General features: G+C 68.1%; 50 protein-coding genes, 1 other RNA gene and 1 pseudogene (1 of these 52 only partly in view). 29 read left to right on the top strand and 23 right to left on the bottom strand.

Annotation, left to right across the window (positions count from 1 at the left end; translation table 11 throughout):
- The 8 genes from groL to Q0X16_RS06230 form a co-directional block, all read left to right on the top strand.
- Positions 1-1,267 carry the 3' portion of a chaperonin GroEL gene (groL, locus tag Q0X16_RS06265; RefSeq protein WP_297832081.1) on the top strand. The gene continues 374 nt to the left of window position 1, outside the view, so only the last 1,267 of its 1,641 coding nucleotides appear in the window; its start codon lies off the left edge, out of view; the stop codon is at positions 1,265-1,267.
- Positions 1,268-1,735: 468 nt separating this feature from the next.
- The gene (locus tag Q0X16_RS06260) at positions 1,736-3,196 is read left to right on the top strand and encodes a Wadjet anti-phage system protein JetA family protein (protein ID WP_297832078.1); all 1,461 of its coding nucleotides are present in this window, start codon (positions 1,736-1,738) and stop codon (positions 3,194-3,196) included.
- Positions 3,193-3,834, top strand: coding sequence for a DUF4194 domain-containing protein (locus Q0X16_RS06255; protein ID WP_297832076.1), 642 nt, complete (start codon positions 3,193-3,195; stop codon positions 3,832-3,834). The genes Q0X16_RS06260 and Q0X16_RS06255 overlap by 4 nt, the downstream gene beginning before the upstream one ends.
- Positions 3,821-7,252, top strand: a complete 3,432-nt coding sequence (locus tag Q0X16_RS06250) for an SbcC/MukB-like Walker B domain-containing protein (protein ID WP_297832073.1) — start codon at positions 3,821-3,823, stop codon at positions 7,250-7,252. The genes Q0X16_RS06255 and Q0X16_RS06250 overlap by 14 nt, the downstream gene beginning before the upstream one ends.
- Complete coding sequence (locus Q0X16_RS06245; RefSeq protein WP_297832070.1) at positions 7,249-8,454, top strand: Wadjet anti-phage system protein JetD domain-containing protein; 1,206 nt, start codon at positions 7,249-7,251, stop codon at positions 8,452-8,454. Before Q0X16_RS06250 ends, Q0X16_RS06245 begins: the two co-directional genes overlap by 4 nt.
- A gap of 311 nt (positions 8,455-8,765) precedes the next feature.
- Positions 8,766-9,383 carry a hypothetical protein gene (locus Q0X16_RS06240; RefSeq protein WP_297832068.1) on the top strand — a complete coding sequence of 206 codons (618 nt, stop codon included), beginning with the start codon at positions 8,766-8,768 and terminating at the stop codon, positions 9,381-9,383.
- A 137-nt stretch (positions 9,384-9,520) separates the two neighbouring features.
- On the top strand, positions 9,521-10,120 hold the full coding sequence (locus Q0X16_RS06235) for a YdeI/OmpD-associated family protein (protein ID WP_297832065.1): 600 nt from the start codon (positions 9,521-9,523) through the stop codon (positions 10,118-10,120).
- A gap of 47 nt (positions 10,121-10,167) precedes the next feature.
- On the top strand, positions 10,168-10,953 hold the full coding sequence (locus Q0X16_RS06230; protein WP_297832062.1) for an ADP-ribosylglycohydrolase family protein: 786 nt from the start codon (positions 10,168-10,170) through the stop codon (positions 10,951-10,953).
- A gap of 32 nt (positions 10,954-10,985) precedes the next feature.
- On the opposite strand, the gene Q0X16_RS06225 is transcribed toward Q0X16_RS06230, so the two are convergent.
- The 4 genes from Q0X16_RS06225 to Q0X16_RS06210 form a co-directional block, all read right to left on the bottom strand.
- Complete coding sequence (locus Q0X16_RS06225; RefSeq protein WP_297832059.1) at positions 10,986-12,023, bottom strand: hypothetical protein; 1,038 nt, start codon at positions 12,021-12,023, stop codon at positions 10,986-10,988.
- Positions 12,024-12,251: 228 nt separating this feature from the next.
- A complete protein-coding gene (locus Q0X16_RS06220; RefSeq protein ID WP_297832056.1) occupies positions 12,252-12,479 on the bottom strand; it encodes a hypothetical protein in 228 nt (75 codons plus the stop codon).
- A 301-nt stretch (positions 12,480-12,780) separates the two neighbouring features.
- Positions 12,781-14,478, bottom strand: coding sequence for a hypothetical protein (locus Q0X16_RS06215; RefSeq protein WP_297832052.1), 1,698 nt, complete (start codon positions 14,476-14,478; stop codon positions 12,781-12,783).
- A gap of 18 nt (positions 14,479-14,496) precedes the next feature.
- Complete coding sequence (locus Q0X16_RS06210; RefSeq protein WP_297832048.1) at positions 14,497-14,862, bottom strand: hypothetical protein; 366 nt, start codon at positions 14,860-14,862, stop codon at positions 14,497-14,499.
- 175 nt (positions 14,863-15,037) lie between these two features.
- Here Q0X16_RS06210 and Q0X16_RS06205 point away from each other — a divergent pair, with 175 nt between their 5' ends.
- The 4 genes from Q0X16_RS06205 (at position 15,038) to Q0X16_RS06190 (ending at position 21,966) form a co-directional block, all read left to right on the top strand.
- Positions 15,038-17,644 carry a winged helix-turn-helix domain-containing protein gene (locus tag Q0X16_RS06205; protein WP_297832045.1) on the top strand — a complete coding sequence of 869 codons (2,607 nt, stop codon included), beginning with the start codon at positions 15,038-15,040 and terminating at the stop codon, positions 17,642-17,644.
- Positions 17,645-17,757: 113 nt separating this feature from the next.
- Entirely contained in the window at positions 17,758-18,396 is a 639-nt protein-coding gene (locus Q0X16_RS06200) for an SH3 domain-containing protein (protein WP_297832041.1), read from the top strand.
- A 133-nt stretch (positions 18,397-18,529) separates the two neighbouring features.
- Entirely contained in the window at positions 18,530-20,359 is a 1,830-nt protein-coding gene (locus Q0X16_RS06195) for a hypothetical protein (RefSeq protein ID WP_297832038.1), read from the top strand.
- The gene (locus Q0X16_RS06190) at positions 20,356-21,966 is read left to right on the top strand and encodes an NAD(P)/FAD-dependent oxidoreductase (RefSeq protein WP_297832036.1); all 1,611 of its coding nucleotides are present in this window, start codon (positions 20,356-20,358) and stop codon (positions 21,964-21,966) included. Before Q0X16_RS06195 ends, Q0X16_RS06190 begins: the two co-directional genes overlap by 4 nt.
- A gap of 133 nt (positions 21,967-22,099) precedes the next feature.
- Here the strand turns inward: Q0X16_RS06190 and Q0X16_RS06185 are convergent, their stop codons facing one another.
- From Q0X16_RS06185 to pdhA, 3 genes are read right to left on the bottom strand one after another with little or no spacing between them, the layout of a single operon-like run.
- Positions 22,100-23,443: a dihydrolipoamide acetyltransferase family protein gene (locus Q0X16_RS06185; protein ID WP_297832033.1), complete on the bottom strand. Its 1,344-nt coding sequence runs from the start codon at positions 23,441-23,443 to the stop codon at positions 22,100-22,102.
- Between the two features lie 9 nt (positions 23,444-23,452).
- Positions 23,453-24,439 (bottom strand): alpha-ketoacid dehydrogenase subunit beta, encoded by a 987-nt coding sequence (locus Q0X16_RS06180; protein WP_297832030.1) that lies wholly within the window; start codon positions 24,437-24,439, stop codon positions 23,453-23,455.
- The gene (gene pdhA / locus Q0X16_RS06175; protein ID WP_297832027.1) at positions 24,436-25,509 is read right to left on the bottom strand and encodes a pyruvate dehydrogenase (acetyl-transferring) E1 component subunit alpha; all 1,074 of its coding nucleotides are present in this window, start codon (positions 25,507-25,509) and stop codon (positions 24,436-24,438) included. Before pdhA ends, Q0X16_RS06180 begins: the two co-directional genes overlap by 4 nt.
- A 245-nt stretch (positions 25,510-25,754) precedes the next feature.
- Between pdhA and Q0X16_RS06170 the strand changes: the two genes are divergently transcribed.
- Positions 25,755-27,257 carry an oligopeptide:H+ symporter gene (locus tag Q0X16_RS06170; RefSeq protein WP_297832024.1) on the top strand — a complete coding sequence of 501 codons (1,503 nt, stop codon included), beginning with the start codon at positions 25,755-25,757 and terminating at the stop codon, positions 27,255-27,257.
- 115 nt (positions 27,258-27,372) lie between these two features.
- Complete coding sequence (locus Q0X16_RS06165; protein ID WP_297832093.1) at positions 27,373-28,737, top strand: Gfo/Idh/MocA family oxidoreductase; 1,365 nt, start codon at positions 27,373-27,375, stop codon at positions 28,735-28,737.
- Between the two features lie 18 nt (positions 28,738-28,755).
- Here the strand turns inward: Q0X16_RS06165 and Q0X16_RS06160 are convergent, their stop codons facing one another.
- Positions 28,756-29,271, bottom strand: a complete 516-nt coding sequence (locus Q0X16_RS06160) for a MarR family winged helix-turn-helix transcriptional regulator (RefSeq protein ID WP_297832021.1) — start codon at positions 29,269-29,271, stop codon at positions 28,756-28,758.
- 77 nt (positions 29,272-29,348) lie between these two features.
- Here Q0X16_RS06160 and hppD point away from each other — a divergent pair, with 77 nt between their 5' ends.
- The 3 genes from hppD (at position 29,349) to nhaA (ending at position 33,187) form a co-directional block, all read left to right on the top strand.
- Positions 29,349-30,449: a 4-hydroxyphenylpyruvate dioxygenase gene (gene hppD / locus Q0X16_RS06155; protein WP_297832018.1), complete on the top strand. Its 1,101-nt coding sequence runs from the start codon at positions 29,349-29,351 to the stop codon at positions 30,447-30,449.
- 82 nt (positions 30,450-30,531) lie between these two features.
- On the top strand, positions 30,532-31,830 hold the full coding sequence (hmgA, locus tag Q0X16_RS06150; RefSeq protein ID WP_297832015.1) for a homogentisate 1,2-dioxygenase: 1,299 nt from the start codon (positions 30,532-30,534) through the stop codon (positions 31,828-31,830).
- A gap of 139 nt (positions 31,831-31,969) precedes the next feature.
- Positions 31,970-33,187, top strand: coding sequence for a Na+/H+ antiporter NhaA (gene nhaA / locus Q0X16_RS06145; RefSeq protein WP_297832012.1), 1,218 nt, complete (start codon positions 31,970-31,972; stop codon positions 33,185-33,187).
- Positions 33,188-33,217: 30 nt separating this feature from the next.
- On the opposite strand, the gene rpiA is transcribed toward nhaA, so the two are convergent.
- The 7 genes from rpiA to Q0X16_RS06110 form a co-directional block, all read right to left on the bottom strand.
- A complete protein-coding gene (gene rpiA / locus Q0X16_RS06140; protein WP_297832010.1) occupies positions 33,218-33,865 on the bottom strand; it encodes a ribose-5-phosphate isomerase RpiA in 648 nt (215 codons plus the stop codon).
- A gap of 17 nt (positions 33,866-33,882) precedes the next feature.
- On the bottom strand, positions 33,883-34,353 hold the full coding sequence (locus Q0X16_RS06135; RefSeq protein ID WP_297832008.1) for an EVE domain-containing protein: 471 nt from the start codon (positions 34,351-34,353) through the stop codon (positions 33,883-33,885).
- Entirely contained in the window at positions 34,350-34,943 is a 594-nt protein-coding gene (locus Q0X16_RS06130; RefSeq protein ID WP_297832005.1) for a 5-formyltetrahydrofolate cyclo-ligase, read from the bottom strand. The genes Q0X16_RS06135 and Q0X16_RS06130 overlap by 4 nt, the downstream gene beginning before the upstream one ends.
- Positions 34,944-34,975: 32 nt before the next feature.
- Positions 34,976-35,159: non-coding RNA, 6S RNA (ssrS, locus tag Q0X16_RS06125), on the bottom strand.
- A 65-nt stretch (positions 35,160-35,224) separates the two neighbouring features.
- Positions 35,225-35,518, bottom strand: coding sequence for a cell division protein ZapA (locus Q0X16_RS06120; protein WP_345780280.1), 294 nt, complete (start codon positions 35,516-35,518; stop codon positions 35,225-35,227).
- Positions 35,515-35,736 (bottom strand): TIGR02449 family protein, encoded by a 222-nt coding sequence (locus Q0X16_RS06115; RefSeq protein WP_297832003.1) that lies wholly within the window; start codon positions 35,734-35,736, stop codon positions 35,515-35,517. Before Q0X16_RS06115 ends, Q0X16_RS06120 begins: the two co-directional genes overlap by 4 nt.
- Before the next feature lie 9 nt (positions 35,737-35,745).
- Entirely contained in the window at positions 35,746-37,974 is a 2,229-nt protein-coding gene (locus Q0X16_RS06110; protein WP_297831999.1) for an EAL domain-containing protein, read from the bottom strand.
- Positions 37,975-38,138: 164 nt separating this feature from the next.
- Here Q0X16_RS06110 and Q0X16_RS06105 point away from each other — a divergent pair, with 164 nt between their 5' ends.
- Positions 38,139-38,681 carry a UPF0149 family protein gene (locus tag Q0X16_RS06105; protein ID WP_297831996.1) on the top strand — a complete coding sequence of 181 codons (543 nt, stop codon included), beginning with the start codon at positions 38,139-38,141 and terminating at the stop codon, positions 38,679-38,681.
- A 13-nt stretch (positions 38,682-38,694) separates the two neighbouring features.
- On the top strand, positions 38,695-40,023 hold the full coding sequence (locus tag Q0X16_RS06100; RefSeq protein ID WP_297831993.1) for an aminopeptidase P N-terminal domain-containing protein: 1,329 nt from the start codon (positions 38,695-38,697) through the stop codon (positions 40,021-40,023).
- Between the two features lie 32 nt (positions 40,024-40,055).
- Here Q0X16_RS06100 and pepQ read toward each other — a convergent pair whose 3' ends face one another.
- The 6 genes from pepQ to rph form a co-directional block, all read right to left on the bottom strand.
- On the bottom strand, positions 40,056-41,378 hold the full coding sequence (gene pepQ / locus Q0X16_RS06095; protein WP_297831991.1) for a Xaa-Pro dipeptidase: 1,323 nt from the start codon (positions 41,376-41,378) through the stop codon (positions 40,056-40,058).
- Positions 41,379-41,470: 92 nt separating this feature from the next.
- On the bottom strand, positions 41,471-41,803 hold the full coding sequence (locus Q0X16_RS06090) for a PilZ domain-containing protein (protein ID WP_297831988.1): 333 nt from the start codon (positions 41,801-41,803) through the stop codon (positions 41,471-41,473).
- Positions 41,793-44,003, bottom strand: a complete 2,211-nt coding sequence (locus tag Q0X16_RS06085; protein WP_297831985.1) for a DUF1631 family protein — start codon at positions 44,001-44,003, stop codon at positions 41,793-41,795. The genes Q0X16_RS06090 and Q0X16_RS06085 overlap by 11 nt, the downstream gene beginning before the upstream one ends.
- A gap of 86 nt (positions 44,004-44,089) precedes the next feature.
- Positions 44,090-45,241 carry a radical SAM family heme chaperone HemW gene (hemW, locus tag Q0X16_RS06080; protein WP_297831982.1) on the bottom strand — a complete coding sequence of 384 codons (1,152 nt, stop codon included), beginning with the start codon at positions 45,239-45,241 and terminating at the stop codon, positions 44,090-44,092.
- A 217-nt stretch (positions 45,242-45,458) separates the two neighbouring features.
- Positions 45,459-46,049: an RdgB/HAM1 family non-canonical purine NTP pyrophosphatase gene (rdgB, locus tag Q0X16_RS06075; RefSeq protein WP_297831978.1), complete on the bottom strand. Its 591-nt coding sequence runs from the start codon at positions 46,047-46,049 to the stop codon at positions 45,459-45,461.
- A gap of 211 nt (positions 46,050-46,260) precedes the next feature.
- A complete protein-coding gene (rph, locus tag Q0X16_RS06070; protein WP_297831975.1) occupies positions 46,261-47,004 on the bottom strand; it encodes a ribonuclease PH in 744 nt (247 codons plus the stop codon).
- Between the two features lie 81 nt (positions 47,005-47,085).
- On the opposite strand from rph, the gene Q0X16_RS06065 reads away from it, so the two are divergent.
- The 4 genes from Q0X16_RS06065 to Q0X16_RS06050 all read left to right on the top strand — a co-directional run bounded on the left by Q0X16_RS06065 (position 47,086) and on the right by Q0X16_RS06050 (position 50,149).
- Positions 47,086-47,931 (top strand): YicC/YloC family endoribonuclease, encoded by an 846-nt coding sequence (locus Q0X16_RS06065; protein ID WP_297832092.1) that lies wholly within the window; start codon positions 47,086-47,088, stop codon positions 47,929-47,931.
- Between the two features lie 9 nt (positions 47,932-47,940).
- Complete coding sequence (gene gmk, locus Q0X16_RS06060; RefSeq protein WP_297831972.1) at positions 47,941-48,558, top strand: guanylate kinase; 618 nt, start codon at positions 47,941-47,943, stop codon at positions 48,556-48,558.
- A gap of 155 nt (positions 48,559-48,713) precedes the next feature.
- Positions 48,714-49,019 carry a DUF4156 domain-containing protein gene (locus Q0X16_RS06055; protein WP_297831969.1) on the top strand — a complete coding sequence of 102 codons (306 nt, stop codon included), beginning with the start codon at positions 48,714-48,716 and terminating at the stop codon, positions 49,017-49,019.
- A gap of 113 nt (positions 49,020-49,132) precedes the next feature.
- Positions 49,133-50,149, top strand: coding sequence for a 3-oxoacyl-ACP synthase III (locus tag Q0X16_RS06050; protein WP_297831966.1), 1,017 nt, complete (start codon positions 49,133-49,135; stop codon positions 50,147-50,149).
- Positions 50,150-50,259: 110 nt separating this feature from the next.
- On the opposite strand, the gene Q0X16_RS06045 is transcribed toward Q0X16_RS06050, so the two are convergent.
- Positions 50,260-50,853, bottom strand: coding sequence for a uracil-DNA glycosylase family protein (locus Q0X16_RS06045; RefSeq protein ID WP_297831963.1), 594 nt, complete (start codon positions 50,851-50,853; stop codon positions 50,260-50,262).
- A 138-nt stretch (positions 50,854-50,991) separates the two neighbouring features.
- On the opposite strand from Q0X16_RS06045, the gene Q0X16_RS06040 reads away from it, so the two are divergent.
- From Q0X16_RS06040 to Q0X16_RS06030, 3 genes are all read left to right on the top strand, one after another.
- On the top strand, positions 50,992-51,300 hold the full coding sequence (locus Q0X16_RS06040; RefSeq protein WP_297831960.1) for a hypothetical protein: 309 nt from the start codon (positions 50,992-50,994) through the stop codon (positions 51,298-51,300).
- Positions 51,301-51,451: 151 nt separating this feature from the next.
- The gene (locus Q0X16_RS06035; protein ID WP_297831958.1) at positions 51,452-51,793 is read left to right on the top strand and encodes a hypothetical protein; all 342 of its coding nucleotides are present in this window, start codon (positions 51,452-51,454) and stop codon (positions 51,791-51,793) included.
- Positions 51,794-51,899: 106 nt separating this feature from the next.
- Positions 51,900-52,802, top strand: a complete 903-nt coding sequence (locus Q0X16_RS06030) for an alpha/beta fold hydrolase (RefSeq protein WP_297831955.1) — start codon at positions 51,900-51,902, stop codon at positions 52,800-52,802.
- A gap of 154 nt (positions 52,803-52,956) precedes the next feature.
- Here Q0X16_RS06030 and Q0X16_RS06025 read toward each other — a convergent pair whose 3' ends face one another.
- Complete coding sequence (locus Q0X16_RS06025) at positions 52,957-53,694, bottom strand: glucose 1-dehydrogenase (RefSeq protein WP_297831953.1); 738 nt, start codon at positions 53,692-53,694, stop codon at positions 52,957-52,959.
- A 144-nt stretch (positions 53,695-53,838) separates the two neighbouring features.
- Between Q0X16_RS06025 and oleC the strand changes: the two genes are divergently transcribed.
- From oleC to Q0X16_RS06010, 3 genes and pseudogenes are all read left to right on the top strand, one after another.
- A complete protein-coding gene (oleC, locus tag Q0X16_RS06020) occupies positions 53,839-55,494 on the top strand; it encodes an olefin beta-lactone synthetase (protein WP_297831950.1) in 1,656 nt (551 codons plus the stop codon).
- Positions 55,491-56,489, top strand: a complete 999-nt coding sequence (locus tag Q0X16_RS06015) for an NAD-dependent epimerase/dehydratase family protein (RefSeq protein ID WP_297831947.1) — start codon at positions 55,491-55,493, stop codon at positions 56,487-56,489. The genes oleC and Q0X16_RS06015 overlap by 4 nt, the downstream gene beginning before the upstream one ends.
- Positions 56,490-56,526: 37 nt before the next feature.
- Positions 56,527-56,655 (top strand): annotated as a pseudogene (locus tag Q0X16_RS06010) (DUF1153 domain-containing protein); the annotation flags it as partial.

Genomic DNA, 56,655 nt, shown 5'->3' with positions numbered 1-56,655 from the left:
CGGGGCCGTCGACGAGCTCAAGAAGCTCTCCAAGCCGTCGTCTACCAGCAAGGAAATCGCCCAGGTCGGCGCGATCTCGGCCAACTCCGACCACAACATCGGCGAGCTGATCGCCAAGGCGATGGACAAGGTCGGCAAGGAAGGCGTGATCACCGTCGAGGACGGCTCGGGTCTGGAGAACGAACTGGACGTGGTCGAGGGCATGCAGTTCGACCGCGGCTACCTGTCGCCGTACTTCATCAACAACCAGCAGTCGATGCAGGCCGAGCTGGAAGACCCGTACATCCTGCTGCACGACAAGAAGATCTCCAACGTGCGCGACCTGCTGCCGGTGCTGGAAGGCGTGGCCAAGGCCGGCAAGCCGCTGCTGATCGTGGCGGAGGAAGTGGAAGGCGAGGCGCTGGCCACGCTGGTGGTCAACACCATCCGCGGCATCGTCAAGGTCTGCGCGGTCAAGGCGCCGGGCTTCGGCGACCGCCGCAAGGCGATGTTGGAGGACATGGCGATCCTCACCGGCGGCACCGTGATCTCCGAGGAAGTCGGCCTGTCGCTTGAGAAGGCGTCGATCAAGGACCTCGGCCGCGCCAAGAAGGTGCAGGTCTCGAAGGAGAACACCACCATCATCGACGGCGCCGGCGAGACCTCCGCCATCGAGGCGCGCATCAAGCAGATCAAGGCGCAGATCGAGGAAACCACCTCCGACTACGACCGCGAGAAGCTGCAGGAGCGCGTGGCCAAGCTGGCCGGCGGCGTGGCCGTCATCAAGGTCGGCGCGGCGACGGAAGTCGAGATGAAGGAAAAGAAGGCGCGCGTCGAAGACGCCCTGCACGCCACCCGTGCGGCCGTCGAGGAAGGCATCGTCCCGGGCGGCGGCGTCGCCCTGATCCGCGCCAAGGCCGCGATCGCCGGCCTCAAGGGCGCCAACGAGGACCAGGACCACGGCATCCAGATCGCCCTGCGCGCGATGGAAGCCCCGCTGCGCGAGATCGTCACCAACGCCGGCGACGAACCTTCGGTCATCCTCAACCGCGTGGTCGAAGGCTCGGGCGCATTCGGCTACAACGCCGCCAACGGCGAGTTCGGCGACATGATCGAGTTCGGCATCCTGGATCCGACCAAGGTGACCCGCACCGCGCTGCAGAACGCGGCCTCGATCGCCGGCCTGATGATCACCACCGAGGCGATGATCGCCGAAGCCCCGAAGAAGGACGAGCCGGCGATGCCGGGCGGCGGCGGCATGGGCGGCATGGGCGGGATGGATTTCTGAGCACAGCCATCCGGCAAGCCTGACCACAAAGCCCGGCCTCGTGCCGGGCTTTGTGCTTTCTGGCGTCCGAGGTCGGAGGGTTCCTGCCTGCGCCGCGGCAATGTCTGACGCGAAAAGCAGAAAACGCCGATATGAAGGTGTGGTCGCGGGCGCAACCCTGAGCGGCCGTATCTGCGCTGCGGGATGCTCGAGCACGGCTTTTTGCGCGTGGTGTGCGGGCACTGCCAGTTAGAATCGAATGGATCGGGAGACGTACCTTCGGCGGATAGACTGGATCCTCGCCGAATCCTCGCCGACGTGCGCGCGGCAGCAAGCCGACGCGTGGACCACCGATCTGAGCGCCAACCGGCGCTTGCGCAGCCGCCACCTACCCGCCAGACTGCCCGGAAAGGGCGTTTGAAATTCCTATACTTGATGGCACCCTGGCGTTGCCGGACAGCGGGCACTGAGCCACCGCATAATCGATGGATGATGGATCATCACCCGAACGCCAGCACCGCTCCGCCGTTGTTCGCTGTGCTGCCTGCCGGGCTGTTCGGGCCGCTCGCCAGCGCCAACCGCGAACGTTACTGGGAATTGCTGTGCCGCCTGTTCGAGCAGTTCTTCGGGCCGGACGCACCGCTGCCGCCCAGCATCGGCTTTCAGCGTCGCGAGATCACCGCCGCACTGGAAAACTACCTGCTTACCGACGATCCGTGGGTCGACGAAGGCGATCCTGGCGAGGTGCCCGACGCCTCTCTGGTTGACCGCGCTAATGCCATCCACGAGCGCTTCCGCTCCGCCGGCTGGCTGCGCCAGGAGCGGGTCGGCGCGCGCGAGATGGTGTCGATGATGCCGGCGGTGTCGCAATTCCTTTCTACCCTGGTCGAGTTTGCCGAGCACGGCCCGACCTTCGTCTCGGCCAAGGTGCGTTCGATCGAGTTGCAGTTGCAGCAGGTAGTCGAGGGCAAGGCCTTCGGCGACGCGCTGGACGAGGCTGCCGACCAGGCACGCCGGCTGCTGGTGTCGCTGTCCTCGATGAGCCTGAAGGTGCGCGACCTGATGCCGGAACTGTCGCGCTCGGAAACCACCGCGCAGTTCGCTCGACAGTGGTTCGAGCGCTACGTTTCCAGCTTCTTCGTCGGCGACTACGCCGACCTGCACAAGGCCGACCATCCGCTGGCGCGGCGCAGCGCGATCCTCGCCATGGCGCAGCAGGTCGAAGGCACGGCGCTGCACGACACCATGCTCGGCTGGTATCGCGAACACCTCACCGCCGGCGATGCCGAACGCGCCGAAGCGCGCCTGCAACGCAGCCTGCGCCGCCTGCACGAACTGGAGCGCATCGACGAATACCTGGGCCGCCTGGACGAGGACATCCGCCAGGCCAACCGCCGCGCGCTGGCCTTCCTCGACTACCGCCTGCGCGCGCCGGACAAGCTCGACGTGCTGCTGCGCCGCGCCTGCCGTGGCGTATTGCAGGCGCCCGAAGACGCCCTGCGCCTGCCGGTGGCGCCCGGCGCGCTGATGGACGACTCGCAACTGCGCCCGCCGCGACGCAGGCCCCAGCCGATCGCGCGCAGCGCCAATGCCGTGCAGCAACCGACGCCCGAGCAGCTGGCGCGGTTGAGCCTGCTGCGACGGATGAAACGCGCGCGGCTGGTCAACGCCGAAGACATGGCCCGCTACGTCGGCCGCCACCTGCCACCCGGGGGCAGCGTCGATTCCACGCAGCTCGCGATCGCCTCCATCGAGGACCTGCGCGCCTACCAGACCCTGCTCACCCTGGCCCTGCGCAGCCACCGCGTCGGCGGTTTGCGCCGCGACGATCCGCGGGCGCGGTTGCTGCGCGGCTTCCGCGTCGAGCTGCTCGACGCCGGCGCACCGGGCGACAACGACTACCTGCGCGCGCCGCGCTTCATCATCAGCCGGCCGAGGAAGACCGCATGAAACGCAGCTGGAACACGCTGAGCCAGATGTCCAACGGCATCTACACCGTGCAGGACTTCGAGCGCGCCGCCTGGCGCCTGGTCACCGAGCAGGTGCTGTACGCCAGCGACCGCGGCACGAAGGTGGCCTACCACCTGATCGAGGACCACTTCGACGACTACCTCGCCGCGCTGGCGCCGCTGGGCATCCGGCTGGAACGCAACGCGCACTACCGCTACGTGGTGGCGCTGCCCGCCCATGGCGAAGGCACGCCGGTGACGCTGGAGGAAACGCTGTTGCTGCTGGTGTTGCGCCAGCGCTACGACGAGGCCGCGCGGCAGGGGCAGATCGAGGACCAGGGCGAGGTGGTGGTGGAGCTGCCCGAGCTGCAGGAGGCCTACCAGGCGCTGGTCGGACGGGCGATGCCCGAGGTCGGCGCGCTGCGCGCGCTGGCGCGCACGCTCAAGCGCTGGGGCGTGTGCCGGCTGGTCGACTCCGAGAGCGACGACCCGCAGCCGTTCCACCTGCGCGCGCGCCCGGCCATCGTCGAGGTGGTCGGCGAGCAATGGCTGCAGCGGCTGGACCAGCACAACCGCGACGACGACCTGCCCGACGACGACGGGGACGAAGCCAGGGAGGGCGACGATGCAGCTGCTTGAGCGCGTGCACCTGGTGCAGTTCTTCCTGTTCGAGGCGCAGACCCTGACGCTGGACGCCACCAGCGCGATCATCGCGCCGAACGGCGCCGGCAAGAGCGCGTTGCTCGATGCGCTGCAGATCGTCTTGCTGGGCGGCGACCGCAGCCGCATCCGCTTCAACGCGCAGGCCGGCGGCAGCGCCCGGGCGCGCAGCATCCGCGACTACTGCCTGGGCGTGTACCGCAGCGGCGAGCATGGCCGCAAGCGGCGCACCGCCACCACCTACATCACCCTGGTGTTCCGCGACCAGGACAGCGGCGTGCCGCTCACCTGCGGCATCGCCCTGGGCGCCTCGGCCGACGAGCCGGAGCATCGCGTCTACGGCCAGTACATGCTGCCCGGCGCGGCGCTGGAGCTGGACGACCACCTCGAACGCAGCCAGGGCAGGGAACTGCCGCTGGAGTGGATCGCGTTCCGCGAGCTGGCCCTGCGCCGCTGCCGCGAGGCCGGCAGCAAGCCCGAGCTGCACCCGACCAGCGAACGCTTCGTCAAGGACCTGCTGTTCCGGCTGCGCGCCGCGCCCACCGCCCATCCGGACGTCGGCGCCTACCGCAAGGCGTTCCAGAACGCGCTGAACCTGCAGCGCGTCGAGGACGTGGACCTGTTCGTGCGCACCCTGGTCGCCGAGGATCGTCCCACCGACATCGCCCGCTTCCGCGCGCTGCTGGCCACCTTCCGCCAGCTCAAGGAAAAGATCGAGCAGGTGGTGCAGCGCATCGGCGCCGCCGAAGGCGTCGAGCAGCAGTACACGAAGATCGCCGCCCAGGCCGTGCGCGCCGCTTCGTATCGCGCGCTGGCCGCCGAGTACGCGCGCGACCTGCTGGCCGAGCAGGTCGAACAGGCCGGGGAGTCGCACGGGCAGGCCGGTGACAAGCTCGCCGCCACGCGGCGCGCGCTGCAGGAAGCGAATCTCGAACAGCAGGCGGCCGAGGAGGCGCACACCCAGGCCAACGCGCGCCTACAAGGCAGCCAGGGCTACGGCGAGCAGGCGCAGTTCGACGAACTGGCCGGGCGCGACCGCGACCGCCTGGCGCAGGTGAAGAAGGCCTTGCTGCGCGAGATCGGTTTCGTCCGCGACCAGTTCGCCGCGGTCCGCAAGCTGGGCTTGCCGAGCGTGGATGCCGGCGCGCTGGCCAACGCCCAGTCCGCCTGGAACGACTGGTACGGCACGCTCGCGGCGTTGCCCGCCGACGCCGGGCTGCCGTGGGAATCCGAGCCGATGCACGCGCAGGCGCGCCAGGTGCTGGCCGCCGCCAGGCCGCTGATCGAGGCGGTCGACGGCCACGCCCGGGCGCTGCACGGTGCGTTCGACGAAGCGCAGGGCCGGCTGGCAGGCGCGCGGCAGAACCAGAAGCGCCTCGCCGCCGGCCAGGCCGAACTGAACCCGGACGCGGTGCGCCTGATGAGCTACCTGCGCGACGAAGGCATCGATGCGCAACCGGTGTGCGACCTGGTGCGGGTGAGCGATGCCAGCTGGCAGCCGGTGATCGAGGCCTACCTGCGCAGCAACGTCGAGGCCTTGCTGATTCCCGCCGACGCCGAGGAGCGCGCGACGAAACTGTATCGTTCGCTGCAGGGCGGCCGCTCGGTCTACGGCGTCAAGCTGGCCCTGAGCAGTCAGGCGCGCAGTGGCCGCGGTGCCGAACGGCCCGCCAGCGACAGCGTGGCCGCCCTGCTGGAAGGCGACAACGCCGACGCGCTGGCCTTCCTGCGTCGCCAGCTGGGCGAGCTGCGCTGCGTGGACACCGAGGCCGAACTGATCCGCAGCCGCCAGGGCCTGACCCGCGACGGCCTGCTCGCCAAGGGTGGCAGCATCGAACGCCTGCGGCTGCCGGCCGCCGGCGACCTGAAGATCGGCGCCACCGACAATCGCGACCGCCTGCGCGCGCTGCGCGAGGACATCGAGGCGGCCGAGCGCGACGTGCGCCAGCTGAAACCTGAACTGGACCGCGCCGAAGCCTGCCAGCGCGGCCTGGCGCGGCTGGCCGATCCCGACGAGGCGGCGCAGTCGCTGCACGAACGCGTGCTGGAGCATCGCGAAGTCGAGCGCCGCTATCGCGCCGCGATGGAAAGCCGCCAGGCGACGCTCGACCCGGATTTGCTGAGGTTGGGTGAACAGGTGCGCCAGTTGCACGAGCGCATGCTCGAATGGCGCGGCAAGCGCGACGACCTGCTCGGCAAGGTGGCGTTGGCGGAAGATGCCGTCAAAAGCGCGGAGCGTCTTCTCGATGGTCTGCGCGCCCAGGAATCCCTGGTCGCCCAGCGTGCGGTGGAGGCCTTCGCCCATACCGATGTGGACCCCAACCGCGTCGAGCGTCAACGCGAGGAACTCGATGCGAAGCTGCCCACGTTGAAGGAGCGTAGCGACCGTTGCGAAGAGCGGGCCCGCAACAGCGACAAGCAGCTGAACGATCTGTTGCCAGGCGCCTGGAGCGCGTTGTCGCAATACGCCAAGGACTATGGCCTCGACCTGGATTTTGCTTCCGGCGACTGGCGCGAAGCCGGTGCTTTGCTGGCGAAGGAGTTGGCGCATCTGCGCGATACCGAGCTGGCCAACTACCAGGGCGAGGCCGAGCAGGCCTACACGACGGCGGTGGAAACCTTCCGCGCCAACGTCGCCTCCGCGCTGTACGACAACTTCAGCAAGCTCAAGTACCAGATCAACACGCTCAACCGCACACTGCGCGCCAGTCCCGCGTTCTCCAACAACGAGCGCTACCAGTTCCACTACGAAGTGGCGCCGGAATACCGCGAGCTGCACCGCTTCATCCAGCGCGTGGCCGACGTGGGCGGCGAGGACAACCTGTTCGGCAGCGCCGGCGAAGTGCCGCCCGCCTTCCGCGAGCTGATCGAGGACAACGCCGCGGTCCGCACCCTCGCCTCGCCGCTGGACGACTACCGCCGCTTCTTCCGCTTCGAGGTGCAGATCCGCCAGGAGGATCGCGTCATCGGCACGCTCAGCGAGCGCATGCGCTCGGGCTCCGGTGGCGAGCATCGCGCGCCGCTGTACGTGATCGCCGGCGCGGCGCTGGCCGCGGCCTATGGCAAGAGCGAGGCGCATGCGGGCGGCATCGGCCTGGTCCTGCTCGACGAATTCGGCGACAAGATCGACGCGCAGAACGCCCGCGCCACCGTCGACTACCTGCGCTCGCTCGGCCTGCAATTGATCCTGGCCGCGCCGGACACCGCCCAGGGCACCCTGAGCGGCGTGCTGGAAAGCTACATCGAGCTGTTCCGCGACGGCGACCTGCTGCAGGCCGAGCGCATCGAGGTGAAGCCGGCCGCCCGCGAACTGCTGCTCAGCGACCAGTTCGACCTGCACCCCGAGCTGCTGGCCGAGGAAGCCGCGCGCATCGCCCGCGAGCAGGCGCCCCCGTGAGCGCAGCGCGGCAGCTGCTGGAACGCCTGCTGCGCCGCGCCGAAAGCGCGCGTCTGCGCGGTGCCGACGAGCATGTGTCGCTGCCGATGGGCGGCGCGGCGGAGTACCTCGCGCTGCGTTCGCTGGATGAACTGGAGATCTTCCACGGCGAGATCGCGCTGGCCGAGCACGACGGCGCCATCACCGCGCAACGCGAAGGCCGCAGTGGCGACGGCTCGAAACTGCTGCGTCTGGCCGTGGCGGATACGTGCGCCCTGGCACGCCATCTCCACATCGAGCTGCTCGACGACCGGGTGGCGCAGGCGGAACGTACGCTGGAACCCTGGCGCGCCCGCTTCCCGGTGCTCGACGAGGTGATCGCGGCGTGGCGCGCCAATCGCAAGCCGCGCGGCACCGGCCCCGAGGCCGCCGGCGAACTGGCCGACGCGGCCCGCGCCGTGGCCGCGCGGCTGGACGATGCCGGCCACGAACGCATCCTGCGCCGCGAAAGCGTGCGCCTGTTCGGCGACAGCAAGCAGCTGGAGAAACTCACCCCATGGCTGGACATCCTGGTCGCCGGCGAACTGGCCGCCAGCGGCTTGTCGAAGGAGGAAGTGTGGTCGGCCATCGGCCTGCGCCGCGAACCGCAGCCGATGCTGCTGGCCGGCATCGGTTCGGTGGAGCTGGCCGACGCCACCTTGCCGTTGGTGCGCCCGTATCTGGGCCTGCCGGTCGAGTCGGTGCGTGCGGTGGCGACTGCTGCGCGTTGTGTGCTCACCGTCGAGAACCTCGCCAGCTTCCACGACGCGACCCGATCGCCGGACGCTGCATCGACCTTGCTGTTGTACACCGGCGGCATGCCCTCGCCGGCGTGGCGAGACGCCTATGCGCGGCTGCTCGCCAGCCTGCCGACGGCGTTGCCGGTCTACCACTGGGGCGACATCGACGAAGGCGGCTTCCGCATCGCCGCCGTGCTGGCGGCGACCGCGCGCGACGCGGGACATGTGCTGCAGCCCTGGCTGATGTCGCCTGCGACCTTGCCGGCGAGAGTGGCTGATGCCGCAGATATGCCCGCGCCCGCCGCGCTTGCCGCCATGCAGCGCTGGGCCACGCGATCGGGCTGGCCGCAGGTGGCTGAGGCGCTGGCTCGCCGGCCGCTGCGGCTCGAACAGGAAACGCTCGATCCCGCGATGCCTCCGGTGGATTCAGGCCGCGTTGGCTGAGCGCTGCAGCAACAGAAAAGGACACGCATGGTCTTGACTCGCCTTCGTCCGGACGTGGGTGGGCTGTGCCTTACCCCGGCACGCTGCTCTCCATACGTCGCGCTGCCGGACAGGTAAAGGACGGCAAACAGCGGATGTTCCATCGAATCTACCTCGCGGGGAACCGATCGCCAAATGCGCGGCTCATCGTGCGCGTATCCTGACGTTGCGGTTGCGACAGCCGATGCGGCTTGCTGGGGACAACGGCGTCGGACGCGGAAATTTCCCGGGTGCTGTAGCCTGATTCCGGGTCGGGCCGAGGGAACGGGACCATGATGTGGATACCGGTTGGGATCGCGCTGGTCGTGGTGATCATTCTGGTCGCTGCCTACGCGAGCCAGCGTCGCAGCGACCAGGATCCGGCAAGCCTGTTCTTGATGGTGGCCAGTGCGATCTACATCACCGGGCTGTTGCTGGGCGCCCTCGTCACCGGGCTCGCCTCGCCCACGCTCGAAACCTGGCCGTGGGCCATTGGCGTGCGCGCTGCCTGGCAGCTCGTCGGCACGGCGCTCATCCTCGTCTGCATCGGGCGCTACGCCGTCGAGAACGCGGGTGCCGGCAAGCGGGCCTTGTGGGCATTGGCAGGAGTCGCCGCCGCGCTTGGGCTCGTCGCCGCCAGCAACCCCGTCCGCGACCTCGTGTCCGGCCCGGAGGTGTTGCGCATGACCGGTTTCGAAAAAACACTCAAGCGCAGTTTCAGGAGCCCGGCCGGCTACATCTTCATCACCTTGAAAGGGCGCGCGCCCGATGGCCGGATGCGTGAGATCGAGCTCGCGGGTTGGGGCGCCAATACCGCGGAGGATCTCCTCGACCAGTGCGAGTCGCCGGATGGGCCCACCGTCACCGTGCTCGTACATGTAGGGCGGGTGCTCGCAGTCCGTTGCCCCTGACGGTGCGGGCGCCGGTCATCGGGCGCTGTGGTCGACCGCCTTGGCACGTCGGAAGCACATGGCTGCATCAATCCTGCCGCCGAGGGTCGCAATGACTTGATGCACAATGGCCAAACCGCAGGCAAACGGTGAGCGCCATGGCCAGCAACGATCCACGTGTCGACGCCTACATCTCGCGGCAGGCCGATTTCGCCCGACCCATCCTGGAGGAGCTGCGCCGCCGCGTGCACGTGGCCTGTCCTGCGGCGCTGGAGACGATCAAGTGGGGTGCGCCGGCGTTCACCTACAACGACAAGCTGCTGGGGGTGATGGCCGGGTTCAAGCAGCACGCGGCCTTCAACCTGTGGCACGGCAAGCAGGTGGTGGGCGCCGATGCCGCGGCCCGGGATGGCATGGGCCAGTACGGGCGCATCGCCGCGCTCGGGGATTTGCCGGCAAAGCGCGAGACCACGGGCCACATCCGTGCGGCGATGGCGTTGATCGATGCTGGCGTCTCCGGGGCCGGCGGACGCAAGCCAAGGCCGCCGTTGCCGCTTCCGGACGACCTGGCCATGGCCATGCGCGGCAACAGGATGGCGCGCAAGGCCTGGGACGGCTTCACGCCCGGCAAGCAGCGCGAGTACGCCGAATGGATCATCGGCGCCAAGCGTCCCGAGACTCGCGCCCGGCGGGTTGAGCAGGCGCTGGAGTGGATCGGTGAAGGCAAGCCGCGAAACTGGAAGCATCAGGGCGGTTGACCGGGACGTGGTCGGCAACGTTCGATCCATGCAGCGAGGAGACCACCATGCTGGGCGCGGTCATTGGCGACATCGTCGGGTCGGTTTACGAATTCGACAACCATCGGGCCAAGGACTTCCAGCCGTTCTTTCATCCGCAGGCGTTCTTCACCGACGACACGGTGTGCACGATCGCGGTGGCCGACGCCCTGCTCGACGACAAGGATCCCGCGGTGGCGTTGCGCGAATGGGGGCGACGCTACTGGAGCAACGGCGGTTGGGGCCAACGCTTCGCGGTGTGGCTGACGCACGACGACATGGGGCCGTACAACAGCCTCGGCAACGGCGCGGCGATGCGGGTGTCTCCGGCGGGCATGCTGGCAGCCAGCGTGGGAGAGGCGATCGCGCTTTCGGATCGCGTCACCGAGGTGACCCACAACCACCCTGAAGGCATGCGCGGCGCCGCGGCCACGGCGGTTGCGATCCATCTGGCGCGGGCCGGTTGTTCGCCACCCGAAATCCGCGCACGAATCGCACAGCGATTCGGCTACGACCTGTCCGCATCGGTCGATGCGATCCGTCCGCACTACGTCTACAACGAACGCAGCCAGGACACCGTGCCGCAGGCGCTGACCTGTGCGCTGGAGGCGCGCGATTACGAGGATGCGATCCGCAACGCGATTTCGATCGGCGGCGACAGCGACACCATCGCGGCGATCGCCGGCGGCGTGGCAGAGGCGCTGTTCGGAATCGACGACGCGCTGGCGAGGGCCGGCTGGGCCTATCTTCCGGACGATCTGGCTGCGGTCCTGAAGCAGTTGTACGCCGTCGCAGGGGAGCTGCCGGGGGCGTGAATGCAATCGGCGAATCTGCGCCTTCGACGCGCTCATCTGGCGGCTTTGAAGAACCTCGATCTGGCGGGAATGTTCGGGCAGAGCTGGTAGTTTTCGCGCGCGTTCATCCGCCCGCCCACCGTGCCGACGAACGTGAACGACTGCGGGCCGGTGATGACGTATTCGGTGACGTAGAGGTGCGGATCCCATTGTCCGTCCTCGTCGCGGCTGCGGGAGGTGATGCGGAAGCGGTCTGCGGCCGACATTTCCCACTTCAGTGCTTCACTCGTGAATTTGTGCCTTGGGTCGGTGAAATCCGATGGTGTCCAGAAACGCTTGCCGTCGAAATACAGCATGTCGCCGACCGGCTTGGCGCAGGTCGAGAACGTGCCTTCCACATAGGCGTAATAGCCGACGGCCAGGGGGATGCGCGCAGCGGTGGTGCCCGGCCTGCCCTGCGCCGCCGCCGTTGCCCTGGCGGGCCTTGCCGCGCAGCCTTCCGCATCCACCGGCTGGTTCCGGGCGTTGTAGCGTTCCAGCACTTCGACGTGGCGGCCATTCCAGCCCCAGACCACTTCCGCTGGCAACGGCCCGCACCGGCCGGCACCGGCGCTGCCGGTCGGGTAGCGCAACACCTGCGCGTTGCCGCGGCGCTGCACCCAGGCCGGGCTGATGGAGGGCATCACCAGCGTGGAATCGTAGCCATCCGTTGAACTTTGCGAATCCCGCACATGGCCGCTGGCCGTGGACACCACGAACTCGACGGTCAATTGCGGTCCGTCTCGCCCTTCGTTGAGGCCGGCGCAGCCGCCGTTGGGCGTGGCGATGACGAAATCCGGCTTGCCGTCGTCGTTGAAATCGACGGCAAGATAGCGGCCCGTCCCCGCAGGCATGCCACTGCCGTCGATGCCCGAGGCCGGCATCGGCTTGAACCTCGCGCCGACGTAGCGCTCCCCGATACTGCCGCAATACTGGCGGGCGTGGGTTTCCCAGGCCTTCAGTGCAGACGACGGCAACGACGGCGGCGTTTGCGCGCCGGCATTGAACGCTGCAAGCACCAGCAGCGGCGTGACGAAAGATCTTGCGTGCATGGGTTTGTTCTCCGGTTGGGTACTTCCTGCTTTTCCGCATTGTGCGTTCTAACTGTGCCGCCGGACTGCCGTGAAAATCGCCGACGCCCCGGTCCGCGAAGGGCAGATCCGGATCGATGGTGCGCGCCGCGATCTGGCCAAATCACCCGTAGAAGGAAACGTCTCGTCGTAGTCCGTTCGTCATGCGCATCCCTGTGCGACCGGATGCGCCCTCCGCTCATCCTTTTTTCAATCAATCCGGCCCGATTCGATGAAATAGGCCGTCGCCGTCAGGGGCAACCCCAGCATCCCGATGACCAACATCGTTGCGGCAATCCGGAGGAGCAAGCCCTTCTTCCACTTCTCGCGGCGATGTCGCAAGGAAGCGTCGTAATCCGCGAGCTCCACCACCCCTCCGGATGTGCGGTGCTCGAACTCGTACCGCTCCAGGCGTTTGTGCAGACGAATACGCTGCATGCAGCTGCTCCGCAGCGACCGGTGCCCATTCGGATGCCGGGAACCGGCAGGCCGGTCTCGCGGTTTGAATAGCGGCTCCTCCAGGAGTGCCTCAGCGCATTGGCCAGGGTCTTGAGGCGGCCTTCGACACGACCTTCGATTTCCTCGGGTCGCGCCTCCCCTGCGCTCGCGATGATGTCGGTGCGAACTCGTTCAACCGAAGGAAATGAACCGAGGTAGGCCGGGGAATCGGTCGTCGGCTCGGACTGCGCCTGCGCAAGCATCGGTACGGCGAGCACCAGATACAGCAACACCTTCCACATCACGGTTTCGCCGGTTTGGTGTTCTGTTCGATCAGGCGCACCAGGTCGACCAGTCCGTGGCGCACCGCCAGGTCGCGCAGGGTGACGCGCTGGTTGTCCCATTCCAGCGGTGCGTTGACATCGGCACCGGCGGCTACCAGCAGTGGCAGTGCTTCTGCGACGAAATCGCCGCGGATGTCATAGCTGCCGGTGTCGTTGAGGAACAGCCAATGCACGGCCCGGGTACCGGCTGGGCCTGGCGCGTTTGCGCGTGCGCCGGCGGCCAGCACGGCCTTGATCAGGTCGATGTGCCGCGATTTCAGCGCCCGAACCAGCGGCGTGTAGCCCTCCTCGTCAGCAGCATTGGCGTTGGCGCCCGCCTTGACCAGTGCCGCCAGCAACGCCACGCGCGCTTGGCGGGCCTCGGTGGCACCATGGCCAAACACGTCGCCACGGTCGTCGTACACAGCGACGTTCAGCAGGTGGTGCAGGGCATTGCGTCCGTGGCGATCCACGACCGAGGCCTTCGCACCTCGGTCCAGCAGGGCCTGCAACTGCGCCGCGCTGCAAACCCAGAGATCGTTGTTGCGTGCGTTGTAGCGGTACCGTTCGACGCAGCGCAGCAGGCGGGTGCGGCCTTCGCTGTCGGTCTGATCGATGTTCGCGCCCCTTTCCAGCAGCAGCGGCAGCACGGTGTCGTCGGCGAAGATCACTGGATAGGTCCAGCTGCGAACCGGGAACTGGTAGGGTCCTTGCTCCGGATCGCCGTTGTAGCTTGCCGGCAGCGCATCGCCGAGCTTGATCTTGCCTTCGTCCAGGTAGAAGGCGACCGTCTGCGGGTTCGGGCGCGTCCACAGCGCCGTGGCATAGGTGCTCAGCAGCTCCGGCGGCACGAAGCCGCCCGGCCCGTACTGCACGGCTGTGCTCCTGTCGCCACTGCGTTCCAGCCACAGGCCGGTCTTGCTGCCATCCGCAGCGTAACTGCCGCCTTCCACCAGCCGTCCGTTCTCGTCCCGGGTTTCATGCGGGCCGACCGGCTTGTCGTCGGCGTATTCGCCGCGGGTGGCGGGCTTCCCATTGGCGTGCCAAGTTTCCTGCAGGCCGTGTCTCTTGCCTTCGCGGTAGCGGGCGTGCTCGAGCAGCGTGCCGTTTGCCGCCCAGGTCTGCTTGTCGCCGTGCAAGGCGCCGGCCTTCCACGATGCCCGTTCGATCAGCGTGCCGCTCGGGGCCCATTTGCTTGCCTGCCCGTCCTGCCTCCCCTCGGCGTCGAACCTAGACTCCGCCACCAGTTTGCCGGTTTCACAATCCCAGTTTCGCGCCAGCTCTTGCTGGCCCTTGCGGCTGTATTCGGTCAGCGAGCGGCGTTCGCCGTTCTCACACCAGCTTTCGGAATCGCCTGTGTGCCGCACGCCATCCGCCTCGTCCCAGGCCACCTCTTCGCGGCTCTGCCGCGTGCCGTCGTTGTAGAACCATTCCGTCACGCCGTGCTTGCGGCCATCGCGCATGTGCACGCGTAATACCACCTGGTCACCGCGGCGGCCCACCACCACGCCGGAAAATGGCTTTCCATCGACCCGGTAGGGTCGATCGACTTGGTTCGAGGCGTTGATCCGGGAGATCTCGTTGCTGGCGCGCCCATCCATGGGCAGGGTGATTTCGTGTTCCTTCGCACATCCAGCCACTACCAGGAGTGACAACAGCAGTGCCAATTTGCGCATGTCGGTTCGCTCCCCGGATTATTGCTTGCGCTTGAATTCCAGCAGGCCCATCGGCCCGCCGGTCAGGGTGTCGTCGTCCTTGCGGGTCAGCACCACGGTGGTGCCGGGCTGGTCGGGGTTGCGCAGCCGGATTTTGTCGCCGTCGACCTCGTATTCCAGCTGCTGCTCCATCCCGGCGGCTTCCTGGGTGGCTTTTCCGTTGCCGTGGAAGGTGAGAACCTGCTCGCCGGTCACGCCGCCCTCGAATCTGCCGGTCATGCCGTCGCCGCACGCCGCCAGCAGTAGCGCAAGGACGAGGATCGCGGCCAGACGCAACCGGCTCCCGATCGTCTGCAGAGTGTTCTTTCCCGTCGCCGCAGCGTTCGCGTTTCGCGTCTCCATCATCAACCCCCATCGTTTCGCCCGGGCGGGTCGCGCCGGGATCGGGGCAATGCTGGTCGCAGATCGTCCGCGTGTCCTCACGGAACCTTCAAGAAACCTTCAAGCCTCGCCCCGCGCGCGGTTGACGGGCCTGCGCCGCGCCGCCTATAAGTGGCCTTCGTCAGGCAACCGGCAAGACATGGGCGATTCTCTCTACCGCTGGCGTTTCGGCAGCATCGAATTCGACGAATCGCGGCGCGAGCTGCGGGTCGCCGGCCTGCCGGTGGAGATGGAGCACAAGCCGCTGGAGGTGCTGTCGCTGTTGCTGCGCCATGCCGGCGAGGTGGTGACCAAGGACGAATTGTTCGAAACCGTCTGGGCCGGGCGGGTGACGGTGGACAACGTGCTGTCCACCGCCGTGGGCAAGCTGCGCAAGGCGCTGGATGCCGATGGGGAGCGCCGCATCGCCACTGTGCCGAGGATCGGGTACCGTTTCGACGGGCCGTTGGAGCGCATGGCGGTCGGGGCCGCGCCGTCCAGTCCGCTGGCGCTGGAAGCGGGCAAGCCGGTGCCGGGGCGCGAGCAGTTCGTGCTGGAACGTCAGCTGGGCCACACGCTGGGCAGCGAAGTCTGGCTGGCGCGGCATCCACGCAGCCGCGATGCGCGCGTGTTCAAGTTCGCCCTGGACGGCGAATGCCTGGCCTCGATCAAGCGCGAGGCCACCCTGCTGCGGGTGCTGCGCGAAGCGCTGGGGGAGCGCGAGGACATCGTCCGCCTGCTGGACTGGAACTTCGCATCGACGCCGTTCTTTCTGGAATCCGACTACGGCGGGCAAGCGCTGCCGGAATGGGCCGCGCAGGATGGCAGGCTGGCCGCGCTGGACAGGGAGCAGCGCCTCGCCTTCTTCATTCCCATCGTCGAAACCGTGGCCGCAGCGCATGCGGTCGGCGTGCTGCACAAGGACCTGAAGCCGGCCAACGTGCTGGTGGCCGCGCGCGGCGAGGGCTGGCAGACGCGACTGACCGATTTCGGCAGCAGCCGACTGCTGCAGCCGGAGCGGCTTGCCGAACTCGGCATCACCGCGCTGGGCATGACGATGACGCAAGTCGGCGGCGATTCCAGCTCCGGTACGCCGCTGTATCTGGCCCCGGAACTGCTGGCCGGACAGTCGGCCACCGTCCGCAGCGACGTCTATGCGCTGGGGATGCTGCTCTACCAGTGGCTGGCCGGCGATCTGCGCAGGCCGTTGGTGCCGGGCTGGGAGCGCGATATCGAGGATCCGCAGCTGCGCGAGGATATCGCACAGGCCACCGACGCCGACCCCGCCCGCCGCATCGCCAGCGCCACCGAACTGGCCGAGCGCCTGCACCGTCTGCCGCAGCGCCGCACCGAACGCGCCCAGCGCGAGGCGGACGAACACGCCGCCGCCGCGCTGCGCCATGCGCTGGAACGCAGTCGTGCGCGCCGCCCGTGGGCAGTGGCCGCCTTCGCCGCGCTACTGCTGGGACTGGGTTGCAGCCTTTGGTTCTGGCACCGCAGCGAGCAGCAGCACCGCCTCGCCGAGCGGCAGCGCGACATCGCCGAAATGCAGGCAGCACGCGCGGTAGCGGTGGTGTCCTTCCTCAGCAACGACCTGATCGGTACGGTCAGCCCCGGCGGCGCGGCATTCGAGCATGACCCCACCATTCGCGACATGCTGGACGTGGCCTCGCGGGAAATCAACGGCAAGTTCGGCCAGGATCGGGCCACTCGCGGCAGCATCCACGCGGCGCTGGGGCAGTCGTGGCGCGCACTGGGTGAGATCGAGCGTAGCGCGGAAGAACTGCGCGCGGCCCTGCGCGATTTCACCGTCGCCTTCGGCGCGGACGACGCATTGACGCTGCGCACCGCCTATGCGTTGGTGCGCACGCTGGCCTACGCCAGTCGCGATACCGATTTCAAGGAGGCGGGAAAACTGCTGGCCGACGCCGATGCCAAGGCTGGCGCTCGCCTGCATCAGAACAGCGAACTGGCGCTGGATGCAGCTTTTGCCCGCGGCATCTTCCACCACCAGCAGTTGCAGATTGATCGGGCATTGCCGGCCTGGGTGCGCGCGGACGCACTGCAGCGGCAGTTGTTCCCGGGGGACGCGCAGCGCGCCTTCGTGATCCGCGAGAACCTGGCCGATGCGCTACGCCGTTCCGGCCAGACCGACAAGGCCATCGCATTGATGCGCGGCATACTGACGGATCCGCTGCTGGATGTGCGGCAGGTTGGCGAAACCCGCATCGCCTCGGTGCAGATGAACCTGGCCCGCGCGCTGCGAAGCCAAGGCAACTACGCCGAAGCCCTGCCGCTGGCGCAGGCATCCGCCGCCGCCTCGGAAAAGATCTACGGCCCCGACAACTACCAGACGCTGGTGCAACGCTCCACCGTGGCCAGCATCCACGACATGGCTGGAAACTGCCCCGCCGCCCTGCTGATCCAGCGCGACGTGGCGCGGCGCATGGCCGCGCGCTACGGCGAAAACAAACAGGCCACGCTGGTCGAAACCGGCAACCTCGGGTTGCAGGAATACAACTGCGGCGACCGTCCCGCCGGCATCGCCCTGTTGCGGAAAGCCGAACAGCGGTTGCGCCAGCAGTTCGGCGAAGACAACGCGGCCGGCCAGAGCTTCCGCCTGTCGTTGGCGGAAGCGCTGATCGAGCAAGGTCAGCGCGACGAAGCGAGACGCCTGCTGGATGGCCTAAGCGCGCAGGCGATGGCAGCCGCGGGTGGCGATGCGGCGGAGCTCGAGCGTGTGCGCAGCCTGCTGGCGGACGCATAGCCGAGCCGGGTCCTGAAGCCAATGTCTCGCAACGCGCGGCTTGTCGCGCCCAGGGCGAGGATGCGGTATTGTCCCTTGAAGTTTTGCGAGTCGTAGCGCTGCTCGCGCAGGCGATGCCGGGGCGCGTGCGGGGCGGGAAACGGGAGAACCGGACAATGCGTCGTTGCTTGCGGCATGTCGTTGCGGTTGCGGGCCTGCTTCTGATCGCGGGAAGCGCGCCGCCCCCGGCCACCGCTGCGGCGGCGGACATCGCCCGTTGCAACCTCTCCGCCTGGTCCACCGACAGCGATCCCGCCGGCCTGGCCGTGCGTTCCGGTCCCGGCACCAACAACGCCGTGATCGGCCGACTGCCTCCGCCCGGTGGCGTCGAAGGCTATGACGAGGCCGCCGAAGTGACGATCACCGGATCGCACAACGGCTGGTTCCGCATCAGCGCGGCGGTCATGATCGACTACGCCGGCGACAAGCCCGACAAGGTGCTTTTCAAGGGCGAGGGTTGGGTGTCGGGGCGCTATCTCGGCCTGTTGCTCAACGACGCGAACCTGCATCGCGAACCCGCACTCGAATCGCCCGTGGTCGCGCATCTCGCCTTCGCCGATCCGGACGGGAACATGATGGGCCCGGATTCCTGGGCGGTTCGCCTGCACGCCTGCAAGGACGATTGGGCCGAGGTTGACGCCTCTTACGAGGACCGGCGGTTTCGCGGCTGGGCAACCCGGACCTGTTCGAATCAGGTGACCACCTGCCCCTGATGCCGCTTGCCGCCTGGCCCGGCAGGCTTGCGCCTCGCCGGGAAACACAGGCTGCGCGGACACATCGGGAATCCTGTGCAAGACTGTCGCCGCATGCCGGACGTGGGGTCCCGGCCCGGAGAGCGCAGCGCGCATGAACCACTTCCTTGCCGAACTCAAGCGCCGCAACGTGATTCGCGCGGCGGGGCTGTATCTGGCCGGCGCGTGGCTGCTGCTGCAGGTGGCGGGCACGGTGCTGCCGATGCTGTCGGCGCCGGAGTGGCTGGGGCGCGCCATCCTTCTGGTGGCCGTCATTGGTTTCGTGCCGGCGCTGGTGATCGCCTGGGTGTTCCAGTGGACGCCGGGCGGGCTGCGGCGCGAGCCGACGACGGAGCAGGCGGCCGCCATGCCGGTGGCGTCGAGTCGGAAGATCGACTACCTGATCATGCTGGTGCTGGCGCTGGCGCTCGGGTATTTCGCGTTCGACAAGTTCGTGCTGGCACCGCACCGGCAGGCGGCGGTGGCGGCGGAAGCGCGCATGGAAGGGCGCAGCGACGCGATCAAGGAAACCTTCGGCGAACGTTCGATCGCGGTGCTGCCGTTCGCCGACATGAGCCAGGCGCACGACCAGCAATACCTGTCGGACGGGATCGCCGAGGAACTGCTCAACCTGCTGGCGAAGGTGTCGGAACTGCGGGTGATTTCGCGTTCGTCGGCGTTTTCCTTCCGCGACCGCAAGGAGGACATCCCGACCATCGCGCGCAAGCTGGACGTGGGCTACATCCTCGACGGCTCGATCCGCAAGGCCGGCAACCGGGTGCGGATCACCGTGCAGTTGATCGACGGGCGTTCGGACACGCAGCTGTGGAACGACACCTACGATCGACCGCTGGACGACATCTTCGCGATCCAGGACGAGATCGGCGCGGCGGTGGTGGCGCAGCTGAAGGTCAAGCTGCTGGGCGGAGAGGCGCCGAGAGTGCGCCGGACCGATCCGCGCGCGTTCGCGCTGTACCTGCAAAGCCTGAACAGCTTTCGCCAGCATTCCAGCGAAGGCTATGCGCAGGCATTGGCGCTGGCCAAACAGGCGCTGGAGATCGATCCGCGCTACGTCGATGCGTGGAACATGCTCGCCGTGGTTCACAGCAGTCAGGCCGGTCTTGGCATACTGCCGCCGGAGGAGGGCTACCGGCTGGCGCTGGAGGCCGCCAACAAGGCGCTGGCAATCGACCCGAACTCGGCCGATGCCTATGCCGAGCTGTCCAATATCGTGATGATCCGCGACGACGATCTTGTCTTTGCGGCAAGAAACGTGCAGCGCGCGCTGGAGCTTGAACCGCGCAATATCTACGCTCTCGGGCAAGCGGGACAGGTGGCGAAGGCTTTGGGCCGGCTCGATCTGGCGGTCGACATCCTGAAAAACCTGAAGTCGCGCGATCCGATGCAGTCCAACGTCCATGCCAACCTGTGCCTGGCCTATTTTGGCGCGGGTAAGCTGGATCTTGCGATCGACGCCTGCCGCACCGGGCTGATGCTGGAACCGAAGCGGATCATTTCCCATTCCGCCATCGCCACCGCGCTGTTGCGCAAGGGCGATGCGCAGGCGGCGCTGGCCGAGGCGAAGCTGGAACCGTTCGAGCCGTTCCGTTTGTTCGGCGAGGCCATGGCCTGGCATACGCTTGGCGATCGCGAGAAATCGGATGCGGTCTTGAAGGAAATCATCGACGAGTACGGTCGGGACGCGGCCTACAACATCGCCTATGTGGAGGCGTGGCGGGGCAATGCCGACAGTGCGTTTGCCTGGCTGGACAAGGCGGTCGAGTACAAGGATTCGGCGCTGCCGATGATCGCCTCCGATGCCGCGTTTGATCCCATCAAGAGCGATCCGCGCTGGCTGCCGTTCCTGCGCAGGCTGGGCAAGTCCCCGGAGCAACTGGCTGCCATTCACTTCAACGTGACGCTGGACGCGGCGGACGGGCAATGACAAACGATGACGCCCTCATCCTCGGCGGCGGCCACAACGGCCTCGTCTGTGCGGCGTACCTGGCCGGTGCCGGTCTGAAGGTGCGGGTGCTGGAACGCCGCCACATCGTGGGCGGCGCGGCCGTCACCGAGGAATTCCACCCCGGTTTCCGCAATTCGCTGGCGAGCTACACCGTCAGCCTGCTCAATCCGGCGGTGATCGCCGACCTGCGCCTGCACGAGCACGGACTGCGGATCGTCGAGCGGCCGTATTCCAACTTCCTGCCGCTGCCCGACGGGCGCAGCTTCCGGCTCGGCGGCAAGCCCGGGCTGAAGGAAGTCGGCAAGTGGTCGGCGCGCGACGCCCAGCGGCTGCCGGAGTACTACGCGATGCTGGAGCGGGTGGTGGTGGTGCTGCGCGAGCTGCTGCGGCGCACGCCGCCGAACGTGTCCGACCGTTTCGTGCTGGCCGACTGGATCCGCTCGCTGGCGGTGGTGCGCCAGCTGGAGGCGCTGGACATGCGCGGGCGGCGCGACCTGCTCGACCTGTTCACCAAGTCCGCTGGCGAGCTGCTCGATGCCTGGTTCGAGGGCGAGCCGCTGAAGGCGGCGCTGGGCTGGGATTCGGTGGTCGGCAATTTCGCCAGCCCGTACACCCCGGGCAGCGCCTACGTGCTGCTGCACCACGTGTTCGGCGAGGTCAACGGCAAGCAGGGCGTCTGGGGCCACGCCATCGGCGGCATGGGGGCGATCACCCAGGCCATGCGCGCCGAGTGCGAGGCGCGCGGGGTCACCATCGAGACCGAAGCCGAGGTCGCGCAATTGCTGGTCGAGGACGGCAAGGCGGTGGGCGTGCGGCTGGCCGACGGTCGCGAGCTGCGGGCGCGGGTCGTCGCCAGCAGCTTGAACCCGAAGCTGCTTTATACCCGGCTGCTGGCGCCCGGGCAGCTGGACGTGGACACCGAGCAGCGCATCGGCCGCTACCGCTGCGGTTCGGGCACCTTCCGCATGAACGTGGCGCTGTCCGAGCTGCCGGACTTCACCGCGGCGCCGGGCACGAACCTGCAGCCGCACCACCAGAGCGGCATCCTGATCGGACCGTCGCTGCGCTATTTCGAGCAGGCCTTTTTCGACGCCAAATCGAAGGCGCACAACCCCGGCTGGGCGCGCGAGCCGATCGTCGAGCTGGTGATTTCCTCGACCCTCGACGACAGCCTCGCGCCCAAGGGCCGGCACGTTGCCAGCCTGTTCTGCCAGCAGGTGAACCCCGAGGTCGACGGCGGCTGGGATGCGCACCGCGACGCGGTGGCCAGGTTGATGATCGACACCGTCAACGATTACGCACCGAACTTCGCCCGCAGCGTGCTCGGCTACGAGGCGCTGTCGCCGCTCGACCTGGAGCGCAGATTGGGGCTGCTCGGCGGCGACATCTTCCACGGCGCGTTGGGGCTGGACCAGATGTTTTCCGCCCGGCCGATGCTCGGCCAGGGCAACTACCGCGGCGCGTTCAAGGGGCTGTACCTGTGCGGTTCCGGCAGCCATCCCGGCGGCGGCGTCACCGGCCTGCCGGGACGCAGCGCGGCCCGCGAGATCCTCAAGGACCTGCACCGCCGGCCGCGCCCGGACTGAGTGCGATGTTGCGCCGCAGCGTGCATGCGTCTAGGCCATAAGTCACGATCGCCCCGCGTCCCGACGTGGGGGAGGGAGCAGGCCCGCTGAGACTTCGGTCGATGCGGGCTTTTTATTGAACCTTTCCCCGGATTCAGTTCGGTCGCGCCAGGTCGTCGAGCAGAGCCTTGAGGAAGCGCGCCGCTTCGCCGCCGGTGATGCAGCGGTGGTCGAAGGTCAGCGAGATCGGCATGCGGCGATGCACTTCCACCCCGCCCATCACCGCGACCACGTCGTGGGTGAGCTTGCCGACTCCGACGATCGCCACGCACGGTGGCACCACGACCACGGTGCCGTAGCGGCCGGCGAACATGCCGAAGTTGGACAGGCTGATGGTGTAGCCGGTCAGCTCCGAAGCCGGGATCGAGCGATCCTCGACCTGCGCGCGCAGGCGGTTGATGCCGGCGCGCAGGCCGGCGCCGTCGAGCAGATGCGCGTTGCGCAGGGCGGGCACGAACAGGCCGTCCGGCGTGTCCACCGCCATGCCGAGATCGACGTGCGGATGGCGGGTGAGGGCGAGGTTCTCGTCGTCGAACCAGGCGTTGAGCGAGGGCTCGGCCCTGCAGGCGGCGACGATCGCGCGGATGGTGCGCGCGGTGATGTCCTGTTTGCCCACCCAGGCATGCAGGTCGGCGTCGTCGACGATGGTGGTCTGCACCACGCGGTCGCGGGCGTCGGCCATGACCCGCGCCATGTTGCGGCGCACGCCCTTGAGCTGTTCGGGCTGGCCGCTGACCGAAACCGTCGGCGGCTGGGTGCGCATCGGTTTGCCGGATTGCGAGAGCGTGCTGCGGGCCGCCGATGCAACGGACGCCGCAGCGGCAGGAGCGACGGCAGCGGCCGGCGCGGCGGCCGGTGCCGCCATCGATGCGGGATTCGCGGCCGCCTGCTTGACGTCGTTCATCGTCACCGTGCCGTCCGGTCCGCTGGCGCGCACGCGCGCCAGGTCCACGCCGAGCTTGCGCGCCATCGCGCGCACGGCGGGAACGGCTTTCACGCCGCCCACGGCAACTGCGGATTCGCTGACCACCGCATTGCCGACCTGCATCGCGCCGACCACGGTGCCGGCGTCTTCGCGCTCGCCGGAGGCCGGCTTGGCGGCAGGCGTCGGCGCGGGAGTGGGATCCGGTTCGGGCTCGTCGTGCGCGGCGCCGTGATGGTGCCCGGTATCCTGGCCTTCGGCGCGCTGCGGCAGGCTGGGATCGATCTCGAACTCGGCCAGCAGCTTGCCGGTGACGATCACGTCGCCCGGGCCGCCGGCCAGCTTGAGTACCTTGCCGGACACCGGCGAGGGCACGTCCACCACCGCCTTGGCGGTTTCCATCGAGACCAGGTTCTCGTCGAGGCGGATCGTGTCGCCGACCTTGACGTGCCACTCGACGATGGTGGCGTCGGGCAGACCTTCGCCGAGGTCGGGGAGGAGGAATTTCTTGCTCATGGGGCGTCCTTACGAATAGGCCATCGCGCGCCTTGCGGCGGCGACGATCTTGTCCACGCTCGGCAGGTACTTCATTTCGAGGCGGAACAGCGGGATGTGGGTGTCGTAGCCGGTGACGCGCTCGACCGGGGCGAGCAGGTCGAACAGGCATTCGTGGGCGATCCGGGCGGCGATTTCGCCGCCGAAGCCCGCCGTGCGCGGCGCTTCGTGGACGATCACGCAGCGGTGGGTCTTGGCCACCGATTCGGCGATGGTCGGGAAGTCCAGCGGCGTGAGCGTGGCGACATCGATCACCTCGGCGCTGATGCCTTCCTTCGCCAGCGCGTCGGCCGCTTCCAGGGTTTCCTTGACCTGTGCGCCCCAGGTGACGAGCGTGATGTCGCTGCCGTCGCGCAGCACGTAGCACACGTCCAGCGGCAGCGCCTCGCCGTCGTCGGGCACCAGCTCCTTGTACTGCCGGTAGATGCGCTTGGGCTCCATGTAGATGACCGGATCCGGGTCGCGGATCGCCGCCAGCAGCAGGCCGTAGGCGCGCTGCGGGCTGGAGGGCATCACCACGCGCAGGCCGGGGACGTTGGTGAAGATCGCCTCGTTGGCCTCGCTGTGATGTTCCGGCGCGCGGATACCGCCGCCCCACGGCACCCGCAGCACCATCGGGCAGGTCAGCCGGCCGCGGGTGCGGTAGCGCATGCGGGCGGCGTGGCTGATCATGAAATCGACCATCGGATAGACGAAGCCGTCGAACTGCGCTTCGGCCACCGGGCGCATGCCCTGCGAGGCCATGCCGACGGACAGGCCGGCGATGCTGGTTTCGTCCAGCGGGGTGTCGAGGATGCGTTCGGGGCCGAATTTTTCCGACAGCCCGGCGGTGGCGCGGAACACGCCGCCGTTGACGCCGACGTCCTCGCCGAGCACGACCACGCGCTCGTCGCTGCGCAGCTCGTAGGCCAGCGCCTGGGTGATCGCCTCGATCAGGGTGATGGGTTGCGCGCTCATGCCCGACCCTCCCGCGCCAGCGCTTCCGCCCGCTGGCCCCGCAGGTCCTCGGGCAGCTCGGCGTACAGATAGTCGAACATGGCTTCGACCGGCTGCACCGGCGTGTTCAGATAGGCGTTGATTTCCTCGTCCACCTTCTTCGTGCACTCCTCGATCCAGGCCTTTTCCTTCTTTTCGTCCCACAGCTTCTGCGCGGTCAGGTACTTGCGCAGGCGGATGAAGGGTTCCTTCAGCCACGCCGCCTTGACCTCGTCCTCGCCGCGGTAGCGGCGGGCGTCGTCGGCGGTGGTGTGGTCGTGCAGGCGGTAGGTCATGAACTCGATCACGCTGCCGCCTTCGCCCTTGCGCGCGCGCTCGGTGGCGCGGCGCATCGCCTCCAGCACCGCGATCAGGTCGTTGCCGTCCACCTGCAGGCAGTACAGCCCGCCGGCCAGACCCTTCTGCGCCAGCGTCTCGGCGCCGGTCTGGGCCTTGCGCGGCACGCTGATCGCCCAGCCGTTGTTGACCACGCACAGCACCAGCGGCGAGGTGTAGGCGCCGGCGGTGTTGATCGCGGCGTAGAAATCGGTCTTCGAGCTGCCGCCGTCGCCGCACACCGCCACCGCCACGCGCTTCTGCCTGCGCAGCTTGAACGACAGCGCCGCGCCCGACGCCATCAGCATCTGGGTGGAGATCGGTACGCACCACGGATAGTCGTTCCTGGGGACTTCGTAATCGTTGCCGCGCTCGTCGCCGCCCCAGTACATCAGCACATCGCGCGGTTTCACCCCGCGCGCGAACTGCGCGCCGTATTCGCGATAGCTGGGCGCGAACACGTCCTCGGGGCGCATCGCCACGCCGATGCCGACGTGGGTGGCCTCGTGGCCGAGCGCGGCGGCGTAGGTGCCGAGCTTGCCGGTGCGCTGCAGGGCGATGGCCTTGCCGTCGAAGGTGCGCAGGAACAGCATCTGCTTGAAGATCGGCACCAGCGCCTTGGCGTCCTTCACCGCCGGCGGCAGCTTGCCGACGAGCTTGCCGTCGGGATTGAGGTATTGCAGGTATTCGATTTCGAAACTGGCGGCGATGGCCATGGGCATCCGTCCGATTGGAGCAATCCTTCTATTGTAGCCGCTGGCCGGCATCCGCTCTTTGCTGCACTGCCGCAATACGCTGGCGTGCGGAGCGCTGCGGTGCGGGAATTCCGACCACAGGCCACACGCCTGAATGCGTGGCGTTGACGTTGCCCGCACCGTTCGGTGATGCTTCGGCGGTTGCGTCGGGATCGGACACCGCCCGCGCGTCGCCAATCCACCGCAGTTTTCGAGGGGAGAAACGCATGAGCGCAGCCGCGCCAAACACGCCGGCGCAGTTGCCGGAATTCAAGCAGGTCATGGGCCATCCGCGTCCGCTGTGGATGCTGTTCATGACCGAGTTCTGGGAACGCTTCGCCTTCTACGGCATGCGCTGGGCGCTGGCGCTCTACATCGTTGCGGAATTCTTCGGTGGCGACAGTTCCGGCGAGGCGCATGCCAGCCGGCTTTATGGCGCGTATCTGGCGTTGGTGTACGCGGCCGCGCTTTTTGGCGGCTATGTGGCCGACCGGGTGATCGGCTACCAGCGCTCAATCCTGATCGGCGCGGTGGTCATGGCCGTGGGCTTGTTCATGGTCGTGGTTCCGAACGAGACCGTGTTTCGCATCGGTCTGGCCACGATCATCGCCGGCAACGGCCTGTTCAAGCCGAACATCTCAACGATGGTGGGACAGCTTTACGCGCCGGGTGACGAGCGCCGCGATTCCGGGTTCACCCTGTTTTACATGGGCATCAACGCAGGCGCCTTCATCGCGCCGATCCTGACCGGCTATCTGGCCGAGCACATGTTCGGCGGCTCCTCCGCGATGCCGGCGTACAAAGCCGTGTTCATCGCCTCGGGCCTCGGCATGCTGATCAGCCTGATCTGGTTCTGGTTTGGTCGTGCGCGGCTGCAGGGCATCGGCAAGCCGATCGCTGGCAGCGAAGGGCTCGCCAAGCCGCTGATGGTGGCGGTGGGCGTGGTGGTGGCGATTCCGTTGATCTTTTTCCTGCTGACCATCGAGGCCAGCCTGCTGGCATGGATTCTCGGCGTTCTGTTCCTGGCGCTGTGCGTGCTGATCCTGCGCGAAGGGTTCCAGGATGGTGCGGTCGCACGCGACAAGGCGTTGGCGATGTTGATCATCTTCGCCTTCAACGTGCTGTTCTGGATGTTCTTCGAGCAGGCTGGCAGTTCGTTCAACTTTCTGGCCCAGAACATCGTGCAGCGCGATTTCGGCGGCTGGACCTTCCCGGTGGGCTGGTTCCAGTCGGTGAACTCGCTGGCCATCATCTCGCTGGCTCCGGTCATCGCCTGGATCTGGGTGCGTTTGGGCCGCGCCAATCCGTCGATCCCGCGCAAGTTCGGATTGGGCATCATCTTCAACGGCCTGGCCTTCCTGCTGCTGATGGTGGCACTGTCGAGCATGGTCGATCCGCAGACGATGAAGATCCCGTTCTGGACCTTGTTCATGGTCTACGTGATCCAATCGGTGGGCGAGTTGTGCCTGTCGCCGATCGGACTGTCGATGGTGACCAAGCTGGCGCCGGTGCGGCTGGTCGGTTTCGGCATGGGCGGCTGGTTCCTGTCCACGGCGATCGGCAACAATCTGTCCGGCATCTTCGCTGGCGTGATCAGCGGCGAAGGCGGCATGACCGTCGCTTCGGCGCATTCCGGCTACACCTTCGGATTCTGGGTCCTGATCGGAGCAGGTGTGCTGTTGTTCCTGATCGCGCCGCTGATCCAGAAGTTGATGCACGGCGTGAAGTAGGCCCGATTGCAACCGCGAGAGGCATCCGGAAACGGCGGCTGAGGCCGCCGTTTCCTTTTCCGGCCGGTGGGGGGATCATCCGGGACGATACCGTTTTCGAACAGAGAGGAGTGCCATTCGCCGCCGCGAATTCCTGCTTTCCACCGCCGCCGCCAGCGTCGCCGGCGCTGCCGCCTCGCTCACCCCCGCGTTCGCCGCGCCGCGCTCCCGGCTGCGGGTGGCGATGATCGGCACCGGCCTGCGCGGGCAGTCGCAGCTCGGGCCGATCCTCAGCCGCGACGACGTCGACCTGGTGGCGATCTGCGACACCCAGCAGGTGATGCTGGACATGGCGCTGGCGATCATCGACAAGGCCGGCCGGCGCAAGCCCAAGACCTACGGCGGCAACGGCGATGTCAACGCCTGGCGCAAGCTGCTGGCGCGCACCGACCTCGATGCGGTGTTCATTGTCACCCCGTGGGAATGGCACGCGCCGCAGGCCATCGCGGCGATGGAGGCAAAGATCGCGGTCGCCTGCGAGGTGGTGGCCGGCATCACCCTGCCGGACCACTGGGACGTCCTGCGCACGCAGCAGCGCACCGGCACGCCGTACATGCTGATGGAGAACGTCTGCTACCGCCGCGACGTGCTGGCCGTTCTGCAGATGGTGCGCCAGGGCCTGTTCGGCGAACTGATCCACCTGCAGGGCGGCTACCAGCACGACCTGCGCGGGGTGATGTTCAACAACGGCGACCCGAAGCAGCCCTACGACAGCGGCGTGGAGTTCGGGCCGAAGGCGTTTTCCGAGGCGCAGTGGCGCACCCGGCACGCGGTGGAGCGCAACGGCGATCTCTACCCCAGCCACGGCATCGGCCCCTGCGCGATGTACGCGGGCATCCACCGCGGCAACCGCTTCACCCATATCAACGCCTTCGCCAGCAAGGCGCGCGGTCTGCACGATTACATCCTGGAGCGCCTCGAGGGCGGGCCGAACCATCCCAACGCCAAGGTCGTCTTCAGGCTCGGCGATCTGGTCACCACCACCTTGCGCTGCGAGAACGGCGAAACCATCCTGCTGCAGCACGACGTGAGCCTGCCACGGCCGTACTCGCTGGGCTTCCGCGTGCAGGGCACCGACGGGCTGTGGATGGACGTCAACAAGTCGGTGCATGTCGAAGGCCGCAGCCCCCGCCATCGCTGGGAGGATGCGCAGAAGTATTACGACGAATTCGACCACCCGCTGTGGCGCAAGTACGCCGACAAGGCGGCCGGCGCCGGCCACGGCGGCATGGACTGGTTCGTGGTGCACGCCTTCATCGAGGCGCTCAAGGCGGGCGACCCGATGCCGATCGACATCTACGATGCGGTGGCGTGGAGCGCGATCACGACGCTGTCGGAACAGTCGATCGCCGAAGGCTACCGGACCCTCGATTTCCCAGACTTCACCGAGGGCAAGTGGAAGGAGCGATCGCCGATCTTCGCCTTCAACGACCGCTATTGAGGTGCGGCGCGACCGAGGCTAGGGCGTTGCCTGTTCGACGCGCAGTTCCAGGGCGTCGAGCCGGTCGAGCAAATGGAACAGTTGCGTGCGCTCGGCGGTCGGCACGCCGGCCAGCAGTTCGCGTTCGAAGTCCAGCGCGATCCGCACCACCTGGGCATAGACCGCGCGTCCGGCCCGGGACAGGCGCAGCAGCGAGCGCCGCCGATCGTCCGGGTCGATCCGGCGCTGGAGTCGTCCGGACGCCAGCAGGCGATTGACCGCGCGGCTGACCGCCACCTTGTCCATCGCCGTGCGCCGCGCCACCGCGTTGGCCGACAGGCCGGGGTGGTGGCCGAGCACCGCCATCACCCGCCATTCGGTGACGCCCAGATCGAACCGCTGCGAGTATTCGCGCGCCAGTGCGTCCGAGGCGCGGTTGGCGAGCACGCTGAGCCGGTAAGGCAGGAAGTTTTCCAGGACCAGCACGTCGTCGATGACGGCTGGGCCGGGGCCTGCGTGCTTGCCGTTCGCCCTCGCGTTCGTGCTCGTGGCCATGCTGCGGCGCGCCTTGAAATTGGTTTCATATGAAACTATAAAGGCAGGCCAAGCGACAATCCAGCCAGGAGCCCGCCATGTCCGTGCAGCGCACCGCCGCCGATTTCAGCCTCGGGATGACCCCCACCACCTTCGACAACCCGATGGGCATCGACGGCTTCGAATTCGTCGAATTCGCCGCGCCCAAGGGTGCGGCGGCGTCGATGACGGCCTATCTGGAAAGCATGGGCTTTGCCGCCATCGCCCGCCACAAGGATCGCGCCATCACCCTGTTCCGCCAGGGCGACATCAATTTCCTGCTCAACGAGACCGAGAACTCGTTCGCCTCCGATTTCGCCGAACGGCACGGGCAGTCGGCCTGCGGGTTCGCGATCAATTTCAGGAAGCCCTCGGCCGAGGTGCTGGCCCACGTGCTGGCCAACGGCGGCGAGACGGTGGAATTCCGCGCCGACAGCAAGGCGGTCGATGCGCCGGTCATCAAGGGCATCGGCGATTGCATGCTGTATCTCGTCGATGCCGACAACGCGAACCTGTACGGCGATTTCGTTCCGTTCGACGGCGTCGACACCCGGCCCAAGGGCTTCGGGCTGACCTTCATCGACCATCTGACCCACAACCTGTTCCTCGGCAACATGGACAAGTGGTCGGAATACTACGAAAAGCTGTTCAACTTCCGCGAGATCCGCTACTTCGACATCAAGGGCGCCAAGACCGGCCTGCTGTCCAAGGCGATGACCGCGCCGGACGGGATCGTGCGAATCCCCCTGAACGAGTCTTCGGACGAGAAGTCGCAGATCAACGAGTACCTGCGCGACTACCACGGCGAGGGCATCCAGCACATCGCGCTGTTCACCAACGACATCTATTCGACCGTGGAATCGATGCACGCCGCCGGGGTCGCCTTCCTCGACACGCCGGACACCTATTACGACGTGGTCGACATCCGCGTGCCCGACAACGGCGAGGACGTGCCGCGCCTGCGCCGGAACTCGATCCTGATCGACGCCGACCCCGAGACCCACAAGCGCAAGCTGCTGCAGATCTTCACCCAGAACGCATTCGGCCCGATCTTCTTCGAGATCATCCAGCGCAAGGGCAACGAGGGCTTCGGCGAAGGCAACTTCCAGGCTCTATTCGAGAGCATCGAGCGCGACCAGATGAAGCGCGGCGTGCTGTAAGGGAACGGGTCGTTCGTCCTGACCTGTCGAAGGGCGGGCGGCCGTTCATGGTTCGACAGGCCCATCACGAATGGCCCAGAGCATGAGCATCCAAAGCACCGGCTACCAGAGCGGTTTCGGCAACTGGTTTGAAACCGAGGCGGTCCCCGGCACCGTGCCGCAGGGCCGCAATTCCCCGCAGAAGGTGGCGCACGGCCTGTACGCCGAGCAGCTGACCGGCACCGCGTTCACCGCGCCACGCCACGCCAACCGTCACGCCTGGCTGTACCGGATCCGTCCGGGCGCCGTGCACGGGCGCTTCGAAGCGTTCGACACTCCGGCCTTCCACAACGATTTCAGCGGCCGCGCCACCCCCGAGAAACTGCGCTGGGGCGCGCTGCCGCTGCCGAGCGCGCCGGCCGATTTCATCGAGGGCCTGTTCACCATGGGCGGCAACGGCAGCCCGGAAGCCGGCACCGGCGTCGGCGTCCACCTGTACGCGGCCAACCGCGACATGCAGGGGCGCTTCTTCTATGACGCCGACGGCGAACTGCTCATCGTGCCGCAGCTGGGACGGCTGCACATCGAAACCGAGCTGGGCGTGGTCGACGTCGCGCCGCAGGAAATCGCGGTGATCCCGCGCGGCGTGCGCTTCCGCGTGGCGCTGCCGGACGGGCAGGCGCGCGGCTACGTCTGCGAGAACTTCGGCGCCCTGCTGCGCCTGCCCGACCTCGGGCCGATCGGCAGCAACGGGCTGGCCAACACCCGCGACTTCCTCACCCCCAATGCGGCGTTCGAGGACGTCGACGGCGACTTCGAGCTGATCGCCAAGTTCCAGGGCCATTGCTGGCGCGCGTCGATCGCCCATTCGCCGCTGGACGTGGTGGGCTGGCACGGCAACTACGCGCCGTACAAGTACGACCTGCGCCGCTTCAACGTGATCGGCTCGATCAGCTTCGACCATCCCGACCCGTCGATCTTCCTGGTGATACATTCGCCCAGCGACACGCCCGGGACCAGCAACGTCGATTTCGCGATCTTCCCGCCGCGCATCCTCGCCATGCAGGACACCTTCCGCCCGGCGTGGTTCCACCGCAACGTCGCCAGCGAATTCATGGGGCTGGTGCACGGCATCTACGACGCCAAGGCCGAGGGCTTCGTGCCGGGCGGCTGCTCGCTGCACAACTGCATGACCGGGCACGGGCCGGACGCGGCGACCTTCGAGAAGGCCAGCGCGGTCGACACCAGCAAGCCGGACTATGTCACCGACACCATGGCGATCATGTTCGAGACCCGCGGCGTGATCCGGCCGGCGGCGCAGGCGCTGGAAGCCGCGCACCGGCAGATGGACTATCCGGACGTGTGGATGGGGCTGAAGCGGCACTTCAACCCGGAGGCCTAGGAAACGCCGAATCCGGCGCAGGACCCGACCCGGCGACGCCGATGCAGCCGGCGTTGCCTCGGTTCGTTCTGGCGACGTCCGGCCGATTCGGGACATCGCTTCCCGGAACATCGAGGCGCGTCCGTATAATATGGGTGCGATGAATATCTTTCCGACCGTCCTGGCGCGCGCGCAGCACGCGCTGGGCGAGTTCTTCCGCCTCGAATCCTCCGCCGGCATGGCGCTGGTCCTGACGGCTGCCCTGGCGCTGGTTTGCGCCAACTCGCCGCTGGCGGGCTGGTATGCGCTGGTGCGCGACGCGCCGCTGGGCGAGGGCGCCTGGGCGCACTCGCTGCACTGGTGGACCAACGATGCCCTGATGGCGGTGTTCTTCCTGCTGGTGTCGCTGGAGATCAAGCGCGAAGTGGTTTCCGGACAACTCTCCAGTCGCGCCCAGTTGCTGCAGCCGGTGGTTTGCGCCTGTGCCGGCGTGGCCGCACCAGCGCTGATCTTCTACGCGTTCAACCACGGCAACGCCGACAGCCTGCGCGGCTGGGCGGTGCCGACCGCGACCGACATCGCCTTCAGCCTTGGCGTGCTGGCGCTGTTCGGGAGCCGCGTGCCGCTGGGCATGAAGGTGATGCTTTCGACGATTGCCGTGGCCGACGACCTGATCGCCATCGTCATCATCGCGGTGTTCTATTCGAACGACCTGCGCGCCGGAATGCTGCTGGCGGCGCTGGGCGTGGCGCTGCTGATGTTCGTTTTGAACCGGAAGAAAGTCCGTGCGCTGACGCCCTACCTGCTGCTGGGGCTGCTGCTGTGGGCGCTGGTGCTGCGCTCGGGCGTGCACGCCACGCTGGCCGGGGTCGTCACCGGAATGATGATTCCGCACGTCGACCGGCACAATGCCGTTGACGATGCCGTCGAGCATTCGCCGCTGGAAACGCTGGAACACGCGCTGCATCCGTGGGTGGCCTGGGGCGTCCTGCCGCTGTTCGCCTTCCTCAACGCCGGGCTGGCGCTGGGCGGGATCCGCATGGACGACCTCGCTGCGGCGCTGCCGGCAGGCATCGCGCTGGGCCTGATTCTCGGCAAACCGATCGGCATCGTCGGCGCCGCGGTGCTGCTGCGCGCCTTCCGGATCGCGCGCTTCCCCGACGGCATGGACCTGCGCGCGATGCTGGGGCTGGGTCTGCTGTGCGGCATCGGCTTCACCATGAGCCTGTTCGTCGCCGGGCTGGCCTACGCGCGGCTGCCGCTCGATTACACCGAAAGCGTGCTGGGCGTGCTCGGCGGCTCGCTGGTGTCGGCCGTGCTGGGGCTGGTCTGGCTGTCTTTCGTGCTGCCGCGGCAGGCCAGGGTCGCCGACCGGTAGCCGTCCGGGAACGGCGACATCGATGCCGTTTTACAGCACCCGCACCGGCTCGCCGCCCACGATCACGATGTCGGCCGGGCGGCGGGCGAACAGGCCGACGCTGACCACGCCGGGAATCTGGTTGAGCTCGGTTTCCAGCTTGACCGGATCGACGATCCGCAGGTTGTGGATGTCGAGGATCCAGTTGCCGTTGTCCGTCACCACGCCTTCGCGCCAGACCGGCTGGCCGCCGGTGGCGGCAAGGATCGCGCGGGCGACCAGGCTGCGCGCCATCGGGATGACTTCGACCGGCAGAGGGAAATTGCCGAGGATCGGCACCTGCTTGCTGGCGTCGATGATGCACACGAAGCGCTCGCTGGCCTGGGCGATGATCTTCTCGCGGGTCAGCGCGCCGCCGCCGCCCTTGATCAGGCGCTTGTGCGGGTCGCATTCGTCGGCGCCGTCCACGTACAGCAACAACGGCCCGGAGACGTTGAGGTCGAGCACCTCGATGCCGTTGGCCTTCAGCCGCGCGCTGCTCTGTTCGGAGCTGGAGACGGCGCCGCGGATGCGGTGCTTCCACGCCGCCAGCGCGTCGATGAAATAGGCCACCGTGGAGCCGGTTCCGACCCCGACGATCATGTCGTCTTCGAGGTAGTCGAGGGCTTTTTGCGCGGCGAGGCGTTTGGATTCGCTCATGAGGTTCGGTGCCGTGGTCATTCGAGGGAGAGCAGAAGCCGCCACTGGTGGGCGGTGACGGGAAATACCGACAACCGGTTGCCGCGGGCGGTCAGGGCGAAGCCTTCGCCAAGCTCCTCGGCGTGCTCGCGGATTTCGGACAGCGGGATCAAGCGCCGCAGCTTGCGCTCGAAGGCGACGTCGACCAGGAACCAGCGCGGCTGTTCGCGCGTGGCCTTGGGGTCGTGGTAATGGGATTCCGGATCGAACTGGGTTTCGTCGGGATAGGGCTCGCTGGCCACGCGGGAGATCCCGGCGATGCCGGGAATCGCGCAGTTGGAGTGGTAGATCAGCACGCCGTCGCCGACGCGCATGCCGTCGCGCATGAAGTTGCGCGCTTGGTAGTTGCGCACGCCGTTCCATGGCTCGGTGCCGACGCGCGCCAGGTCGTCGATCGAGAAGGCGTCCGGTTCGGATTTCATCATCCAGTGGCGTTGGCGTGGGCTCATGTGGCGTCTCCGGCGAGCCAGGTGCCGGTTTCGCTGCAGATGGCGTCCAGCCGCACGTCCCAGGCTTCCGTCGGCACGGTCTCGGTGCGCTGGGTGGCGAACGCGGCGCCGACCAGCCAGGGCGGCGGGGCCTGCGTGCGGCGGAAGGCGAGGCTGCGGTCGTACCAGCCGCCGCCCATTCCCAATCGGTTGCCGTCTGCGTCGAAGCCGGTCAGGGGCACCACCAGCAGGGCCATCTCTGCGGCGGCGAGCGTGTCCCCCGGTGCGACGTCGGGCTCGGGAATTCCGTAGCGGTTTTCGACCAGCGGCGCACCGGTGCGCCACGGCGCGAAGCGCAGGCGGCCGTCCGGATGCAGCACCGGCAGGCAGTAGCGGATGCCGGCCGGCAGCCGCAGCTGGAAAGCGTGCAGGCCGATTTCTCCGTCCACCGCCCAGTAGCCGGCCACGCAGCCGCTGCGCGGGAAGAACGGCAGCGCCAGAAGCCGGTCGGCCAGCGCCTCGGCGGCAACGATGCGCTGCGCGGCGCCCAGGGCGCGGCGGCGCTCGCGCAGCGCGGCACGCAGCGACGCACGGTCGGGGGGCGGGTTCACGCGGTGCGCGTCCAGATGGGGGAAGAAAGAAAATGCCTCCACCGTGCCGATGCGTGCGTAACGACCTTGAACCTGCGGTTCAAGTGGGGAAGCGCGGCGGCCTTCGGGCTTTCCGCTCGCGGGCGGACCTGCACTCCCGGCAACCGTTGCATCCCCGTGGTCGTCATCTAGGGACAAGGCAAATGTTGCGCACGCCGTCGCACACGGCAGAGGGCGAGACCAATATACCCCACCGCGGACGGAGTGGCGCGGGTCTCCGCCGTGCGGCGCATGGGCTGCGTTCAGTCGGCCTGTGCCAGCAGCGCGTCGAGCTTGCGGTTGGCTTCGTCGATCAGGGCGAAGGCGCCGCCGGTGCTTGCATCCGGGCCGCTGCGGGCCTGCTGCAGTTCGTGGGCGAAGTTGAGCGCCGCCAGCACCGCGAGGCGGTCGGGGGCCACCAGTTTGTCGCCGCCGCGAAGTTCGCGCATGCGGGTGTCGAGCATGCGCGCCGCGGCGATCAGGCCGGCACGCTCGGCGTCGCTGGCGCCGAAGGTGTATTCGCGATCCAGGATGCGGACGCTGACCGGTTCGCTCATGTGTGCTGCTCCAGCGACTTGAGCCGGCCGATCATCGCCTCGACCCGGCTGCGGGCCTGCTCCTGCCGCGCGATCAACTGGGCGCGCTCGCTGCCCATCTGCTCGATCTGGGCGCGCAGCCCGCGGTTTTCCTCCTGCAGGCGGCGCATGCGCCCGGCCATCAGTTCAAGCCGCGCCAGCAGCTTGTGCAATTCGGTGTCGAGGTTGCGAGCGTCCATGGGCGCACCTTAGGCAGGGGTGGGGTCGGGGTCAAGCGGACCGATGTCGACCGGCGCCGGCACCGGATCGCCGCGCAGAAAGCGCAGGCAGGCCTCCGCCGGGAGCGGGCGCGAGATCCAGAAGCCCTGGGCGAGATCGCAGGCGTGCTGTTCGAGGAAGGCGAGCTGTTCGGGCGTCTCCACGCCTTCGGCCACGACCTGCAGGCCGAGGGTGCGCGCCATCGCGATGATCGTCGTGGTGATGGTGGTGTCTTCGCTGTCCTCGTTCGAGGCCAGCCCGTCGATGAACGCCTTGTCGATCTTCAGGGTGTTGATCGGCAGCCGGTGCAGGTAGGCCAGCGAAGAATAGCCGGTGCCGAAATCGTCGACCGCGATGGAGATGCCCATGCGCCGGAAGGCGCGCAGGCGCTCGCGGGCCAGTTCGGCATTGCTCATCAGGACGCTTTCCGTCAGTTCCAGTTCGAGAACGCTGGCGGGAAGGTCGTTGCCCACCAGCGCACGCTGGACGCTGCCGGCCAGATCGCTGCGTAGCAGCTGCAGGGCGGAGACGTTGATGGCCATCACCAGGCGCGGATCGATGCCGGCGCGCCGCCATGCCGCCAGCGTGCGGCAGGCTTCGGCGAGCACCCACTCGCCGATCGGAACGATCAGGCCGCTTTCTTCCGCCAGCGGGATGAACTGGCCGGGCAGGATCAGCCCGAACTCCGGGCTGTTCCAGCGCAGCAGGGCTTCCACGCTGCCGATCCGGCCATTCCGGAGATTCACCTGCGGCTGGTAGACCAGCTGCAGTTCGTCGCGCTCGAGCACGCGGCGCAGCGCGGTGATGAGGTTGGCGCGTTGGCGGATGTCGTTGTCCATCGCTTCGGCGTAGCGCACGAAGGTACGCTTGCCGGTGGCCTTGGCCTGGTACATCGCGGTATCGGCGTGCTTGAGCAGATCGCTTGCCGTCTGCGCGTGGTCGGGAAACAGGCTGATGCCGACCGAGGGCGAGATGGTGAACTCGTAGCGTTCGTCCGGGAGCAGCGGGGTTTCGAATGCCTCGATGATGCGCTGCGCGTACCGATCCGCGTCTTCCACCGTATTGATGTTCTCGAGCAGGATGGTGAATTCGTCGCCGCCGATCCGCGCCACCGTGTGCTCGGGGCCGACCGCCTCCAGCAACCGTCGGGCGGCGGCGCGCAACACGCGGTCGCCGATCGCGTGGCCAAGGGTATCGTTGACGTCCTTGAAATTGTCGAGGTCGAGGAATAGCAAGCCGATCCTGGCATCGCATTGGCGGGCCTGCGTGATCGCCCGTTCCAGCCGGTCCGACAGTTGGGCCCGGTTCGGCAGGTTGGTCAGCGGGTCGAAGTTGGCGAGGAACCGCAGCTCGTGTTCGAGCCGCCGCCGTTCGGTGATGTCGCTGGCGACGATCACGTATCGGCGCTGGTGCGTCTGCGGGTCTTCGATGGTCGTGCACTGCATCGCGCACAGGAAATCGACGCCGTCCTTGCGCCGCTGCCACATCTCCCCGGTCCAGTGGTCCTGGCTGCGCATCGCTTCGCGCGCGGCGGCATGGAATTCCGGTTCGTGCTGCCGGCCGTTGAGCAGGGACGCGTCCTTGCCGATCACTTCCTGTTCTTCATACCCGCTCATCCGGCTGAAGGCCAGGTTGACCGCGACGAACATGAAATCGGAATCCAGCACGCACACCGATTCGGCCATGTTGCGCATGACCTCGATGGCGATCTCGTTCTGTCCTTCCAGTTCGCGCAGGGCGTCGATGTTGCGGGCCGTGCCGGCGACCAGGGTGGCGCGGCCGTCGGCGTCGCGCTGGATCGTGCGACCGTGCGCGCGCATCCATGCCCAGTCGTCGCCCTCGCCGCGGAAGCGCAGTTCCGTCTGCAGCATCGCCGTGTCGTCGCGCAGATGGGCGCGCAGCGCGTCGAGCACGCGCGGCAGGTCGTCGGGATGGATCTGGGTGTCGCGGTCCTGGTCGAGGCGCACGGCCAGGTCGTTGTCGGCATCGGCCACGATCCGAATCCGTTCCAGGTGCTGGGTGCGCATGTCGTACTGCCAATAGAGCTCGCCGGACGCCCAGAGCGCGAGCCGCAGCTGCTGTTCGCGTGCTTCGAGTTCCTGCCGGAAGCTCCGGTGGTCGCGCTCGCGCCGCCGATAGCTGACCAAGGCAAGCCCGGCCAGCGCCAGCACCAGCACCGACAGCAGCAGGATCAGAGGCGAGTCGATGGGCGTGTTCAAATCCAGGCGGGATCGGCCAGCGGTGCGGGCTGCCGGATGTGCCGACAGACGGGATGGGGTTTCGCGGCGAGACTGTGGCCGAGTTTAGTGGCAGTGGCGCATGGGCAACAAGCGAACGGCCGCGGTTGCTAAACTTCCGGCTTTCCGATGGCGAGGGTTCCATCGTGCCTGATTTCGCCTTGCCGGGCTGGTCCGAGGTGGCTGCGGCCATCGACCGGGATGCGCTCGCCTGCTCGCCTGCAGAGCTGCATGGCGCGCTGTGCGGCTGGTTGGCAGGAGGGGCCACCGACGCGCCGGACTGGCTGCGGCAGGTGATGGTCGATCCCGGGTTGGCGCTGCCGAAGGACGCGGATGCGCTGGATCGGATGCACGCGGCCAGCCTTGCGCAACTCGACGATCCGCAGTTCGGCTTCCAGCTGCTGCTGCCCGATGGCGACGGCGTGAGCGCACGCGCCGAAGCGGTGTTCGCCTGGTGTCGCGGTTTCCTGGGTGGATTCGGTCTGGTTCCGGACGGACGGGCGCTGTCGGAGGAAGGCCAGGAAGCGCTGCGCGATCTTGGCAATCTGGCCGCCGCGCAGATGGACGACGAAGGCGACGGCGAGGATGAGGAAGCGCTGGCCGAGATCGAAGAATACCTGCGGGTCGCGGTGCTGCTGCTGCACGCGGACCGCAGTCTGGCGCCGCCCGCCGACCGCCGTCTGCATTGATGGAAGCGTTCCGATGCCGCTGCTGACCGCCGAGTGGCGCCGGCTGCATGCCGCGCGCCGCAAGCGACTGATGGACCTGGTCGGGGACGCGGCCATCGTGGTGCTGGCCGCTGCGCCCGAGCGGGTGCGCAGCCGCGACACCCTGTACCCGTACCGCCAGGATTCGAACTTCCTGTACCTGACCGGCTTCCTCGAACCCGATGCCGTGCTGGCGCTGGTGCCGGGACGGCGGCACGGCGAGACGATCTTGTTCTGCCGCGAGCGCGATCCTGCCCGGGAAGGCTGGGACGGGCCCCGGCTCGGGCCGGAGCGGGCCGGCGAGGAACTCGGCGTCGATGATGCCTATCCGATCTCCGATATCGACGACATCCTGCCCGGGCTGATGGAAGGACGCGCCCGCGCCTTTTATCCGCTGGGGCTGGACGCCGGGTTCGACCTCAAGCTGATCGGCTGGGTCAACCGCTTGCGCGGTCGCGCCGACGGACGCGCGCCGCAGGAATTCCTGCAATTGGGCCATCTGCTCGACGAGATGCGGCTGTTCAAGTCGGAGCCGGAAGTGCGGCTGATGCAGCGCGCCGTCGATATCACGATCGAAGCCCACCGCACGGCAATGCGTGCGGTTCGCGGCGGCGTCCACGAGTACGCCCTGCAGGCGGAAGTCGAGCGCGAGTTCCGCCGCAACGACGCGCAGCCGGCCTACGCCAGCATTGTCGGTGCCGGGGCCAACGGCTGCATCCTGCACTACGGCGCCAACGCCAGTCGGGTGCGCGCGGGCGAACTGGTGTTGATCGACGCGGGCGCCGAATACTGCGGCTATGCGGCCGACCTCACCCGCACCTTCCCTGCCAGCGGGCGCTACTCGCGCGAGCAGCGCGCCCTGCACGACCTGGTCTGCAGGGCGCAGGATGCGGCATTGGCGCAGGCGCGACCCGGCGCGGCCTTTGCCGAGATACACGCGGCGGCGGTCCTGACCCTGTGTGAGGGTCTGCTGGCGCTGGGGCTGCTCAAGGGCCGACTGGAGGACGCGGTTTCCGGAGAAACGTACAAGCGCTTCTATCCACACAAGACCGGGCACTGGCTCGGACTGGACGTGCATGACGTGGGCGAATACCGGATCGAGGGCGCCTCGCGACTGCTCGAGCCGGGCATGGTGTTCACGGTCGAGCCGGGGCTGTACGTGCCGGCCGATGCGGCCGATGTCCCTGCCCGCTGGCGCGGCATCGGCATCCGCATCGAGGACGACGTGCTGGTGACGCGCACCGGCCACCGCGTGCTCAGCGCCGCGCTGGAACGCACCGCCGACGAAGTCGAGGCGTTCATGGCGGGCACCGCTGCCGCGTAGCGGGAGTCGCGCGCGTTCGGCCGACTGCGCGATCAGCCTTCCGCAAAGGCCTCGCGGGTGAGGTTGATCGGCGCATCCTCGGTGCAGGCCACGTCGTCCTCGATCCGGATCCCGCCGCAGGGCCGGAAGTCTTCGACCCGATCCCAGTCGACCGCGTCGGCGCAGCCGTCGGCCTTGATCTGGTCGAGCAGCATGTCGATGAAATACACGCCGGGTTCGATCGTGACGACCATTCCCGGTTCCAGGGTGCGGGTCAGGCGCAGGAATGGATGGCCGTCGGGTTTGTCCAGGGTGCCACCGGCGTCGCTGGCGGCGAAGCCGGCGACGTCGTGCACCTGCAGGCCGATGCCGTGGCCCAGCCCGTGCGGGAAGAACGCCCGCGAGACGCCGCGCGCCACCGCTTCCTCGGCGCCCACGCGCAGCACGCCGGCCTCGCGCAGCACGCCGGCCAGCGCGAGGTGGGCGTCCAAATGCAGCTGGCGGTAGTCGAGGCCAGGACGCACGCGTGCCGCCAGCGACTGCTGGGCCGAGTCCACGGCGGCGATCAGCGCCGCGAAATCGTCGTCCTGTGCGGAATAGGTGCGGGTGACGTCGGCCGCATAGCCGCCGTGGTCGGCGCCGGCGTCAATCAGGAAGCTGCGCAAGGATTTCGGCGGCAACCGTTCCTGGGTCATGTAGTGCAGGATCGCCGCGTGGCGGTTGAGGGCGATGATGTTGCCGTAGGGCAGGGCGTTGACGTCCTGGCCGGTGGCCTGGCAATAGGCCAGATGGATGCCGAACTCGCCCGAGCCGGCGCGGAAGGCGCGCAGCGCCGCCCGGTGACCGCGCACGGCGGTGCGGTTGGCGGCCGCCATCATCGCGATCTCGTACGGCGTCTTGAAGGCGCGGTGGTATTCCAGATAGGCGATCGCCTCCGGCGGGTTGTCCGGCACGAAATCGCCCAGCGCACTCTGCGCTTCGCCCAGGATCGCGCAGCGCGAGGCGTCGGCGGGCAGTTGCGCCAGCGCGTCCTCGGGATTGCGGATCACCGCGATCTCGAACTGCTCCGCCCAGTAGCCCGAGGGTGCGTCCGGCACCGCGTGCCAGTAGTCCTGCGGTTGCAGGAACACCAGCTTCGGACGCCGGCCGGGGGTGACGACCAGCCAGCTTCCCGGCGCATCGGTCAGTGGCAGCCAGGCCTTGAACTGGGGATTGACCGCGTAGGGATACTCCAGGTCGTCGAACGCGCGCAGGTGCAGAGTGCCGCTGGGAACGACCAGGTGATCACGCTGGCAACGGCGTAGCGCTTCGGCGGCGCGCATTTCCAGGGTCGCCAGATGGGCTGGATACAGCGCGGCGGTTTCGGATCGGGTCACGGCATCACCTGACGTCGAGAAGCCGGCATTGTCGCGCAGGAGACGTGATCCGCGGGTGTGGGCTGGCCGGATGCCGGCATCCTCCGCGCCCGCTACTTTTGTGACCAGTTTTCGAGTAGTCGTGCCACTTCAGGCGCGAGGCCGATGAAGCGCATGCCGACGTAGTACTGGCCCGGCGCGCCGGCGGGTGCCTGCCAGAGCACGTGGGCGCCGACTTCGATGGTCGGCAGCGGGCGGCCCTCGTCGGCCAGGCTGAAGCGGAGCTGGAACAGCGCGTCGTCGGGCAACGGGGAGCTGGCGATCAGCAGCAGGCCGCCGGCGGACACGTCTCCCAGAACGCCCACCGTCTGCTCGGCGATGGTGTCGAAGACCTCGACGCGCCCGACCACTTCGCGGCGCGGGTGGCGGCGCTGTTCAATGCCCATCGCCATCCTTCCTGTCCTTGTCGGACGCCAGCGGCATCAGGCTGTCGAGCGTGGCTTTCCACGCCGACTTCGCCGGCGACGAATCCGCATCCAGCAGCTGGGCATCGCCGGTGGCAAGCTTCCGCGCCAGCTTGACCAGGGTTTCCTCCCCCGTGCGCAGACCGCGGCGGTTGACCAGCAACGCCTGTCCCGAGGTCTCGCCGATCCAGGCCAGGCGCCGGCGGAGCGGATGTTCGGGATCTTGTGAATATTCGATCCATGCGGGGATGCTTACGCTGCGCAAGCGTTCGTAGGCCTGGCGTTCTTCGGGATGCTTCAGCACTTTTGCATCATCGTCCGCGGCCATGGCGTCCTCGCCGAGGCGGGCTCGCTCGCCGAGCTTGACCCGGAGCCGTTCGCGCTCGGCAGCATCGGCCCCCGGACCCAGCGCAGCGGCAATCGCGGCGGCATCGTCCTGGTGATAGCCCACCTGTTCGAGCGCCGCGCACACACGTGCGATGCTGGAATCCGGGAGCGCTTTCGCGTCGCCGAGCAGCCCCGCCGCGGCGATCTGCTGCGTGATTTCCAACAGCTCTTTCCAGCCGGCCGCTTCCTCTCCGCCGCGCAGGAAGGCCAGTGACAGCACATCGACCCAGGTATGGCGGATGAAGGCGTCGTGGTAGGGCGGCAGGGCGTTATCGCCGACAATCACGTCGATCGCCTCGCCGGCGCGCATCCGCGCGATCGCCAGTCGCTCGCGGCCGCGTGCGGCTTCCACCTGCCGGCGTTCGGCCATCTCGGCCTTGCGCATCAGGGTTTGCAGTCCCGATTGCAAGGTGCGATTGGCCTCGGAAAACGCTTCCGTGCCCCCGTCTCCGTCGCGCTGGACCGAGTTGACCGCACGTTGCAGCAGGCCCAGCCACTGTGCGTCGAGGTCGTCTTCGCCCAGCCAGCGCGCGCCGGCGAGCGAGACGGCGTCGAGCAGTTCGCGCGCAGGGTGTTCCGGGCGGGTGAAGAAATCGCTGTCGCGCAGGGCGGATATCGCCATCGGCAGGAACAGTTTGTCGATCAGCGAATGCCCCGGACTGGAGCGGCGCAGGGCGCGCTGTAGCTGGGCCAGGAACAGGGCCAGCAGGTCGAAGCTGTCCTCGTCGGATTCGGACAGCGTCACGCCGTGGCCGCGCTGCTGGCGAGCCTGTGCCAGCAGGATCTGGCGGTATTCGTGCACGCTCTGGGCGCGGGTGTTGTTGCTGCGCAGCCGCTGCAACGCTTCCAGAACCTCGTCGTGCCCGAGCTTCGGGACCGGTTTCTCGGGATCGCGGCCCGCGGTGACCGCGCTGGTCGGACGCAACTTGGCGAGCACCTTGCGTCGGCGTTGCAGCAAGGATTGCAGGGTGGCGAAGCTCGCGTCGATCGGCGCCTGAAGCGCCGCACGGACCCGTTGGCCGGCGAGCGCTTCGGGGGATTGCGCATCGAGCACGCCGGCTGCTTCGTCACTGTCGCTGGCGCGCGATCCCGGCGCCCGGCGCACGGGCACGTAGCTGAGGTGCGGCAGGATTCCGAGCTGGACCAGGCTCCGGTTGCAGACGTCCAGCAGCGTCGGATAGGCATCGATCAGGGCCCGCTCGAACTGCTGGAACAGCTGCAGGCGGGCCGGCCGCGACAGCTCGAACACGGCGACGGCCTCGGCCAGGCCCGCGCACAGCGCGTACGGCCCCATCGGCAAGGCTTCCGGTTCATACGCCGGCGCGCGGGTCAGCACGCCGAGGCGCTGGCCGAGCAGCTGCAGCGCCAGACTGTTGCGGGAACTGAGTCGACTGGCGGTGTTTACCAGCAGGGCGTCGTCGTTGTTGATGTCGTCATCGCTGACCAGACTCAGCGTCTGCGGCCGGTAACCGGAGTCTTCCGGCCTGGCGAGAGCGGTACCGGCGCCGGGCGTCTTGAAGCCCTCTTCCACGGACAGGAGAAAGCGCTGGAGAAACAGCGGGCTGCCGCTGCCGAGGCTGCGCAGCGATTCGATCCGCGTCGCCTCCAGGGTGGGATTGCCGGCGGGCAGCGGCTCGGTCAGGGCCAGTTCGGTGGCTTCGACGATCCTGGGCAGACGAAGTTCGAATTCCTGCCGCACGTCGGCAAACAAACGATCGAGTACGCTGCGCGCGCGCCGCGACACGCGGGCCGGGATCAATCCGCCTTCCCTGGTTCCGGAGATTGCTTCGGCCATCAACGCCCCCCTGGCGCTCCGCCACCGCCGGAATGGTAGCGCGAATCGGGCATGGGCAACGCTGCCGTGGACAGTCGGGCCGGCGGTCAGTCCAGGAACAAGGCGATCGCGTCGTTGGCGAAGCGAAGGCCCAGCGGCGTCGGCCGCAGCCAATCCGGATCCGCGTCCAGCCAGCCGTTCGCGCGCGCGGTGCCCAGGCGATCGGCGATGGACGATCGTGACAGCCCCGTGCGGGCTTCGAAGCTGGCCATCGACACGCCGTCGTTCAGGCGCAGCGCGTTGAGCATGAAGTCGAAGGCAAGGCGTTCGGGGCGGAGCGTCTCTTCCCCCTCGATGGCCTCCGCACGACCCGCTTTGGCCATGTAGGCGTTGGGCAGCCTGGTTTTCCAGCGGCGCAGCACCCGGTTTTCGGCCGGCAGGGTCAGCTTGCCGTGGGCGCCGGCGCCGATGCCCAGATAGTCGCCGAATGTCCAGTAGTTCAGGTTGTGCGCACACCGGCGGCCATCGCGGGCGTAGGCGCTGACTTCATATTGCAGGAAGCCCGCCCGGGCCAGCGCTGCCTGGCAGGCTTCCTGCATGTCCCAGGCGCTGTCGATGTCGGGGATGCCGGCGGGCGGGCGGGCGCCGAATTTCGTGCCGGCTTCGAGGGTGAGCTGGTAATGGCTGATGTGGGTGGGCTGCAGGGCGACCGCAAGCGCGATGTCGGCCTCGGCCATCGCCAGGGTCTGCTGCGGCAGCGCGTACATCAGGTCGAGGTTGATGTTGTCGAAGCCGGCATCCTGCGCCGCCTTGACCGCGCGATCGGCGTCGCCGCTGGAATGGATGCGCCCCAGCCGCTGCAGGCAGCCGTCGTCGAAGCTCTGCACGCCGATGCTCAGGCGATTGACCCCGGCCCTGCGGTAGCCGGGGAACGGCCCGTGTTCGAGCGTGCCCGGATTGGCTTCGAGGGTGATTTCCGCGCCCGGCGCGAAGCGCAGGCGCGCGCTGGCCTGCTGCAGGAAGCGGTCGATCGCCTGCGGCGGAAACAGCGACGGCGTGCCGCCGCCGAAGAACACGCTGTGCACGACCCGACCCCAGACCTGTGGCAAGTCGTGTTCGAGGTCCGCGATCAGCGCATCGACATAGGCGTCGAACGGCAGGGCGCCGCGCTGCTGGTGCGAATTGAAATCGCAGTACGGGCATTTGCGCACGCACCACGGGACGTGGACGTAGAGCGCGAGCGGCGGGGCGGTGAGCATCCGCACATTGTAGAAGCGCCGCCCGTTTCGTCGGTGAGGCGTTTCCCTTCAGTGGCAAGCAGCACGTGGAGATGGGATGTCGTCCACGGTTATCCCGGAATGGCCACAGCCATCGTGTCTGACGGCTCTATCCGCGCCATCCGCGCTGATCCACGTCAAAAAAGCTTTCGCTCTGCAGCCCGAACGAAGGTCGTCCGGTCGCTTTCGACACAGGCGCTCAGCGCGGCGGCACCAGCCCCGCCCGCAGCTTCGCCAGCGCCATCGCGCGGTGGCTGTCGCGGTTCTTCACCTCGGGCGGCAGCTCCGCCGATGCGCAGCCGTGCGCGGGCGAGAAGAACACCGGGTCGTAGCCGAAGCCGCCGGCGCCGCGGCGTTCGCGCAGGATGCGGCCTTCCCACGCGCCCTGCGCGATCAGTGGCATCGGGTCGTCGGGGCGGTGCAGCAGGGCCAGCACGCAGACGAAGCGCGCCGTGCGCTGCGCTTCTGGAATGTCCGCGAGCTCGCGCAGCAGGCGGTCGTTGTTGGCCTCGTCGTCGCCGTGGGTGCCGGCGTAGCGCGCCGAATGCAGGCCGGGGGCGCCGTGCAGGGCGTCGACGCAAAGGCCGGAGTCGTCGGCCAGCGCCGGCAGCCCGGTCGCACGGGCGGCGTGGCGGGCCTTGATCAGCGCGTTCTCGACGAAGGTCAGCCCGGTTTCCACGGCATCGCCGACACCGAATTCCGATTGCGCGTGCAGGTCGATGCTGCTGCCGAGGAGGGCGCGCAGTTCGCTCAGCTTGCCCGGGTTGGAGGATGCGAGAACGAGCTTCATGGAAGTGGGTTCCGTGGTGTGCGAATTTCCTCGCGGCCGCGCCAGCCGCCCCTTGGGATTCGCCGCTCAGGTTGCGCATCCTGCTGCAATTCGCGGGCGCAGGCCATCCATGGCCTGCTCGAACTCCAAGGGGCGGCTGGCACGGCTTGGGGTTCATCGCAGATGCAACTGCTTGGTCAGGCTTCGATGCAAGCCTGCATTGATCGTGGGGTCAGGGGCTTGCCAACGCGGCCTGTTGCGCGGCGAACAGCTGCTGGCAGCCGGATTCGGCCAGCGCCAGCAAGGCGTCGAGTTCGTCCCGGCGGAAGGCGTGGCCTTCGGCAGTGCCCTGCAGTTCGATGAAACCGCCGCCGTCGTTCATTACCACGTTCATGTCGGTGTCGCAGGCGCTGTCCTCGGCGTAGTCGAGGTCCAGCACCGGCGTGCCCCGGAAGATGCCCACCGAAACCGCCGCAACTGCGCCGATGATCGGTGAACGGCGCTGCTGGCGCGGCTTGATCGCGCCGGAGGCGATCAGCCCTTCGACCGCATCGACCAGCGCCACGTAGGCGCCGGTGATCGCCGCGGTGCGGGTGCCGCCGTCGGCCTGCAGCACGTCGCAATCGAGGGTGATGGTGCGTTCGCCGAGCAGCTTGCGGTCGATGCAGGCGCGCAGCGAGCGCCCGATCAGGCGCTGGATTTCCAGCGTGCGTCCGCCCTGCTTGCCGCGCGCGGCCTCGCGGTCGCTGCGGGTGTGGGTGGCGCGCGGGAGCATGCCGTATTCGGCCGTCACCCAGCCCTCTTCCTTGCCGCGCAGGAAGGCGGGCACCTTGTTGTCGACGCTGGCGGTGCACAGAACGCGGGTGTCGCCGAAGCTCACCAGCACGGAACCCTCGGCGTGGCGGGTGTAGCCGCGAATGATTTCGACGGGGCGCAGCTCGCCGGACTGGCGGCCGCTGGGACGAAGCGATGTCATCGCTGCAACCGGAAAACGACGGGGCACTAGATTACCATTGACCGTTTCCGCACTCGGGTTCGCCCCATGCCGATCCGCAGCATGACCGCCAGCGCCACCGCCGAACGCGCAACCGCGTGGGGTGCGCTCGGCTGCGAGCTGCGTTCGGTGAACCACCGCTTCCTTGAACTGGGCGTGCGCCTGCCGGAGGAACTGCGCGGGTTCGAATCGGCGCTGCGCGAACGCGTGTCGGCGCGCATCGGTCGCGGCAAGATCGACCTCGTCTTGCGACTGCGCGCGCCGGCCGGCGCCAGCCTCGGGCTGGATGAAGCGGTGGTGGCGCGGCTGGGGGAGCTGGCGCGCACGCTGGACGCGCATTTTCCGCAGATGCGCGTCGAATTCACCGAGCTGCTGCAGTACCCGGGCGTCCTGCAGGTGGCGGGCATCGATGCCGAAGCGCTGCAGGCCGAGGCGCTGGCGGTGCTGGATGCGGCCCTGGACGCTTTCGTTGCGGCGCGCGAGCGCGAGGGCGGCAAACTGGCCGAGACGATCCGCGAACGCGCCCGGCGCATCGAAGCCATCGTGGCCGACGTGCGCGGCCTGATTCCGGCGATCCGCACCGGCCAGCGGCAGAAACTGGACGCGCGGTTGGCCGATCTGGGAACGGCGGTCGATCCGGGAAGGCTGGAACAGGAGCTGGTGCTGTGGCTGCAGAAGCTCGACGTCGACGAGGAGCTGGACCGCCTGTCCAGCCACCTCGACGAGCTGCAGCGTGTGCTTGGGCAAGGCGGCCCGGCCGGGCGCCGGCTGGATTTCCTGCTGCAGGAGTTCAACCGCGAGGCCAACACCCTGGGCAGCAAGTCGGTGGACGCGCGCACCAGCAATGCCTCGGTCGAGCTGAAGGTGCTGATCGACCAGATCCGCGAGCAGATCCAGAACATCGAATAGGCTGAGCCCATGCGCGGAACCCTCTACATCGTCGCGGCCCCCTCCGGCGCCGGAAAGTCCAGCCTGGTGCGGGCGTTGCTGGCGCGCGATACGGGGCTGCGGCTGTCGGTTTCGTACACTTCGCGGCCGGCGCGGCCGGGCGAGGTGGACGGACGCGATTACCACTTCATCAGCGCCGGTGAATTCGAGGCGATGGTGACGGCAGGCGATTTCTTCGAATACGCCAAGGTGCACGGCGACTGGAAGGGGACCGCGCGACAGGCGGTGGAGCCGCTGCTTGCGGCCGGCTGCGACGTGCTCTTGGAAATCGACTGGCAGGGCGCGCGCCAGGTCCGGGAGAAAGTGCCGGATGCGGTCGGCATCTTCATCCTGCCGCCGACGCGCGCCGCGCTGGAAGAACGCATGCGCAAGCGCGCCCAGGATTCCGAGGAGGTCATCCGGCGCCGGATGGCCGGCGCGCGCGAGGAGATGCGCCACTACGACGAGTTCGACTACGTGATCATCAACGATGTATTCGAATCCGCGGTCAACGAGATCTGCTGCATCCTCACCGCCAGCCGCCTGCGCCGATCGGTCCAGGCCGCCCACCACGCCGCGCTGGTGGAGACGCTGCTGGGCGAGGGCTGAACCGGGTTCGTCGCCAGCGTGCAGATGCCCGGAGCCATCCCGCGTTCATCCAGTCCGGCATGAAACCGGCCACACTCGCAAGGGACGTCGGCAGCGCCGGATCCTTGCCGCTGTGCGACGACGGTTCCGGAAGCAAGGACCCTCGAGGCATGCGAATGCGGATTTCCCTGTTGGCGCTTGGCTGTTTCGCCCTTGCCGGCTGTGCGTTCGTGTCGATGACGCCCGGAGGGCAGCAAGTGCAGGTCCTGGCCAGCGCGCCGGCCGGCTGTGTCTCGCGTGGCGAAGTGGTGGTGACCATGACCCATCGGGTCGGGTTCTACGAGCGCGATGCGCTGCGGGTGCGCGACGAGCTGGAAATTCTGGCGCGCAACCAGGCCGTCGGGCTGGGCGCCAACCGGATCAGCCCGATGCAGCCCCCGGAGAACGGCCGCCAGCGCTGGGCGATGTGGCGCTGTCCCTGAATGCGAGCAGGCTTTGCCGGCCCGATTTTCCCATACGCCAGCGCACGGTGTGGGAAACGCGCTATCCTGCCTGATCCGAGGTGCCGTTCGGGCGCCTGTCTTGAGTCACGATCATGCTGTTTCAACGCGTTGCCATTGCCGGCCTGGCCCACATCGACGCCCCGCGTCGCCTGTCCTCGGACGAGATCAACGCCCGGCTGAAACCGACGCTCGACCGGCTCGGCATCCGCACCGACGTGCTCGGCGACATCGCCGGCGTGCACGAGCGCCGGCTGTGGGACGACAACGTGCAGGCCTCCGACGCCGCCACCCTGGCCGGCGTCAAGGCGCTGGCCGATGCCGGCATCGACCCGGACAAGGTCGGGCTGCTGGTCAACACCTCGGTCAGCCGCGACTACCTGGAGCCGTCCACCGCCTCGATCGTCTCCGGCAACCTCGGCCTGCCCGACACCTGCCAGAACTTCGACATCGCCAACGCCTGCCTGGCCTTCATCAACGGCATGGACATCGCCGGCCGGATGATCGAGCGCGGCGAGATCGAGTACGCGCTGGTGGTCGACGGCGAAACCGCCAACATGGTCTACGAGAAGACCCTCGAACGGATGATGCGCGAGGACGTCACCGAAGAGGATTTCCGCCGCGAGCTGGCCAGTCTGACCCTGGGCTCGGGCGCCGCCGGCATGGTGCTGGCCCGCGCCGAACTGGCGCCGGGCGCCCCGCGCTACAAGGGCGGCGTCACGCGCGCGGCGACCCAGTGGAACAAGCTGTGCCGCGGCAACCTCGACGGCATGATCACCGACACCCGCACCCTGCTGATCGAGGGCGTCAAGCTGGCGACCAAGACCTTCGAGGTCGCCAAGACCAAGCTCGGCTGGGTGGTGGGCGAGATGGACGAGTTCGTGATCCACCAGGTCAGCAAGGTGCACACCGCCGCCTTCACCAAGGCGATGGGCATCGATCCGCGCAAGGTGATGACCATTTTCGGCGAACACGGCAATATCGGCCCGGCATCAGTGCCGATCGTGCTGTCAAAGCTGCGCGAGATGGGGCGCCTGAAGAAAGGCAGCCGCGTCGCCCTGCTCGGCATCGGCTCCGGCCTGAACTGCTCGATGGCCGAAGTGGAATGGTGAACGCGGCGCGCGGCGCAGGCCGCGCACCGCCCCGGCGGCATGCCGGCTGTTGATTCAGGCCGGCGTCGGCCATGACTTCAAGACATCGCGCCTGTCCGATTGTCGGCGGCTCACGCATTCAGCGCCGCAGCCACCCGTCGCTGGAGCTCCGGCAGCAAGTCCTGCTCGAACCACGGATTGCGCGCCAGCCACAGCCGGTTGCGCGGGCTGGGGTGCGGCAGCGGCAGGATGGCGCGTGCGTCCAGATGGCGGCGCCAGTCCCGCACGGTGTCGGTCAGGGTCGCGCCGCGCGCTTCCTTCAGCAGCCCGGCCTGCGCGTACTGGCCGATGGCCAGCGTCAGCTGCACCTGCTTCAGCCGCGGCAGCAGCTGCGGATGCCACTGCGGCGCGCACTCCGGGCGCGGCGGCAGATCGCCGCTCTTGCCGGTGCCGGGAAAGCAGAAGCCCATCGGCACGATGGCGACCCGCTCCGGGTCGTAGAACGCGGCCTTGTCGATCCCCAGCCAGTCGCGCAGGCGATCGCCGCTGGGGTCGTTGAAGGGGATGCCGGTTTCATGCACCTTGCGCCCCGGCGCCTGGCTGACGATCAGCAGTCGCGACCGCGGCGAGGCCTGCAGCACCGGGCGCGGCCCGAGCGGCAGGAACGCCTCGCAGATCCGGCAGGCGCGGATGCGCGCCATCAGCGCGTCGAAGGAATCGCTCATGCGACGCATGATGCCAGCGCAGACGTGAAGCGACGCGCCGTGGTCCGGTGTATCCGTGCGGCGGCGCGGCCACAAACAGACGTCCGGTATTGCGGATGCCGTCGACTCGGGCATGATGGCGTCCATCCCGGAGGCCCCATGTCGGACGAGAACAGATCCACCGAGGTCCTGATCACCGTCAGCGCCACGATGGCGACGGTTTGCCTGGCGGTGGTGGCCATCATTTCGGCGAAGGACGCCGTCACCCATATCGATTCGATCACGGACGACCTGTTCCTGTTCGCCTCGCTGGGGTTCCTGATCACCGTGTCGCTTGGCTACTGGGCGACCAAGCATCCGGATCGGAAGCGCGCCAAGACGATGGTGACGATTTCCGAGTGGTCGTTCTCGCTGTCCTTGATCGCGATCCTGACCGGCGGCGTGCTGCTGGTCTATACGTCGCTGTAGCTGCGGTGCCCTGCGGATGTTGGCGTGGCAGTGAATTGTCCGGTGGCCGCCGCTTCCGTCGTTATCTCGATGGACGGCTGCACGCGGGAACGCGGCCGTTCGTGATGTCCCGTCCCGCTGAACGGGGACACAACTACTGCCGGAGAGCATCATGAGACGTTTCGCAATCGCCACGCTGCTGCTCGCCACGCTGGGGCTGGCCGGCTGCGGCCAATCCGTCCCGCCCGACAAGCAGGCCTATATTGGCGAATGGCAGTCCAACGGCATGGCCGTCAATATTTCCCAGAGCGGGAAAGTCATCGTCGTGAAGGAAGGCGGCGGCAACGCCAGTACGCGAGTCGAGGCGCCGCTGCAGGGCTTTGACGGCAACGATTTCATCGTCGGGCTGGGGCCGATGAAGACCACCTACAGGGTGTCGGTGCCTCCGCACGAGGACAACGGGGAATGGAAGATGACGGTGGACGGCAAGGAGCTGACCCGCGTCGAGGAATGAGCGCCCGGCCGCGGTGAGGCGGAACGGCGCGAGCGGTGCCCGGCGGCAATGTCGGCGATAATGGCGGCACGTCGGAAGCCGGCGTGCCTTTCCGTTCGAGCCGACGATGCCCTTTCCCGAATACCCGTTCACCCCGCAACGTTTCGAGGTGCGCCCCGGCATCGGGATGTCGTATCTGGACGAAGGGCCTCGCGATGGCGAGGTCGTCGTCATGCTGCACGGCAATCCGTCTTGGAGCTATTACTGGCGCCATCTGGTCGCCGCGCTGTCGGACCGCTATCGCTGCGTCGTGCCGGACCACGTCGGCATGGGCCTGTCCGACAAGCCGGACGATGCGCCGGGCGCATCCCCGCGCTACGACTACACCCTGCAGTCGCGGATCGACGACCTTGACGCGCTGCTGAAGCATCTGGGCATCACCGGCCCGCTGACGCTGGCGGTCCACGACTGGGGCGGGATGATCGGCTTCGGCTGGGCGCTGCGCGATCCGGAGCGCGTGCGCCGGCTGGTCATCACCAATACCGCCGCGTTTCCGCTGCCGGGCGCGAAGCGCTTCCCCCTTCGGCTGGCGATGGGCCGTGATTCGCGCTTCGGCGGCTGGCTGATCCGGCGCTTCAACCTGTTCGCCCGCGGCGCGGCGCGCCTGGGCACGGTGCGCAAACTGCCGAAGGACGTGCGTGCCGCCTATACCGGCGTGTACGACGGCTGGGCCAACGCGATTTCCACCTTGCGCTTCATGCAGGACATCCCGCTGCATGAAGGCGACCGCGCGATGGCGCTGGTGCAGGCCAGCGCGAGAGCGCTGCCCGGCTATGCCGATCGCCCGGCCTTCATCGGCTGGGGCCTGCGTGATTTCGTGTTCGACAGGCATTTCCTCGGTGGTTTCCGCACGGCACTGCCGCATGCGGAAGTGCATGCCTACACCGATGCCGGCCACTACGCGCTGGAAGACAAGCATGAGGAACTGGTGCCGCTGATCCGCGCGTTCCTGGACCGCAATCCGCTTTAGCGGACATTCCGCTGCGGCGGCATCGGAGGGATGGCGCCACGAATTGTGGAGCCAGCCGGTGGGCGGTGGCCTCGCAACAAAGCGAGTATCGGGGAGCGACTTGCGAGGCTGCTGCCCACCGACTGACCCCGATCCCCAACGCTGATGCCCGCAGTCAAAGAATCCAGCCACCGTCTACGGTCAGCTCCGATCCGGTGATGAACTCGGCGTCCGGCCCCACCAGGAATGCGACCGCGGCGGCGATGTCCTCCGGCTTGCCGATCCGTTTCAGCGGAGTGCCGTCGATGCCGGATTGGGTGGCTTCGGGTGTGAGCGCATCCAGCATCGGGGTGTCGATGAAGCCGGGGTGCACCGAGTTGACCCGGATGCGGAAAGGCGCCAGTTCCAGGGCAGCGGTCTTGGTCATCCCGCGCACCGCCCATTTGGTGCCGACATAGCCGGCCGTACCGGGGAAGCCGAGCTGCCCGGCGATCGAACTGATGTTGACGATGCTGCCGCCGCCAGCCGCACGGATCGGACCCTGGCCATGCTTCATCCCGAGCAGCACGCCCAGCTGGTTGACCCGGAACTGGCGCTCGTTGTCGATGGCGCGGGCGTCGGCGATGGCGCCGGGGATGAAAATCCCGGCATTGTTGACCAGGATGTGCAGCCCGCCGAATGCACGGGTGACCGCGGTGATGGTGTCGGTCCAGGCGGCCTCGTCGGTGACGTCATGAAGAAAGAAGGCTGCGCGGTCTCCCAGCGAGGCGGCCAGCGCCTGTCCCTGTTCGGCGAGCACGTCGGTGATGGCCACGGCCGCCCCATCTGCGTGCAGCCTGCGCACGATGGCGGCGCCGATGCCGCGGGCGCCGCCGGTCACAAGGGCGACCTTGCCCGTGAGTTTGTCGCTCATGCCCATGATCTCCAAGTCCGGGGCCCCCAGATTGCGGATGCCGGATCCCGGCTGTTTTGACCTGCATCAAATCCGTTCCGGATCATCCCGGCGGGTCAGGATGCTGCGCGGGTGCGTGGCATGCGGCTGGGCGATAATCGGCGCATGGACGAGCCTTGCAACATCGCGTCCGCGCTGCCGCGGCTGGCGCGCGAATGTCCCGACCGCGTCGCGATCCGCTGCCCGGGGCGCAATGGCCGCTATGACGTCGCGCTGAGTTATGCCCAGCTCGACGCGCGCAGCGACGCGATTGCGGCGGGGCTGGGCAAGCGCGGCATCGGGCGGGGGACGCGCTGCGTGGTGATGGTGCGGCCGACGCCGGAGTTCTTCCTGCTGATGTTCGCGCTGTTCAAGCTCGGCGCGGTGCCGGTGCTGATCGATCCGGGCATCGACAAACGCGCGCTCAAGCAGTGCCTGGCGCAGGCGCAGGCGGCCGCCTTCATCGGCATTCCGCTGGCGCTGCTGGCCAGGGCGCTGCTGGGCTGGGCGCCGTCGGCAAAACTGCGCGTGACGACCGGGCGCGTCGCGCTGCTGGCCGACGTCACCCTGGCGCAGATCGAAGCGGACGGGCAGGGCGCCGGGTCGCAGCTGGCCGCCACCGCGCCGGACGACGAGGCGGCGGTCCTGTTCACCAGCGGCAGCACCGGGGTGCCCAAGGGCGTGGTCTATCGGCATCGGCACTTCGTCGCCCAGACCGCGATGCTGCGCGACATGCTCGGGATCGAGGCCGGCGGCGTCGATTTCCCGACCTTCCCTCCGTTCGCGCTGTTCGATCCCGCGCTCGGGCTGACCAGCGTGATTCCCGACATGGATCCGACTCGCCCGGCCCGCGCCAACCCGCGCAAGCTGCATGCGGCGATCGCGCGCTTCCAGGCCGACCAACTGTTCGGCTCGCCGGCGCTGATGCGGGTGCTGGCCGAATACGGCGAAGCGCTGCCGACCCTGCGGCGCGTCACCAGCGCCGGCGCGCCGGTGCCGCCGGAGATCGTCCAGCGGATGCTGGAACTGCTGCCGCCGGAGGCGACCTTCTGGACGCCTTACGGCGCGACCGAATGCCTGCCGGTGGCGGTGATCGAAGGGCGCGAATTGCTGGAACTGCGCGCGCGCACCGAAACCGGCGCCGGTACCTGCGTCGGCCGGCCGGTGGCCGGAAACACGGTGCGGATCATCGGCATCGACGACAACGCCATCGCCCGCTGGAGCGACGCGCTGCTGGCGCCTCCGGGCGAGGTGGGCGAAATTACCGTGGCCGGCCCCAGCGCCACCGACGCGTACTTCGGCCGCGAGGACCAGACCGCGCTGGCCAAGATCCGCGAGACCCTGCCCGACGGCGGCGAACGCGTCGTGCACCGGATGGGCGACCTTGGCTGGTTCGACGCGCAGGGACGGCTGTGGTTCTGCGGACGCAAGTCGCAGCGGGTGAGGGTCGATGCGCTGACCACGCTGTGCACCGAACAGGTCGAACCGATCTTCAACACCCACCCCGCGATCGCGCGCACCGCGCTGGTCGGGGTGGGCGCCAGCGGCGCGCAGACGGCGGTGCTGTGCTTCGAGCTCAGGCCTGGCAGCGGCGCCGATTCGAAGGAGGTGGCCGACGAATTGCGCCACATCGCCGACGGGTTCGCGCATGCCGCCAAGATCGACGTGTTCTTGCACTACCCGAAGCCGTTCCCGGTGGATATTCGCCACAACGCCAAGATCGGTCGCGAAAAGCTGGCGGCCTGGGCGGCGACGAAAATCGCGGCGGCGGGACGCGAATGAAGGTGCTCGTCACCGGCGGGGGCGGTTTCCTCGGGCAGGCGTTGTGCCGCGCCCTGCGCGAGCGGGGCCACGCGGTGACGAGTTTCAGCCGCAGCGCGCATGCCGCGCTCGATGCGCAAGGCGTGCCGCAGCTGCAGGGCGACCTGGCCGATCGCGCGGCGGTGCTGCGGGCGCTGGATGGCGGTTTCGACGCGATCCTGCACAACGCCGCCAAGGCCGGCGTCTGGGGGCGTCGCGCCGATTTCCATTCGGCCAACGTCACGGGCACGGAAAACGTGCTGGCCGCCTGCCGCGCCCACGGCATCGGCAAGCTGGTGTTCACCTCCACGCCCAGCGTCACGCACCGGGCCACCTGCCCGGTCGAGGGCGCCAGCGCGGAGAACGTGCCTTACGGCGAACCGTTCAAGTCGCACTATGCCGCCACCAAGGCGATTGCCGAACGCGCGGTGCTGGCGGCCAACGGCCCGGAACTTGCCACCGTCGCCCTGCGCCCGCGCCTGATCTGGGGACCGAACGACACCCAGATCCTGCCGCGGCTGGTGGCGCGCGCGCGCAGCGGCAGGGTGCGGCTGGTCGGCGGCGGCGAGAACCTCGTCGACACCACCTATCTCGACAACGCCGCCAGCGCCCATGTCGATGCGCTCGAACACCTGCACGCGGGGGCCGCCTGCGCCGGCAAGCCCTACTTCATCAGCAACGGCGAACCGTGGCCGCTGCGCAAGGTGCTCAACGCCCTGCTGCGCGCGGCCGATGCGCCCGAGATCCGCAAATCCATTCCCTATGGCACCGCCTATGCGATCGGGGCCGTGTGCGAAGCGCTGTGGACGCTGCTGCCGCTGCGCGACGACCCGCCGCTGACCCGTTTCCTCGCCGAACAGCTGAGCACGCCGCACTGGTATTCAATGGCCCCGGCGACGCGGGATTTCGGCTATGTGCCCAAGGTGTCGATGGACGAGGGGCTGGAGCGCCTGCGCGCCGCTGTAATGACCCAGTAATTTCCTGCTCAGGTGCTACCTTTCCAAGGAGAGCACGATGAGCCAAGTGATGGACGAAGAGATCAAACGATGGACAGCCCGGCGAAAGTCGGCGCTGGTGCTGGAGATCATCCAGGGCAAGACGACGGTGGCGGAGGCAAGCCGGCAGTTCGACCTGACGCCCTCG

The sequence above is a fragment of the Thermomonas sp. genome, from assembly GCF_025993755.1.
Classification (GTDB): Bacteria; Pseudomonadota; Gammaproteobacteria; order Xanthomonadales; family Xanthomonadaceae; genus Thermomonas.
This window is presented reverse-complemented; position numbering and strand designations above follow the sequence as displayed.

Coding starts and splice junctions, on each gene's coding strand:
- Q0X16_RS06260 (WP_297832078.1), top strand. CDS start 1,736: ATGATGGATCATCACCCGAACGCCAGCACCGCTCCGCCGTTGTTCGCT.
- Q0X16_RS06255 (WP_297832076.1), top strand. CDS start 3,193: ATGAAACGCAGCTGGAACACGCTGAGCCAGATGTCCAACGGCATCTAC.
- Q0X16_RS06250 (WP_297832073.1), top strand. CDS start 3,821: ATGCAGCTGCTTGAGCGCGTGCACCTGGTGCAGTTCTTCCTGTTCGAG.
- Q0X16_RS06240 (WP_297832068.1), top strand. CDS start 8,766: ATGATGTGGATACCGGTTGGGATCGCGCTGGTCGTGGTGATCATTCTG.
- Q0X16_RS06235 (WP_297832065.1), top strand. CDS start 9,521: ATGGCCAGCAACGATCCACGTGTCGACGCCTACATCTCGCGGCAGGCC.
- Q0X16_RS06230 (WP_297832062.1), top strand. CDS start 10,168: ATGCTGGGCGCGGTCATTGGCGACATCGTCGGGTCGGTTTACGAATTC.
- Q0X16_RS06225 (WP_297832059.1), bottom strand. CDS start 12,023: ATGCACGCAAGATCTTTCGTCACGCCGCTGCTGGTGCTTGCAGCGTTC.
- Q0X16_RS06220 (WP_297832056.1), bottom strand. CDS start 12,479: ATGCAGCGTATTCGTCTGCACAAACGCCTGGAGCGGTACGAGTTCGAG.
- Q0X16_RS06215 (WP_297832052.1), bottom strand. CDS start 14,478: ATGCGCAAATTGGCACTGCTGTTGTCACTCCTGGTAGTGGCTGGATGT.
- Q0X16_RS06210 (WP_297832048.1), bottom strand. CDS start 14,862: ATGATGGAGACGCGAAACGCGAACGCTGCGGCGACGGGAAAGAACACT.
- Q0X16_RS06205 (WP_297832045.1), top strand. CDS start 15,038: ATGGGCGATTCTCTCTACCGCTGGCGTTTCGGCAGCATCGAATTCGAC.
- Q0X16_RS06200 (WP_297832041.1), top strand. CDS start 17,758: ATGCCGGGGCGCGTGCGGGGCGGGAAACGGGAGAACCGGACAATGCGT.
- Q0X16_RS06195 (WP_297832038.1), top strand. CDS start 18,530: ATGAACCACTTCCTTGCCGAACTCAAGCGCCGCAACGTGATTCGCGCG.
- Q0X16_RS06190 (WP_297832036.1), top strand. CDS start 20,356: ATGACAAACGATGACGCCCTCATCCTCGGCGGCGGCCACAACGGCCTC.
- Q0X16_RS06185 (WP_297832033.1), bottom strand. CDS start 23,443: ATGAGCAAGAAATTCCTCCTCCCCGACCTCGGCGAAGGTCTGCCCGAC.
- Q0X16_RS06180 (WP_297832030.1), bottom strand. CDS start 24,439: ATGAGCGCGCAACCCATCACCCTGATCGAGGCGATCACCCAGGCGCTG.
- pdhA (WP_297832027.1), bottom strand. CDS start 25,509: ATGGCCATCGCCGCCAGTTTCGAAATCGAATACCTGCAATACCTCAAT.
- Q0X16_RS06170 (WP_297832024.1), top strand. CDS start 25,755: ATGAGCGCAGCCGCGCCAAACACGCCGGCGCAGTTGCCGGAATTCAAG.
- Q0X16_RS06160 (WP_297832021.1), bottom strand. CDS start 29,271: ATGGCCACGAGCACGAACGCGAGGGCGAACGGCAAGCACGCAGGCCCC.
- hppD (WP_297832018.1), top strand. CDS start 29,349: ATGTCCGTGCAGCGCACCGCCGCCGATTTCAGCCTCGGGATGACCCCC.
- hmgA (WP_297832015.1), top strand. CDS start 30,532: ATGAGCATCCAAAGCACCGGCTACCAGAGCGGTTTCGGCAACTGGTTT.
- nhaA (WP_297832012.1), top strand. CDS start 31,970: ATGAATATCTTTCCGACCGTCCTGGCGCGCGCGCAGCACGCGCTGGGC.
- rpiA (WP_297832010.1), bottom strand. CDS start 33,865: ATGAGCGAATCCAAACGCCTCGCCGCGCAAAAAGCCCTCGACTACCTC.
- Q0X16_RS06135 (WP_297832008.1), bottom strand. CDS start 34,353: ATGAGCCCACGCCAACGCCACTGGATGATGAAATCCGAACCGGACGCC.
- Q0X16_RS06120 (WP_345780280.1), bottom strand. CDS start 35,518: ATGAGCGAACCGGTCAGCGTCCGCATCCTGGATCGCGAATACACCTTC.
- Q0X16_RS06115 (WP_297832003.1), bottom strand. CDS start 35,736: ATGGACGCTCGCAACCTCGACACCGAATTGCACAAGCTGCTGGCGCGG.
- Q0X16_RS06100 (WP_297831993.1), top strand. CDS start 38,695: ATGCCGCTGCTGACCGCCGAGTGGCGCCGGCTGCATGCCGCGCGCCGC.
- Q0X16_RS06090 (WP_297831988.1), bottom strand. CDS start 41,803: ATGGGCATTGAACAGCGCCGCCACCCGCGCCGCGAAGTGGTCGGGCGC.
- Q0X16_RS06085 (WP_297831985.1), bottom strand. CDS start 44,003: ATGGCCGAAGCAATCTCCGGAACCAGGGAAGGCGGATTGATCCCGGCC.
- hemW (WP_297831982.1), bottom strand. CDS start 45,241: ATGCTCACCGCCCCGCCGCTCGCGCTCTACGTCCACGTCCCGTGGTGC.
- rdgB (WP_297831978.1), bottom strand. CDS start 46,049: ATGAAGCTCGTTCTCGCATCCTCCAACCCGGGCAAGCTGAGCGAACTG.
- rph (WP_297831975.1), bottom strand. CDS start 47,004: ATGACATCGCTTCGTCCCAGCGGCCGCCAGTCCGGCGAGCTGCGCCCC.
- Q0X16_RS06065 (WP_297832092.1), top strand. CDS start 47,086: ATGACCGCCAGCGCCACCGCCGAACGCGCAACCGCGTGGGGTGCGCTC.
- gmk (WP_297831972.1), top strand. CDS start 47,941: ATGCGCGGAACCCTCTACATCGTCGCGGCCCCCTCCGGCGCCGGAAAG.
- Q0X16_RS06055 (WP_297831969.1), top strand. CDS start 48,714: ATGCGGATTTCCCTGTTGGCGCTTGGCTGTTTCGCCCTTGCCGGCTGT.
- Q0X16_RS06050 (WP_297831966.1), top strand. CDS start 49,133: ATGCTGTTTCAACGCGTTGCCATTGCCGGCCTGGCCCACATCGACGCC.
- Q0X16_RS06045 (WP_297831963.1), bottom strand. CDS start 50,853: ATGAGCGATTCCTTCGACGCGCTGATGGCGCGCATCCGCGCCTGCCGG.
- Q0X16_RS06040 (WP_297831960.1), top strand. CDS start 50,992: ATGTCGGACGAGAACAGATCCACCGAGGTCCTGATCACCGTCAGCGCC.
- Q0X16_RS06035 (WP_297831958.1), top strand. CDS start 51,452: ATGAGACGTTTCGCAATCGCCACGCTGCTGCTCGCCACGCTGGGGCTG.
- Q0X16_RS06030 (WP_297831955.1), top strand. CDS start 51,900: ATGCCCTTTCCCGAATACCCGTTCACCCCGCAACGTTTCGAGGTGCGC.
- Q0X16_RS06025 (WP_297831953.1), bottom strand. CDS start 53,694: ATGAGCGACAAACTCACGGGCAAGGTCGCCCTTGTGACCGGCGGCGCC.
- oleC (WP_297831950.1), top strand. CDS start 53,839: ATGGACGAGCCTTGCAACATCGCGTCCGCGCTGCCGCGGCTGGCGCGC.
- Q0X16_RS06015 (WP_297831947.1), top strand. CDS start 55,491: ATGAAGGTGCTCGTCACCGGCGGGGGCGGTTTCCTCGGGCAGGCGTTG.